The 54,932-nt window shown below is 73.9% G+C and carries 54 protein-coding genes, 1 tRNA gene and 2 pseudogenes (2 of these 57 cut by a window edge); 33 read left to right on the top strand and 24 right to left on the bottom strand.

Features of this window, described 5'->3' with window-relative positions:
- The 8 genes from FIV44_RS02450 to FIV44_RS31015 form a co-directional block, all read left to right on the top strand.
- On the top strand, positions 1–1,955 hold the 3' portion of the coding sequence (locus FIV44_RS02450) for an oligosaccharide flippase family protein (RefSeq protein ID WP_181410940.1). It extends 853 nt beyond the left edge of the window; 1,955 of the gene's 2,808 nt are visible here — the last part of the coding sequence; its start codon lies beyond the left edge, outside the window; its stop codon occupies positions 1,953–1,955.
- Positions 1,937–3,052 carry a glycosyltransferase family 4 protein gene (locus FIV44_RS02445; RefSeq protein ID WP_141003103.1) on the top strand — a complete coding sequence of 372 codons (1,116 nt, stop codon included), beginning with the start codon at positions 1,937–1,939 and terminating at the stop codon, positions 3,050–3,052. The genes FIV44_RS02450 and FIV44_RS02445 overlap by 19 nt, the downstream gene beginning before the upstream one ends.
- Positions 3,049–4,140, top strand: coding sequence for a glycosyltransferase (locus tag FIV44_RS02440; RefSeq protein ID WP_141003102.1), 1,092 nt, complete (start codon positions 3,049–3,051; stop codon positions 4,138–4,140). Before FIV44_RS02445 ends, FIV44_RS02440 begins: the two co-directional genes overlap by 4 nt.
- Positions 4,137–4,940 (top strand): hypothetical protein, encoded by an 804-nt coding sequence (locus FIV44_RS02435; protein WP_141003101.1) that lies wholly within the window; start codon positions 4,137–4,139, stop codon positions 4,938–4,940. Before FIV44_RS02440 ends, FIV44_RS02435 begins: the two co-directional genes overlap by 4 nt.
- Before the next feature lies 1 nt (position 4,941).
- Positions 4,942–5,973 (top strand): UDP-glucose 4-epimerase GalE, encoded by a 1,032-nt coding sequence (gene galE / locus FIV44_RS02430; RefSeq protein ID WP_141003100.1) that lies wholly within the window; start codon positions 4,942–4,944, stop codon positions 5,971–5,973.
- Positions 5,974–5,993: 20 nt separating this feature from the next.
- On the top strand, positions 5,994–7,082 hold the full coding sequence (locus FIV44_RS02425; RefSeq protein ID WP_141003099.1) for a GNAT family N-acetyltransferase: 1,089 nt from the start codon (positions 5,994–5,996) through the stop codon (positions 7,080–7,082).
- Positions 7,079–8,530, top strand: coding sequence for an oligosaccharide flippase family protein (locus FIV44_RS02420; protein WP_141003098.1), 1,452 nt, complete (start codon positions 7,079–7,081; stop codon positions 8,528–8,530). Before FIV44_RS02425 ends, FIV44_RS02420 begins: the two co-directional genes overlap by 4 nt.
- A gap of 194 nt (positions 8,531–8,724) precedes the next feature.
- Positions 8,725–9,588 carry a helix-turn-helix domain-containing protein gene (locus FIV44_RS31015; protein ID WP_219996253.1) on the top strand — a complete coding sequence of 288 codons (864 nt, stop codon included), beginning with the start codon at positions 8,725–8,727 and terminating at the stop codon, positions 9,586–9,588.
- Between the two features lie 15 nt (positions 9,589–9,603).
- On the opposite strand, the gene FIV44_RS02410 is transcribed toward FIV44_RS31015, so the two are convergent.
- Together FIV44_RS02410 and FIV44_RS02405 are read right to left on the bottom strand one after the other, a co-directional pair.
- Positions 9,604–10,914, bottom strand: a complete 1,311-nt coding sequence (locus tag FIV44_RS02410; RefSeq protein ID WP_141003097.1) for an O-antigen ligase family protein — start codon at positions 10,912–10,914, stop codon at positions 9,604–9,606.
- 72 nt (positions 10,915–10,986) lie between these two features.
- Complete coding sequence (locus FIV44_RS02405; RefSeq protein ID WP_181410939.1) at positions 10,987–12,348, bottom strand: sigma-70 family RNA polymerase sigma factor; 1,362 nt, start codon at positions 12,346–12,348, stop codon at positions 10,987–10,989.
- A gap of 198 nt (positions 12,349–12,546) precedes the next feature.
- On the opposite strand from FIV44_RS02405, the gene FIV44_RS02400 reads away from it, so the two are divergent.
- Positions 12,547–13,578 (top strand): helix-turn-helix domain-containing protein, encoded by a 1,032-nt coding sequence (locus FIV44_RS02400; protein WP_141003095.1) that lies wholly within the window; start codon positions 12,547–12,549, stop codon positions 13,576–13,578.
- Between the two features lie 5 nt (positions 13,579–13,583).
- Here the strand turns inward: FIV44_RS02400 and FIV44_RS33805 are convergent, their stop codons facing one another.
- The 4 genes from FIV44_RS33805 to FIV44_RS02385 are packed head-to-tail and all read right to left on the bottom strand — an operon-like array spanning position 13,584 to position 16,686.
- Positions 13,584–13,658 (bottom strand): 50S ribosomal protein bL37, encoded by a 75-nt coding sequence (locus tag FIV44_RS33805; RefSeq protein ID WP_370249596.1) that lies wholly within the window; start codon positions 13,656–13,658, stop codon positions 13,584–13,586.
- A 21-nt stretch (positions 13,659–13,679) separates the two neighbouring features.
- Positions 13,680–14,090, bottom strand: coding sequence for a thioesterase family protein (locus FIV44_RS02395; protein WP_141003094.1), 411 nt, complete (start codon positions 14,088–14,090; stop codon positions 13,680–13,682).
- A gap of 30 nt (positions 14,091–14,120) precedes the next feature.
- Positions 14,121–15,797 carry an acetolactate synthase gene (locus tag FIV44_RS02390; RefSeq protein ID WP_141003093.1) on the bottom strand — a complete coding sequence of 559 codons (1,677 nt, stop codon included), beginning with the start codon at positions 15,795–15,797 and terminating at the stop codon, positions 14,121–14,123.
- Between the two features lie 31 nt (positions 15,798–15,828).
- Positions 15,829–16,686, bottom strand: a complete 858-nt coding sequence (locus FIV44_RS02385; protein WP_141003092.1) for a DUF2785 domain-containing protein — start codon at positions 16,684–16,686, stop codon at positions 15,829–15,831.
- Positions 16,687–16,817: 131 nt separating this feature from the next.
- Here FIV44_RS02385 and FIV44_RS02380 point away from each other — a divergent pair, with 131 nt between their 5' ends.
- The gene (locus FIV44_RS02380; protein WP_141003091.1) at positions 16,818–18,296 is read left to right on the top strand and encodes a sensor histidine kinase; all 1,479 of its coding nucleotides are present in this window, start codon (positions 16,818–16,820) and stop codon (positions 18,294–18,296) included.
- 36 nt (positions 18,297–18,332) lie between these two features.
- On the opposite strand, the gene FIV44_RS02375 is transcribed toward FIV44_RS02380, so the two are convergent.
- A complete protein-coding gene (locus FIV44_RS02375) occupies positions 18,333–18,587 on the bottom strand; it encodes a WhiB family transcriptional regulator (protein ID WP_038678054.1) in 255 nt (84 codons plus the stop codon).
- Between the two features lie 209 nt (positions 18,588–18,796).
- On the opposite strand from FIV44_RS02375, the gene FIV44_RS02370 reads away from it, so the two are divergent.
- A complete protein-coding gene (locus tag FIV44_RS02370) occupies positions 18,797–19,237 on the top strand; it encodes a hypothetical protein (protein ID WP_141003090.1) in 441 nt (146 codons plus the stop codon).
- On the opposite strand, the pseudogene FIV44_RS02365 reads toward FIV44_RS02370, so the two are convergent.
- From FIV44_RS02365 to sodN, 5 genes and pseudogenes are all read right to left on the bottom strand, one after another.
- Positions 19,234–20,051: pseudogene (locus tag FIV44_RS02365) on the bottom strand (sigma-70 family RNA polymerase sigma factor). The gene FIV44_RS02370 and the pseudogene FIV44_RS02365 sit on opposite strands and share 4 nt — an antisense overlap.
- Entirely contained in the window at positions 20,048–20,470 is a 423-nt protein-coding gene (locus tag FIV44_RS02360; protein WP_141003089.1) for an ATP-binding protein, read from the bottom strand. Before FIV44_RS02360 ends, FIV44_RS02365 begins: the two are co-directional and overlap by 4 nt.
- Positions 20,471–20,565: 95 nt before the next feature.
- Positions 20,566–21,138: a hypothetical protein gene (locus FIV44_RS02355; RefSeq protein ID WP_141003088.1), complete on the bottom strand. Its 573-nt coding sequence runs from the start codon at positions 21,136–21,138 to the stop codon at positions 20,566–20,568.
- A gap of 185 nt (positions 21,139–21,323) precedes the next feature.
- A complete protein-coding gene (locus tag FIV44_RS02350) occupies positions 21,324–22,130 on the bottom strand; it encodes a hypothetical protein (RefSeq protein ID WP_141003087.1) in 807 nt (268 codons plus the stop codon).
- A gap of 214 nt (positions 22,131–22,344) precedes the next feature.
- Positions 22,345–22,770, bottom strand: a complete 426-nt coding sequence (gene sodN / locus FIV44_RS02345) for a superoxide dismutase, Ni (protein WP_141003086.1) — start codon at positions 22,768–22,770, stop codon at positions 22,345–22,347.
- 58 nt (positions 22,771–22,828) lie between these two features.
- Between sodN and sodX the strand changes: the two genes are divergently transcribed.
- The 4 genes from sodX to FIV44_RS02325 all read left to right on the top strand — a co-directional run bounded on the left by sodX (position 22,829) and on the right by FIV44_RS02325 (position 27,103).
- A complete protein-coding gene (gene sodX, locus FIV44_RS02340; RefSeq protein ID WP_141003085.1) occupies positions 22,829–23,170 on the top strand; it encodes a nickel-type superoxide dismutase maturation protease in 342 nt (113 codons plus the stop codon).
- A gap of 131 nt (positions 23,171–23,301) precedes the next feature.
- Entirely contained in the window at positions 23,302–24,417 is a 1,116-nt protein-coding gene (locus FIV44_RS02335) for an NAD(P)-dependent malic enzyme (RefSeq protein ID WP_141007697.1), read from the top strand.
- Between the two features lie 21 nt (positions 24,418–24,438).
- A complete protein-coding gene (locus FIV44_RS02330; protein WP_141003084.1) occupies positions 24,439–25,416 on the top strand; it encodes a zinc-binding dehydrogenase in 978 nt (325 codons plus the stop codon).
- A gap of 202 nt (positions 25,417–25,618) precedes the next feature.
- Positions 25,619–27,103 carry an MDR family MFS transporter gene (locus tag FIV44_RS02325; protein ID WP_141003083.1) on the top strand — a complete coding sequence of 495 codons (1,485 nt, stop codon included), beginning with the start codon at positions 25,619–25,621 and terminating at the stop codon, positions 27,101–27,103.
- Positions 27,104–27,240: 137 nt separating this feature from the next.
- On the opposite strand, the gene FIV44_RS02320 is transcribed toward FIV44_RS02325, so the two are convergent.
- The 3 genes from FIV44_RS02320 to FIV44_RS02310 all read right to left on the bottom strand — a co-directional run bounded on the left by FIV44_RS02320 (position 27,241) and on the right by FIV44_RS02310 (position 29,672).
- On the bottom strand, positions 27,241–28,299 hold the full coding sequence (locus FIV44_RS02320; protein ID WP_141003082.1) for an alpha/beta hydrolase: 1,059 nt from the start codon (positions 28,297–28,299) through the stop codon (positions 27,241–27,243).
- A gap of 70 nt (positions 28,300–28,369) precedes the next feature.
- Complete coding sequence (locus FIV44_RS02315; RefSeq protein WP_141003081.1) at positions 28,370–28,969, bottom strand: hypothetical protein; 600 nt, start codon at positions 28,967–28,969, stop codon at positions 28,370–28,372.
- Positions 28,970–29,045: 76 nt separating this feature from the next.
- On the bottom strand, positions 29,046–29,672 hold the full coding sequence (locus FIV44_RS02310; protein ID WP_141003080.1) for a TetR family transcriptional regulator: 627 nt from the start codon (positions 29,670–29,672) through the stop codon (positions 29,046–29,048).
- Positions 29,673–29,797: 125 nt separating this feature from the next.
- Here FIV44_RS02310 and FIV44_RS02305 point away from each other — a divergent pair, with 125 nt between their 5' ends.
- From FIV44_RS02305 to FIV44_RS02295, 3 genes are all read left to right on the top strand, one after another.
- Positions 29,798–30,958, top strand: a complete 1,161-nt coding sequence (locus FIV44_RS02305; protein WP_141003079.1) for a flavin reductase family protein — start codon at positions 29,798–29,800, stop codon at positions 30,956–30,958.
- Between the two features lie 130 nt (positions 30,959–31,088).
- The gene (locus FIV44_RS02300; RefSeq protein ID WP_141003078.1) at positions 31,089–32,234 is read left to right on the top strand and encodes a fatty acid desaturase family protein; all 1,146 of its coding nucleotides are present in this window, start codon (positions 31,089–31,091) and stop codon (positions 32,232–32,234) included.
- Between the two features lie 24 nt (positions 32,235–32,258).
- Entirely contained in the window at positions 32,259–32,528 is a 270-nt protein-coding gene (locus FIV44_RS02295) for a hypothetical protein (RefSeq protein ID WP_219996252.1), read from the top strand.
- 38 nt (positions 32,529–32,566) lie between these two features.
- Here the strand turns inward: FIV44_RS02295 and FIV44_RS02290 are convergent, their stop codons facing one another.
- From FIV44_RS02290 to FIV44_RS02280, 3 genes are read right to left on the bottom strand one after another with little or no spacing between them, the layout of a single operon-like run.
- Entirely contained in the window at positions 32,567–33,172 is a 606-nt protein-coding gene (locus tag FIV44_RS02290) for an acetoacetate decarboxylase family protein (protein WP_141003077.1), read from the bottom strand.
- Positions 33,169–33,753, bottom strand: a complete 585-nt coding sequence (locus FIV44_RS02285) for a hypothetical protein (protein ID WP_141003076.1) — start codon at positions 33,751–33,753, stop codon at positions 33,169–33,171. Before FIV44_RS02285 ends, FIV44_RS02290 begins: the two co-directional genes overlap by 4 nt.
- A 10-nt stretch (positions 33,754–33,763) precedes the next feature.
- On the bottom strand, positions 33,764–34,420 hold the full coding sequence (locus FIV44_RS02280) for a TetR/AcrR family transcriptional regulator (RefSeq protein ID WP_141003075.1): 657 nt from the start codon (positions 34,418–34,420) through the stop codon (positions 33,764–33,766).
- Between the two features lie 80 nt (positions 34,421–34,500).
- Here FIV44_RS02280 and FIV44_RS02275 point away from each other — a divergent pair, with 80 nt between their 5' ends.
- Entirely contained in the window at positions 34,501–36,615 is a 2,115-nt protein-coding gene (locus FIV44_RS02275) for an MMPL family transporter (RefSeq protein WP_141003074.1), read from the top strand.
- Positions 36,616–36,727: 112 nt separating this feature from the next.
- Here the strand turns inward: FIV44_RS02275 and FIV44_RS30150 are convergent, their stop codons facing one another.
- Together FIV44_RS30150 and FIV44_RS02270 are read right to left on the bottom strand one after the other, a co-directional pair.
- Complete coding sequence (locus tag FIV44_RS30150) at positions 36,728–36,904, bottom strand: DUF6104 family protein (protein WP_181410938.1); 177 nt, start codon at positions 36,902–36,904, stop codon at positions 36,728–36,730.
- A complete protein-coding gene (locus FIV44_RS02270) occupies positions 36,904–40,587 on the bottom strand; it encodes a multifunctional oxoglutarate decarboxylase/oxoglutarate dehydrogenase thiamine pyrophosphate-binding subunit/dihydrolipoyllysine-residue succinyltransferase subunit (protein WP_246086983.1) in 3,684 nt (1,227 codons plus the stop codon). Before FIV44_RS02270 ends, FIV44_RS30150 begins: the two co-directional genes overlap by 1 nt.
- A gap of 320 nt (positions 40,588–40,907) precedes the next feature.
- On the opposite strand from FIV44_RS02270, the gene FIV44_RS02265 reads away from it, so the two are divergent.
- Positions 40,908–41,447 (top strand): hypothetical protein, encoded by a 540-nt coding sequence (locus tag FIV44_RS02265; protein WP_141003072.1) that lies wholly within the window; start codon positions 40,908–40,910, stop codon positions 41,445–41,447.
- Position 41,448: 1 nt separating this feature from the next.
- The gene (locus FIV44_RS02260; protein ID WP_141003071.1) at positions 41,449–42,348 is read left to right on the top strand and encodes an LCP family protein; all 900 of its coding nucleotides are present in this window, start codon (positions 41,449–41,451) and stop codon (positions 42,346–42,348) included.
- Between the two features lie 4 nt (positions 42,349–42,352).
- On the opposite strand, the gene rnhA is transcribed toward FIV44_RS02260, so the two are convergent.
- On the bottom strand, positions 42,353–42,856 hold the full coding sequence (gene rnhA / locus FIV44_RS02255) for a ribonuclease HI (RefSeq protein ID WP_246086771.1): 504 nt from the start codon (positions 42,854–42,856) through the stop codon (positions 42,353–42,355).
- A 128-nt stretch (positions 42,857–42,984) separates the two neighbouring features.
- Here rnhA and FIV44_RS02250 point away from each other — a divergent pair, with 128 nt between their 5' ends.
- Positions 42,985–43,452: a hypothetical protein gene (locus FIV44_RS02250; protein WP_141003069.1), complete on the top strand. Its 468-nt coding sequence runs from the start codon at positions 42,985–42,987 to the stop codon at positions 43,450–43,452.
- A gap of 29 nt (positions 43,453–43,481) precedes the next feature.
- A complete protein-coding gene (locus FIV44_RS02245; protein WP_219996251.1) occupies positions 43,482–44,072 on the top strand; it encodes a lipoprotein LpqH in 591 nt (196 codons plus the stop codon).
- 358 nt (positions 44,073–44,430) lie between these two features.
- Here FIV44_RS02245 and FIV44_RS02240 read toward each other — a convergent pair.
- A tRNA-Arg gene (locus tag FIV44_RS02240) sits at positions 44,431–44,503 on the bottom strand.
- A gap of 83 nt (positions 44,504–44,586) precedes the next feature.
- Here FIV44_RS02240 and FIV44_RS33010 point away from each other — a divergent pair.
- Genes FIV44_RS33010 through FIV44_RS02215 form a run of 6 tightly spaced genes read left to right on the top strand, consistent with a single transcriptional unit; the run spans position 44,587 to position 49,748 of the window.
- Positions 44,587–45,072, top strand: coding sequence for a hypothetical protein (locus tag FIV44_RS33010; protein ID WP_281285797.1), 486 nt, complete (start codon positions 44,587–44,589; stop codon positions 45,070–45,072).
- Positions 44,961–46,262, top strand: a complete 1,302-nt coding sequence (gene argS / locus FIV44_RS02235) for an arginine--tRNA ligase (protein WP_281285796.1) — start codon at positions 44,961–44,963, stop codon at positions 46,260–46,262. Before FIV44_RS33010 ends, argS begins: the two co-directional genes overlap by 112 nt.
- On the top strand, positions 46,262–47,662 hold the full coding sequence (lysA, locus tag FIV44_RS02230) for a diaminopimelate decarboxylase (RefSeq protein ID WP_141003068.1): 1,401 nt from the start codon (positions 46,262–46,264) through the stop codon (positions 47,660–47,662). Before argS ends, lysA begins: the two co-directional genes overlap by 1 nt.
- A 56-nt stretch (positions 47,663–47,718) precedes the next feature.
- Positions 47,719–48,081, top strand: a complete 363-nt coding sequence (locus FIV44_RS02225) for a hypothetical protein (protein ID WP_141003067.1) — start codon at positions 47,719–47,721, stop codon at positions 48,079–48,081.
- Positions 48,082–48,084: 3 nt separating this feature from the next.
- Positions 48,085–49,161: a PEP/pyruvate-binding domain-containing protein gene (locus FIV44_RS02220; RefSeq protein ID WP_141003066.1), complete on the top strand. Its 1,077-nt coding sequence runs from the start codon at positions 48,085–48,087 to the stop codon at positions 49,159–49,161.
- Positions 49,158–49,748, top strand: a complete 591-nt coding sequence (locus FIV44_RS02215) for a hypothetical protein (protein ID WP_141003065.1) — start codon at positions 49,158–49,160, stop codon at positions 49,746–49,748. Before FIV44_RS02220 ends, FIV44_RS02215 begins: the two co-directional genes overlap by 4 nt.
- Positions 49,749–49,759: 11 nt before the next feature.
- Here the strand turns inward: FIV44_RS02215 and soxR are convergent, their stop codons facing one another.
- Positions 49,760–50,227 carry a redox-sensitive transcriptional activator SoxR gene (gene soxR, locus FIV44_RS02210; protein WP_141003064.1) on the bottom strand — a complete coding sequence of 156 codons (468 nt, stop codon included), beginning with the start codon at positions 50,225–50,227 and terminating at the stop codon, positions 49,760–49,762.
- Between the two features lie 36 nt (positions 50,228–50,263).
- Here soxR and FIV44_RS02205 point away from each other — a divergent pair, with 36 nt between their 5' ends.
- Together FIV44_RS02205 and FIV44_RS02200 are read left to right on the top strand one after the other, a co-directional pair.
- Positions 50,264–51,220, top strand: a complete 957-nt coding sequence (locus tag FIV44_RS02205) for an alcohol dehydrogenase catalytic domain-containing protein (protein WP_141003063.1) — start codon at positions 50,264–50,266, stop codon at positions 51,218–51,220.
- On the top strand, positions 51,217–52,566 hold the full coding sequence (locus FIV44_RS02200) for an MFS transporter (RefSeq protein WP_141003062.1): 1,350 nt from the start codon (positions 51,217–51,219) through the stop codon (positions 52,564–52,566). Before FIV44_RS02205 ends, FIV44_RS02200 begins: the two co-directional genes overlap by 4 nt.
- A gap of 14 nt (positions 52,567–52,580) precedes the next feature.
- On the opposite strand, the gene FIV44_RS02195 is transcribed toward FIV44_RS02200, so the two are convergent.
- Positions 52,581–53,540, bottom strand: coding sequence for a GlxA family transcriptional regulator (locus FIV44_RS02195; protein WP_141003061.1), 960 nt, complete (start codon positions 53,538–53,540; stop codon positions 52,581–52,583).
- Positions 53,541–53,672: 132 nt separating this feature from the next.
- On the opposite strand from FIV44_RS02195, the gene FIV44_RS02190 reads away from it, so the two are divergent.
- Both FIV44_RS02190 and FIV44_RS02185 read left to right on the top strand, forming a co-directional pair.
- The gene (locus FIV44_RS02190) at positions 53,673–54,614 is read left to right on the top strand and encodes an NADP-dependent oxidoreductase (protein WP_181410937.1); all 942 of its coding nucleotides are present in this window, start codon (positions 53,673–53,675) and stop codon (positions 54,612–54,614) included.
- Between the two features lie 59 nt (positions 54,615–54,673).
- Positions 54,674–54,932 (top strand): annotated as a pseudogene (locus tag FIV44_RS02185) (homoserine dehydrogenase); its annotated part runs 1,034 nt beyond the window's last position; the annotation flags it as partial.

The following is a 54,932-nucleotide window of genomic DNA, read 5'->3' as shown; positions in this document are numbered from 1 at the left end:
AGATCGGCCGCGCCGCGGTCGATGCAGCCGTCGTGCTGCACGCCCTCGTCGTCCCCCTGTACGTCGCCCTGCTGGTTCTCGCCCCGCGGCTGACCGTGCTGGGGGAGCAGTGGGCGCCCGCCGTTCCCGCGCTGCGGTGGCTGGCGGTCTACGGCCTCCTGCTGTGCCTGCTGGAGCTGCTGCTCGCGACCCTCAAGTCGGTCGGCCGCACCCAGGACCTGCTCCGCCTCACCGCCCTCCACCTCGTCGTCCTGCTCGGCCTGCTGCTCGCCGTGGTCGACCACGGCGTCACCGCGGCGGCCGCCGCCCAGGCCGCCGCCGGGCTGGTCACCGTGGCCGCTGCCGTGCCGCTGGTGCGCCGCCGGGTGCCCGGCCTCGACCGGCCGGCCCTGCTGCGCCTGCTCCGCCGGCTGGCCCCGGTGGCGACCGCGGCCGCCGCTCTCGCCGGCGTCGCCGTGGTCCTCGACCGGGTCGTCCCCGGATCGCCGGACGCGCTGCCGCGCCTCGCGGTCGTGGCCGCCCCGGCGCTCGCAGCGTACGCCGGGACCCTCCTGCTCCTCGACGTCGACGACCACACCGGCGCCCGCGCACTGCTCGCGCGGGTGCGCCCGGCCTGGCTGGGCGTGCTCCCGATCGTCGCCCTGGCCGCCGCCGGCGGGTACGCCGCGGTGACCTCGCCGGGCCTGCTGCTGCTGGGGATCGCCGGCCTCGTCGTCCTCGCCGCCGCGGCCTACCGGGTCGAGTGGGCGGCGCTCGGCTATGTCGTCGTCGAGCCGTTCGGGGACCTGCTCGCCGAGGTCCACCCGCAGGCGGTCAAGGTGGCCGGCGCCGTCCTCTTCCTCGCCTGGCTGGCCCGGCTGGTCGTCGACCCGCGGCCCCGGGGCCTGCGCCAGCCCGCCGTCGTCGCCCTCGGCTGCCTGCTCCTCCTGCTGCTGGCCTCGTTCGCCGCCGCCGGCGCCGACCCGGAGACCGGTGGCGCGCATGCGCTCACCTACACCTCGTACGTCCTGGTGGTCGTCGTCCTGGTCGACACCGTCGCCCGGGGACGGCCGGGTCCGCAGGTCGTCGCCCGCCGGCTGGCGACGGCGTTCCTGCTCTCCTGCACCGCCGCCGGGCTGGTCGCGACCGTGGGCTTCCTCCAGGACGGCGGCCGGGCGGGCGGCCCGCTCTCCGACCCCAACGACCTCGCCTTCTTCATGATCGCGGCGCTGCCCTTCGCCCTGCTCCGGGTGCGCCGTACGCCGCTGACGGCCGTGCTCCTGGCCGGTGCCGCCGCCGTACTGGTCGTCGCCACGCTGGCGACGCTCTCCCGCGGGGCGCTGCTGGGCCTCGCCGTCATGGCGGTGGTGGCGGTGGCGATCGGCGCGCTCCGCGCCACGAGCGCGGTGGCCGTCGCCGCGGCGGCCGGCGTGGCCGTCGTCGCGCTCTGGGCGACGCACGCCGACACCGTCGACCGCAGCCTGCTGGAGAAGGACCACGTCGCGAGCCAGAACGTCGACCGCCGGGTGACGACCTGGACCATCGCGGCCGAGATGACGGCCCGCCACCCGCTGCTCGGGCAGGGACCGGGCGGGTTCGAGGCGGCCGCGGCGCAGTACGTGCCCGCGGGGGTGCCGGTCGTCCGGCAGACCGTGGCCCACCAGATGTACCTCGACGTCAGCGCCGAGCTCGGCCTGCCGGCCCTCGCCGCCTTCCTCGCCGCGATCGGGTACGGCGTGCGCGGCGCCGTCCGCGCGCGCCGGAGCCCGCAGCTGCGCCCGCTCGCCGACGCCGTGCTGGTCGCCTTCGCCGGCACCCTCACCGCGGCCTGCTTCCTCAGCGAGCAGCTCTACCTGCCGGTCTGGCTGCTCATCGCGCTGGGGACGGCGCTGGGGATGGCCCACGCAGCGCGGCCGGTCCCGGAGCCGGCGACCCGTCGGGACGAGGGGGTGCTCGCATGCGCGTCGTCCAGCTGATCACCCAGGAGCGCGGCGGGCCCGTCGACCACGCCCTCGACGTGGCGGCCGAGCTCGCCCGGCTCGGCCACGACAGCCACGTCGTCGGTCCCGCCGGCGTCGTGCTCGAGGACGCCGCACGCAGGGGGGTGCACACCCACCCGGCCGCGATGCGCGACAAGACCGACCTCCGCGGGCTCCGCGACGTCGCCGGCGCGCTGCGCCGGATCCGGCCGGACGTCGTCCACCTGCAGGACCGCCGCGCCGGGCTCGTCGGCCGGCTCCTCGGCCTGCGCGGGTCGCTGCCCACCGTCTACACCCTGCACGGCGTCCCGGACCCGCTGGCCACGCTGGTCCCCGGCAACCTCGAGATCGCGCGGCCCCGGCTCCGCGACCGCGTCGCGTACCTCTGGGCCGAGCGCCTGCTGTCCGGCTCGCCGCGCTCGGCGGTGGTGACGCCCTGCGAGGCGCTGGCCCGCTACGCACGCGACGAGATCGGCGTGGCGCCCGACCGGGTGCACGCCGTACCCAACGGCGTCGCGCCGGACTGGCTCGCCGCCCGGCCCGGGCCCGCGCCGGTCGCTGCGCGCGAGCGGGTGACGGCCGTCTGGGTCGGGCTCATGCAGCCGGTCAAGCGGGTCCCCGACCTGGTCCGGGCGCTGGCCCGGGTACCCGGCCTCGACCTCGTGCTGGTCGGCGACGGCCCCGAGCGAGCGGCCGTCGAGGCCGCCGTCGCCGCGACCGGGACGGCCGGACGGGTGAGCCTCCCCGGCTACGTCGCCGACCCGTCCGGGCTCCTGCGGGACGCCGACCTGTTCCTGCTCTCCTCGGCCGCCGAGGCCTGCCCGATGGCCCTCCTCCAGGCGATGGCCTGCGGCGTCCCGCCGGTCGCGACCCGGGTCGGCGGCGTCCCCGAGATCGTCCGGCACGGCGTCGACGGGCTGCTGGTCTCCCCGGGGGACGGCGAGCAGTGGGTCGAGGCGCTGACGACGCTGACGGCGGACGGCGGCCTGCGTCGCGCACTGGGCACGTCCGCCCGGGCCCGGGTCGCCGAGCGGTTCGACCTGGGCCGCACAGTCGGCTCGCTGGTCGCGATCTACGAGGGAGTGGCCGCATGAGACTGCTGAGCGTCATCTCCGAGCTGGGCGTCGGGGGCGCCGAGGTCGTCGCCGTCCGGCTGGCGATCGACGCCGCCGCCCAGGGCCACGACGTCCGGGTCGCGAGCACGCCGGGCTTCCGGGTCGCCGAGCTCGAGGACGTGGGCGTCGCGCACCTGCCGTTGCGGCTGGTGGGTCGCCGCCCGGCCGACCTGGTGGGCTCGCTGCGGCGGCTGCGCTCGGTCGAGCGGCCCGACCTGGTGCACGCCCACAACCCCAAGCCGTCGGTGCTCGCCCGCCTCGCCTTCCCCCGGCGTACGCCGATCGTCACCACCCTGCACGGCGTGGACGAGGCCGAGGCCGGGCGGGCGGCCCGGATCCTCGCGCGCACCAGCGACCGGGTCGTCGTCGTGGCGCCGCACCTCGCCGAGCAGCTCGAGCGGCACGGGTACCCGGCCGCCCGGATCGACGTCGTCACCAACGGCGTCCCGGCGCCGCCCGCGTACCCCCGCGACGAGGCGCGCCGCGAGCTCGGCCTGCGCGGCACCGAGGTCGCCGGGCTGTGCCTGGCGCGGATGGTCGACCAGAAGCGCCACGACCTCCTGCTCGACGCCTGGGCCCGCCTCGAGCGGCCCGCCACCCTGCTCCTCGCGGGCGACGGCCCCCGGCGCGCCCGCCTGGAGGAGCAGGCGTCCCGGCTCGGCCTGGGCCCGCGGGTCCGCTTCCTCGGGCCGCGCTCCGACGTGCCGCGGCTGCTCGCCGCGGCCGACCTCATGGTCCTGCCCACCGACTGGGAGGGCCTGCCGATCTCGGTGCTCGAGGCGCTGGGCGCCGGCGTGCCCGTCGTGGCCTCGGCGGTGCCGGGGATCGTCGACCACTTCGCCGGCGCGGTGCGCATGGCGCGCCCGGGCTCGGTGCCGGCACTCGCCCGGGCCCTCGACGAGGTCACGGGCGACCGCGCCGTCCGCGCGGCGCTCGGCGACCGCGGGCGGGCCGTCTTCCGCCAGCGGTTCGACGCCGACCGGATGGTGGCCCGCTACCGGGAGATCCATGCCCGCGTGCTCGGGGCACCGGCCTGCGCGGGAATGACAACGGAAGGAATGCGATGAGCCCCTGGAGCGAGGATCGAGGGCCCAAGTGGCCGCTGTTCGTCGGCTTCGGCTGCCTGCTGGTCGGCCTGGTCGGCGGCTTTCTGCTCATGACCGGCGTCGTGGACCGGACGTCCGACGAGCCCGACCGGCCCGCGGCCGGCCGGACCACCACGCCGGCCGGTCCCGACGACACGCCGAGCGCCGACCCCGCCGACCCGTCGGAGCCCCGCCTGGGCGTCGTCTCCTGGGGGATGGCCGCCGGACAGCTCGCCGTCGTCGTCCGCAACGACTCCGACCGGGTCATCGACCGGGCGCGGGTGGCCATCACCGCCCGCGACCGCTCGGGCGTCGCGCTGCTCACCACCAGCGGCACGCCCAAGGACGTGTGCTGCACGATCGTCGGACTCGCGCCCGGCCAGGAGTTCGGCCTGTTCGCGCAGCTCCGCTCGGAGCTCAGGGACGTCGCCGACGTCGAGGTCCGGCCGGTCTCCGCCGACCTCGGCGAGACCGGGGACGCGCCGCGGATCGACGTCGGTCGCCCGAAGCTGCACCGCGAGACCGACGACACCGTGGTGACGGTCCGGCTGACCGCGCACGGCGAGCTCACCGGGTACGTCGCCGCCCAGGCGGTGCTCGTCGACGAGAACGGCGCCGTGGCGCAGGTCGTGTCCGGGCGGTTCTACTGCTTCGCCCCGGGGGAGCCGCGCCGGATCCGGCTGCGGCTCTTCCATCCCGTGCCCGCGCAGCTGCAGCTCGAGCGGGTCCTCGCCCAGGCCATCCCGGACGGCGTGCCGCCGGGCGTGCCCGGACGGTGCTGACATGGACGTCCTGATCACCGGCGGAGCCGGCTACATCGGCAGCACCGTCGCCTCCGCGCTGACGGACGCCGGGCACCGGGCGGTCGTCCTCGACGACCTGTCGACCGGGCGCGCCGAGTTCGTGCGCGGGCACCGGTTCTACCAGGGGGACGTCGCCGACCGCGCCCTCGTCCGCCGGGTGCTCGCCGAGAACCCCGGCATCACGGCCGCCGTGCACTGCGCGGCGCGGGTCGTCGTACCGGACTCGGTCGCCCGGCCCGGCGACTACTACCGCACCAACGTGACCGGCACCCTGGAGCTCGCCGAGACCCTCGCCGGCTGCGGTGTGCGGGACCTGGTCTTCAGCAGCTCGGCCGCGATCTACCGGCCCGGGACGGACCACAGCGTCGACGAGTCCTCGCCCTGGGCGCCCGCCAGCCCCTACGCGCGGACCAAGGCGATCGCCGAGACGATGCTCGCCGACCTCGCCGTCGCCACCGGTCTCCGCGTCCTCGCGCTGCGCTACTTCAACCCCGTCGGCGCCGACCCGCTGCTGCGGACCGGCGTCCAGCTGCGCAGGCCCACGCACGCGCTCGGCGTGCTCGCCCACGCCTGGGGTGCCGGCACCCCGTTCTCGATCATGGGGACCGACTACCCGACCCGCGACGGCACGGCGATCCGCGACTACGTGCACGTGTGGGACCTCGCCCGGGCCCATGTCACCGCGCTCGAGCGGTTCGACCGTGCCCTCGACGGGCGTCCGGCCCACGCCATCAACCTCGGCACCGGCCGCGGCACCACCGTGCGCGAGCTGGTCGCGGCCTTCGAGCACGCGACCGGCCGCCCGGTGCCCGTCGTCGAGGGGCCCCGCCGGCCGGGCGACACCGTGGGCGCCTACGCCCGCACCGACCGGGCGCGCCGGCTGCTCGGCTGGCGGGCCGAGCGGGACCTCGCCACCGCCGTCGCCGACACGCTGGCCTGGCTCGAGCGCCGCGGGCTGGTGCTGCCCGACCTGTCGCGACGTGAGCGGGTGCCCGCAGGATCAGGAGGGTGACGCCGGTGCACCAGAGAGGCATGCCCGCGCGTACCGCCGTCACCGCGACCGCCGTCGCGGTCGGTGCTGCCGCCCTCACGGAGCTGACCGGCCTCGCGTCGTACGTCGACCGGCACAGCACCGCGTTCTCGACCTCGTCCGCCTGGCTCGGCGCCGCGGCCCGGCACCTGCCGGGGGAGCCGGTCGCGATCACCGTGCGCCGGGACGGCGCCGTCGTCGGTCTCGCCGCCCTGGCGGTACGCCGCCGGCGCGGCGTGACGCGCGTCGAGGTGCTGGGCGGCGGGCTCAACGACTACGCCGAGCTGTTCCACGACGACGTGGACGCCGCCGACGTGCTCGCCGAGGCGATCGCGGCCTGGATCCGCGGTCACCGCCGCTGGTCGCTCGCCCTGAGCCAGCTCGCGCCGGAGGACCCGGTGCTGGCGGGGCTCCGTGCGCGCCTCCCCGGCGCGACGGTCGTCGCCGGGCCGCCGATGCCGCGGATCGACGGGCCGGGCACGACCTACCGGCTCAGCCGCAACCGGCGGCGCAAGCCGCACACCGCGCTCAACCGCCTGGCGAGCGACGGGCTGGCCGCGACGAGCCTGGAGGTGGACGATCCCGAGGGCTTCGAGCGGTGGCTCCCGGCCGTGATCGACGTGCGCCGGGGGCGCGACCACGGGAGCGGCCGGCGCAGCCACCTGGACGACCCGGCCACGCGCGCGTTCTACGAGGCCTTCGTGCGCGCCGCCGTCGCCGAGGGCCGGGCGCGGATGCACCTGCTGGTCGTCGGCGAGGAGGTGCTGGGCTTCGCGACCACGATGACCGACGGCGCCACGCTCCGGCTGTACGACGGCCGGGTCGCGCAGGACTGGCTGCGCTACCGCGGCGGGATCGTCTGCGAGATGGCGGCCGTGCAGCGCGCGGTCGCCGACCCCGGCATCACCACCTTCGACTGGCTGCGGGGCCGGACCGAGGCCAAGTTCGGCAACGCCGAGATCCACCGCTGCGAGCTGCGTGCGGCCTCCCACGCCTGGATCGGGGCGGTCGACGCCTGGGAGGCCCGTGCCCGGAGCCGGGTCAAGGCGATGCTCCCCGACGCGGCCGTGCGCCGGATCGCCGAGCGATGACGGACGTGACGGAGCAGGACGACGACCTGCTGCGGCGTACCGGCGCCGCGATCGTGACCCTCGCCGTCGCCGAGCTGCTCGGCAAGGTCGCGACCTTCGTGACCTTCCTGCTCCTCGCCCGGATCCTGGGAGTCGCCGAGTTCGGCGTGCTCTCCTTCGGCTGGAGCCTCGGCCTCCTGCTCGCCGTGTTCTCCTCGCTCGGCCTCGAGGCGCGGCTCACCCAGCTCGGCAGCGCCCGCCCCGACCTGCTCGACCGCTGCTACGGAGCGCTGGTGGGGATCCGGCTGGTGCTCTCCGCCGCCGTGCTGGTGCCGACCGCGATCGTCCTGTTCGCGACCATGGCGCCCGCGAGCGCCCTCGCTGTCACCCTGCTCGTGGCGGCGGGGCTGGCCGAGACGCTCGTCGACGCCTCCCGTGCGGCGTGCGGCGCCCGCCAGCGGCAGCACCTGTCCGCCGTCGTCCTGGTGATCCAGCGCTTCTCCGCGCTGGTCCTGGCCGTCGGCGTCCTGCTCGCGACGTCGAGCGTGTGGTGGACCGCGCTCGGCTACCTCCTCGCCACCTGCGTCGGCGTCGTCGGCATGCACATCGCCGCGCACCGGGCCGGGGTCCGGCTGCGGATGCGGGGGAGCCGGGCCGAGGTCCGGATGATCCTGGAGGCCGCTCCCGTCATGGGGCTCGGCGCGGTCGCCTCGATGGGGATGTTCCGCATCGACGCGGCGCTGATCGGCATCATCCTCGGCACCACCGCCGTCGGCGTGTACGGCGCCGGGTACCGCGTGTTCGAGACGGTGCTCTTCGTCAGCTGGACCCTCTCGCGCGCCTACGTCCCGGTCATCGCCAGCCGGCCCGACGACCGTGAGCACGTGCGGCTCTGGGCGCAGCGCAGCCTCGTCGTCGTGGCGGCGATCTACGTGCCCTACGGCGTCCTGCTCGCCACCCGGGGCGACGACCTCGTGGGCCTGCTCTTCGGCCCCGAGTTCGTCCACCGCGGCCTGATGTGGGGCCTGGCCGCCGCACCGCTCCTCTTCGGCGTCTCCTACCTTGCCTCGACGGTCCTGCTGGCTCTGCGGCCCTACCCGGTGGTGCTGGTCTCGAGCGTGGTGGCGCTGGCCGTCAACGTCGGGCTCAACCTCTGGCTGATCCCGCGCTGGGGACTGACGGCGGCCGCCTTCGCCACGTCGTTCGCCTTTCTGGTCGAGTCGGTGATCGTGCTGCGCGCGCTCGTCCGGATCGTGGGCCAGGTCGTGTCGGCCCGGGCGATGCTCGTCGTCGGCGCCGCGTCCGCCGCGGTCGGCGTGGCCCTGGAGACGATCGGCCCGCTGCCCCTGGCGCTGGCCGTCGCCGCGGTCGGCTACCTGCTGGTCGCCGCGCTCGTCGTACGCCGGCTCGTGCCGACCGCCGCCACGCAGGTCCGCGCGGCCCTGCGTCCTCCGCCGGCGGCGTCGTGATGTCGGATCTGATACCGCATGGCGGGAATGCCTCGCATCCGCTGCGACTAGCCTGCATTGTGACCATCGGCGGTTGGGCGCTCGGGTGCCGGCCGCATCAGGTTCGGCTCCGGGGAGGGGTCGGGGGAGGGGTCGGGCATGCGAGCGATCCTGCGCGCCTCCGGCCGGGCGCGGTAGCCGGGACGAGCAGCAGCGTGCGGGGGATCATCGCGTCGTTCGAGCGGCGCGTGCAGGTGGACGAGGCCGTCCAGGAGCTCTGGTACCGCGTCTCCGCGGGCCTGGACGTCCGCGACGGCAGCCGGGCCGTGATCGGGAGGTCCGTGCTGGCCAACGCCCTCGCGCTGATCCACTTCCCGGAGGTCGGCGACGTGGACGACCTGGCCCGGCTCGTGCAGGAGCACGGCGGTCGCCAGGTCGCCCAGACCCAGGAGGACGTCCTCGCCCCGGTCGACGACCCCGAGCGCACGCTGACCACGCGGCTGGTCCGGGTGCTCGGCGGCTATGCCTGGGGCGGCGGGGCGCGACCGGGCACCCCGCTCGCCCCCGACGGGCGCGCCGACCTGCAGCAGGTCGCCGGCGAGGCCGTCGCGCGCCTGCTCCTGGTGGGCGCCGCCGACCCCGAGCCGCCGGCCGTCGACGGCGAGCAGGCCCTGCTGGCCGTCTTCCGCGACGGCCACGTCCCCGTGTGGCGGGCCCTGGTCGGGGGCATCGCGGCCGACCCCTGGAACGGGACCACCGACCGGAGCCTCGGCCTGCTGGACCCCGCCGAGCGACCGCTCGAGATCGCCAGCATCCGCGCGGTCGCCGACGTGTGCCGCCGGGACGCGGAGGAGGCGGAGCGCCAGGCCGTGGCCGCCCACATCCGCTCCGTGATCGAGCAGGCGGGACTGACCCAGCGCGGGTTCGCCGCCCTGGTCGGCACCTCGCCCTCGCGCCTGTCGACGTACGCGACCGGCGCCGTCACGCCGTCGGCCGCGATGCTGCTGCGGATCAACCGGGTCGCCCGCCGGCTCCGGGAGCGCCGTGACGCCGACGGCTCCCCTCCGGACGTCCTGTAGCCCGCGTCAGCCGCGTCAGCTCGGGCGGCCGTCGGAGCGTGCCGTCTCGGCGACGACGGCCATGCCCAGCAGGGTCCAGACCAGGCCGGCGACGATGGGGTTGCGCAGCGGCATGTCGAACACGCAGTGGACGGCGACCGCGACGAGTGCGGCGATCACCGCCATGCTCCGGGTCCGCAACAGCGACCCGCCCACGTCGACGGCGGGACCGGCCAGCGCGTGGCGTCGTGCCGCGATGACGCACCCGGCCACCACGACCGCGCCGAAGCCGAGCCCGATGGCGCCGCGCTCGGCGAGGACGGTGAGGAGGAGGTCGTGCGGATGCTGCGCGCCGTACGACGAGATGGCGCTGGTCGAGTCGCCGGCGGCCACCGGGTAGCCGCCCGGCCCCACGCCGAACCACGGGTGGGTGGTGGCCTGGCGCCAGGCCTCCGCCCAGATCAGCGGGCGGTCGTCGTACTGGTTCTGGCTCGGGTCCTGGAGCGAGCGCAGCCGTGCGCCGAGCGCGCCGAGCACGGCGGTGCTGGTCGGCAGTACGAGAGCGGCCGCGCAGGTCGCGACGACGGCGGCGCCGATGCCGGCGAGGGCCCGCCGGGTCCGCGGCTCGGCGATCGCCAGGCAGACCAGCGCCGCGATCCCGCCGATCCAGGCGCCGCGCGACATGCTCATCGCCCACGCCATGGCCAGGCACGCCGTCGCGATCCCGAGGACCGCGAGCCGGCGGCGCGACGGCGTGGTGACCAGGCAGGCGACCGCGATGGGGAGCAGTGCGGCACAGAAGATGCCGAGCTCGTTGGGCTGTGCGAACGGGCCCGTCAGCCGCCCGTTGATGACCGACCCGCCCTCCGCCGCCTCCAGCGACCCGGCCGAGACCAGTGTCATCACCGCCACCACGCCGCCCACGAGGACGAGGAGGTCGGGGCCGTCCCGCTCGAGACCGGGTCGATAGGCGAAGGAGACCCCGACGGCGTAGCCCAGGGTCAGGAACGAGATCACCACCAGCGTCACCCCGTCCGGGGGGCGCACGCCGACCGCCGTCGAGACGACGCCGCCGGCCGCGCAGAGCCCGAGCCCGAGCAGGACCCCCGAGGCAGGCAGGACCGCCTCGTCCCGCGCCAGCGCCCCCAGCGCGAGCAGGGCCGGCAGCGCCATCGCGACGTACACCAGGCTCATGCCGAGCACCGGGACGCCGACATCGCCGAACGGCAGCACCACCATCACGGCCGCCACCCCGAGCGCCGCCCAGCGGCTGGTCCCCGGACCGACCGGCGCGAAGCCCGGTACGGCGGGCGGGCGCGGGCGCGCGTCGACGAGGAGCTGGCTCACGCATCTCTGGTGCTCGCCGCTCGCCCCGGTGATCCACGGAGGGCCGGTTTTCCTCCCGCTCGGGGAGCGTGGTCAGGGGCGCCCGGCCCGGTCCCGCGGCAGCGCGCCGGTGGGGACGAGCCGGGTCAGGTCCGGCTCGAGGGGCAGGGCGGTGAGCTCGAGGGGTGCGGGCGAGGGGAGCGACGGCAGGGCCGAGGCGCCCGCCCGCACCGCGCACCGCAGCGCCCGCTCCAGGTGGGCGGGCAGCGTCGTGCCCATGTCGGCGCAGTCGACGGCCGCGGCCGGGGGCGGTGCGTCGGCGCGGTCGGGGTGGTCCGGGTGCGGCGGTGTCGCCGGGTCCGGCGGCGGGGCCGCGGGCGCCCCGGTGGCCTCGGCGGCGCCCAGCGTCCCGGTCGCGGGGGCGGAGCGGGGTCGCGGCGCCATGGGTCGGGGGTCGCGGGCGGGCGGTGCCGCGATCTCGGACAGGCCGGGCGGCGGTACGTCGGGAGTCGCGCCCTGCCGGTCCACGTGGACGCCGGTGACGACGACCGCGGCCGCGACGACGGCGGCGGCCGCGGTCGCAGCACCGGTCGCGGCGCCGGTCGCCGTGGTCGTGCCCGCCAGCGCCCCGCCGCTGGCCGCGCCGCCGTACCAGCCCGCCGAGACCGGGGACGCGCCGGCCACGACGACCGGGAGCAGCCAGCCGGCCAGCTTCCGGTTGGTCCGCTCGAGGTGCAGATGGACGCCGAGGCAGGCCGGGCAGGTCGCGAGGTGGTCCGCCGTCCTCCGCTCCGCACGGGCGCCGAGCTGGTCGCGGACGTACCGGCTGAGGCGGGCCTGCGTCCACGCGCACGCGGCGCTGCCGGCGACGGTCCCGTCCGTGGCGTCGAGGTGCTGGTCGAGGTAGGCCTTGCGCAGGCCCTCCCGCGCCCGGTGGGCGAGCGAGGAGACGGCGCGGGGGCGGAGGCCGAGCAGCTCCCCGAGCTCGCCCGGCTTGCGGCCCTCGACCTCGAGGTGCCACAGGATCCGCTGCCAGGACGACGGCAGGGTGGCGAATGCGCGCGCCGCCCGGTCCGCGTCGATGTCGCCCGGTGTCTCCCCGGGCGGTGCGACGGGCTCGTCCAGGAGCCACGGCTGGTCCGACGCGGGCTCCTCCCGGGTACGGCGCAGCCGGTCGCGGAAGGCGTTGCGGATGGTGGTGTGCAGGTAGGAGCGGAAGTTCGTCGTCGGCCCGCGCCCGGCCCGGACCTGGGCGAGGACCCGTGCGAAGGCCTCCGCCACCAGCTCCTCGGCGTCGTCCGGCCCGGTCAGCGCCACCGCGAGCCGGCGGGCGCCCGCCACGTGCTGACGCCAGAGACGGTCGAGGTCGAGGTCGCCGCCGACCGCCGCCAGCGGCCGCGGGCGCGCCCCCGTTCGCGCGCCCGGGGCGTCGGCCGGCACACGTCGCTCCGCCATGCGGCACCCCCCAGCGCCCGGACGCCGTCTCTCGGCGTCGATCCAGTGCGTGGCATCGCGACCCGAGCCTCCTCCACGGCTCCTCGGATCGTAGTGAACCTTCCCGGATATCGCGTGATGTTCGGTGAGGTCGTGCGTCTGGACTGGTGGCTGGGTCACCTCCCGGCCGGAACGAACCGTCCCTCCGCTTCCCGCAAGGTGGTCCACCATGACTCCCCCGCAGGCTCCCGCCCGGACCCGGCACCGGCGCTGCCGGACCAGTTCGGGCTCCGCGCCCGGCAGCCCATCGGGGCCGGGCTCTCCGAGATCGTCCGCGACGTGCTGTCCCGCCAGGAGCGGGTGGAGGAGCAGCACCGTGTGCTGTGGGAGCGGCTCGTCGGCCACCTCGACCAGCGGGGTCGCGACCGCCGTACCTCGGCGCTGAGCGCCGTGTCGGCCAACTTCGTGGCGCTCGCCGTTCTCGACGACCCGGCGGACGACGTCACCGCCGCTCGCCTCGCCCGGCAGCTGGGCGCGGAGCGGGTGAGCCGCCTGCAGCACCGGGCGAGCGGGCTGCTCGACACCGCGCCGGAGCTGCCCTGGACCACCGTCGTCGTCCGCCGCCTGCTGGCGCCGGCCCTCCGCGGCGGGGCTCCCGAGGGCGACGCCGAGGGGCTGGGAGCGGTGGCACTGCGCTGCCAGGACCTCGGCCGCGGCCTGCTCTTCCAGGGCATCGACGCCGGCCCGGCGATCCTCGTGGCGGCCGCCGTGCCCGTCGAGCGCGTCGACGACCTCGTCGCGCTCCTCGACGACGGCTCCGTCGCCGAGTGGCGCCGGCACCTCGCCACCCTCGTCGCCAACCCGTGGGGCCCGTACGCCGAGAGCATCACCGAGCTGGCGCGGCACGCCGACCGGCCCGCCGCGGTGACGGCCGTCGAGTGGTGCCGCGAGTGGGGGCACGAGCGCGAGCGCGAGCAGATCGCCCACCAGGTCCAGCGCCTGGTCGCGCTCAGCGGCGCCTCGCAGCGGCAGTTCGCGGCGCGCATCGGCACGTCGCCGTCACGGCTGTCGAGCTACGTCCACGGCACCGTGACGCCCTCGGCCGCGCTGTTCCTGCGCATCCAGCGCGCGTCCCGGGCCCTGCAGGCGGAGCTGGCGCCGCACCGGAGCTCCTCGCGGGGGCGTGACGGCGCCCGAAAGAGACGAACCCCCGGACCGTTCGGTCGGGGCTCGTCGGATACGCGGTGCTGATCGGGTCAGCTGTTGGGGCGCTTGCCGTGGTTCGCGCCCTTCTTGCGGCGCGCGCGGCGCTTGCGGCCGGTCTTGCCCATGGTTCCTCCTGAAGTCGTGAATCAGGCCATTCTCTCAGGACCGCCGGCCGGCGGCGAAATCCGGGCCAGGAACCGCTCGGCGTCGACGACCACCCGGGTGACCTCGCCCGACCCGACCAGCTTCCCCGCCCGGCCCTCGGCGCCGACCTCGCGCGCGGCGACGGCGAAGCGGCGCAGCCGGCCGTCGGCGTGGACCTCGCGGGCGGTGACCTCGACGGCTCCGCCGACCGCGGTGGCGGCGAGGTGCTCGAGGTCGACCCGGGTGCCGACGCTGGTCTCGCCCGCGGCCAGGGCGGGCTCCACGGCCGCGCAGGTCGCCGCCTCGCACCACGCGAGCAGCCGGGGCGTGCCCAGCACCGGCAGGCTCCCGGAGCCGACCGCCAACGCGGTGTCGGCGTCGGTCACGGTGAACCTCAGGGTCGCCTCGCCCATCCTCAGCCTCCTCGCCGGTTGCCGTCGATGTCAGATGCCGAACGTGGAGCGGGGGTAGGCGGCGTCCACGTCCGTGATCACGTTGACCAGGTACGGCGCGCCCGCGGCGAACGCCCGGTCGAGGGCGGGCCCGATCTGCCGCGGGTCGGTGACCGTCTCGCCGGCGCCGCCGAGGGCGGTGACCACCTGGTCGTACGCCGTGCGGGGCGCGAGGTCCGCCGCGACGTCGTACCCGTAGAGCAGCTGCATCGGGCCCTTCTCCAGTCCCCACGCGGAGTTGTTGCCCATCACCATCACGACCGGCAGGCCGTGGCGCACCAGCGTGTCGACGTCCATCAGCGAGAAGCCCGCCGCGCCGTCGCCGAGCAGCAGCACCACCTGCGACGACGGCCGGGCGATCCGGGCGGCGACCGCCGCGCCGAGGCCCGCGCCGAGACAGCCGTAGGGGCCGGGGTCGAGCCAGCAGCCCGGTCGCCTCGGCTCCACGAACTTGCCGGCGAAGGACACGAAGTCGCCGCCGTCGCCGATGACCACGGCGTCGTCGGCCAGTCGCGGGACCAACTCGCCGTAGATCCGCGCCGGGTGGATCGGGTCCGCCTCGGCGCCGAGCAGTTCGGCGTCCTTGGTGCTCGCCGCGGCGACGGTGTCCTGCAGCAGGGTGAGCCAGGCGGACCGGTCCGGCTGCCGGGCGCCGGCCAGCGCCCCGAGCAGCCCGTCGAGGACGCTGGTCAGGTCGCCGCTCACCGACGCGGCGAGGTCGGCGTGGCCGGAGACCTGGCCGGGGGAGTCGGCGATGTGGACGACGGCCGCGGGCTCCGATCCGTCCTTGCCGCCGAACACGCCGTACCCGAGCCGGAAGTCCAGCGGCGTCCCGACCACGACGACCAGGTCGGCGCCGTTCAGCGCGGCGCCCCGTGCCTTGGTGACGAGCAGCGGGTGGCCGCCGGGGACGACGCCGCGGCCCATGCCGTTGGTGATCGCGGGCAGCCGCATCTCCTCGACCAGGCGCAGCGCCGCCTCCTCGGCGTGGTCGGCCCACACGTCGGTGCCGAGGATCAGCACCGGCCGCTCGGCCGTCGCCACCAGCGCGGCGATCCGTGCGACGGCGTCGCTGTCCGGCTCCGCGCCGCGGTAGGTCCCGATCACGGGCGCCGCACCCGCGCCGACGTTGAAGAACTCGTCCATCGGCACGTCGACGTACGTCGGGCCGCGGTGCGAGGAGCGCGCCTCGCTGAAGGCGGTGTCGAAGCCCGCGGCCACGTCGTTCGCGGTCATCAGGGTCGCGGCGTGCTTCGTCACCGGCGCCACGATCGGCAGGTGGTCGATCTCCTGCAGCGCGCCGGTTCCCCAGCGGTTGTTGGGCGCCCGCCCGCCGACCACGACCATCGGCGATCCCGCGAACCGGGCCTGGGCCAGGGCGCTGACGCCGTTGGTGACGCCCGGCCCCGCGGTCAGCACCGCCAGGCCCGGCACCCGGGTCAGCTTGCCGGTCGCCTCGGCCGCGAAGGCCGCGGTCTGCTCGTGGCGGACGTCGACCAGCCGGACCGGCGTCCCGCCGTCCTGCTGCGACTTGACCGCGCCGTCGTACATCGGGAACACGTGGGCGCCCGAGAGCGTGAACATCGTCTCGACGCCGTGGGCGCGGGCGACGGCGGTGGCGATCTCGCCCGCGTGGCCGGTGAGCTGGCTGCTGTCCGTGGTGGTCACTCCGGCACCCTAGCCAGCGGATCCGCGGAGGTCAGCGGATGTCGTCGAGGAAGTAGGGGTGCACCCGCCGCAGCGAGGCGACCAGCGCGAGCAGCAGGTCCGGCCGCACCCGGGGGTGCCGGGGGGAGATGGTGAGCTGGAGGTAGAGCGCGCGGAGGACGGCCTGGGCGTTGCCGGTGGCCCGGTAGGGGTCGCGGCCGGCGGGCGGCTTGGCCCGGGCGCCGCGCTCGAGGCGGACCACCCACGGCTCCAGGACGCTCAGCGGCACCCGGTCGCGGCGCAGCACCTCCATCACCGCGTGCGCGATCCGGTCCGGCTCGCCGTGGACCAGGGGCGGGGTGTCGGGGTTGAGCACGCGGTCGGCGATCACGTCGAGCAGCACGGTCAGCTCGGTCATCCCGAAGTGGCGCGAGGCGGCCAGCGCGGCGAGCGCGTCGGCGCCGTGGGCCGCGGCGTGCGCCCAGCCCTTCCCGGGCACGAACCCCCGCAGGTCTCGCTCGCGGACGTACCACGCGGCGATCCGGTCGCCCCAGTGCAGCACCTTGCTCGGGGGGAGCCGGCGGATCCGGGTGTCGCGCTGGATGCACTCGGCGAGCAGCAGCACCGAGAAGCTGCGCCGGAACACCGAGTCGGTGTCGCGCTCGCCGATCCCGGCGTTGAGCCCGGCGCACATGCCGTCGCCGAGCCCGGCCAGCAGGTCGTCGTACACGCCGTGCTCGATCCAGGTGGCGAGGAAGGAGTACGCCATCCCGTCGCGCACCTGCGGGTCCGGGTCGCCGAGCATCTGCGTCAGCTGGGCGGTCAGGTCACCGAGCGGGTGGTCGGCAGGGGGGTGCCGTTCCCCGTCGCGGAGGGCCTGCTGGAGGCGCGCCCAGTCCACCGACACCATCAACCCACACCCTCCGGAGCAGCCGAGCCTTCATCCCCCAGGCCCCTATCCTGCCAAACGACCTGAAGGGACGCCGAGCCGGGACGCTCGGCCGCCGGACCGGCCCGGGCTGCGGCGGATAGGTTGTGCCCGTGCCCTCCCTGTCCGCGATCGCCCGGCGTCACACGGAGCTCGACGACGCCGACATCGCCTGGCTCCAGCTGATCCAGGCGGACTGGCAGGTCATCGCGGACCTCTCCTTCGCCGACCTGGTGCTCTGGCTGCCCGACAGCGGCGGCGCCGGCTTCTGGGCCGGCGACCAGATGCGGCCCACGACCGGCCCGACGGCGTACGTCGACGACATCGTCGGCACCTTCGTGGCCGCCGGCCGCCGGGTCCTGGTGGACGCGGCCTTCGAGCTCGGCCGGATCGCGCGGGAGGGCGACCCCGAGTGGCGTGACGACGTCCCGGTCCGGGTGGAGGCGATCCCGGTGCGCCGGGACGGGAGGGTGATCGCGGTGATCAGCCGCAACACCAACCTGCTCGGCGTGCGCACCCCCAGCCTGCTGGAGATCAACTACCTGCAGGCCGCCACCGACCTCTCCCAGATGATCGCCGCCGGGCTGTTCCCGACCACCGCCCAGCGCAGCGACCACGCCGACTCCCCGCGCGTGGGCGACGGCTTCCTGCGGGTCGACGCCGAGGGACGGGTGATCTACGCCAGCCCCAACGCGCTCTCGACGTACCGCAAGCTCGGCCTGACCGGCGACCTCACCGGCCACCGGCTCACCGATCTCACCCGCGAGCTGGTGCCGCCGAAGAAGCGGCCCGACGAGGAGACCCTCAGCGCGGTGCTCGGCGGCCGGGCGCACCGCGACACCGAGCTCGGCGCCTCCGGCGGCCCCGGCGACGGCGCCGCCCTCATCGTGCGCGCCATCCCGCTGCGCCCCAAGGGCGAGCACATCGGCGCGATCATCCTGCTCCGCGACGTCACCGATCTGCGCCGCCGCGACCGGGAGCTGGTCACCAAGGACGCCACCATCCGCGAGATCCACCACCGGGTGAAGAACAACCTGCAGACGGTCGCCGCCCTGCTGCGCCTCCAGGCCCGCCGGATCGACGCGCCCGAGGCCGCGTCCGCCCTCGAGGAGGCCGTCCGCCGGGTCGGCTCGATCGCGATCGTCCACGAGACCCTCAGCCAGGCGGTCGAGGAGACCGTCGCCTTCGACGACATCGCCGACCGGCTGGCCCGCCTGGTCACCGACGTCGGCTCCACGACGGCCCAGGTCGGCGTCCGCCGCGAGGGCAGCTTCGGCGTCCTCGCCTCCGAGGTCGCGACCCCGCTGGCGATGGTCGTGATGGAGCTGATGCAGAACGCCGCCGAGCACGGGTACGACGCCGGCGGCTCCGGTCAGATCGTGGTCCGCGCCGAGCGGCGCGGTGCCGTGCTCGAGGTCGCCGTCGAGGACGACGGCCGTGGGCTGCCCGAGGGCTTCGACCTCGACGCCGCCACCAGCCTCGGCCTGTCGATCGTGCGCACCCTCGTCGAGTCCGAGCTCGGCGGACACCTGACGCTCGGTCACGCCCCCGACGGCGGCACCCGCGCCGGGATCAGCATCCCGGTCGAGTGATCGCCACGGCGCAGGCGGCGTGCTCCCGGCGTCGGCTCAGACGGGGGTGCGGACCCGGGCGCGGGCGTTGCGGCGCTTGAGCGCGCGGCGCTCGTCCTCGCTCAGGCCACCCCACACACCGTGGTCCTGCCCCGCCTCGAGCGCCCACGCGAGGCACTGCTCGCGCACGTCGCAGCGTCGGCACACCGCCTTGGCCTCCTCGATCTGGAGGATCGCCGGGCCGGTGTTGCCGATCGGGAAGAACAGCTCCGGATCCTCGTCGAGGCATGCGGAACGGTGTCGCCAATCCATGGGTGGGAATGCCCTCTTCTTTCACTGGGAGGTGCCCTCGTTCGGGCACGCGTGAAGCCGCAAAAGTGAACGGTTTCACGATCGCTCCGGCAAGGTTTCCAAGGATTCGTTCACGAATCAAGCAATTCGCGTGGTCTGTTGGGTCACAACCGCATGCTGGACACCCACCTCCGGGGGACCGGCCCCCGGGTACACCTAGGGTGTGGGCCGTGACCGACCGGCCGAGCGACCCCCAGGCGACCAACCCGCCGCCGCTGACCGTGGCCGCCTCGCTGGCCGCCGTCCAGGGGCTGGTGCTCCTCATCCTCGCGGTGCTGGAGCTGGCCAGCGTCTCGTCCAGCCGGTTGGGGTTCGGCCTGTCCACGGCCGTCTTCTTCGCGGCGTACGGCGCCCTCCTGATCGGTGCCGCCCTCGCCCTGTGGCGCCGGCACGGGTGGGCGCGGGGTCCGGTGCTGATCACCCAGCTGATCGTGCTCGGCCTGGCCTGGAACCTGCGCGAGCACGTGCTGGCCGCGGTCGGGCTCGCCGCGGTCGCCCTGGTCGTGGTGGCGGCCGTCGTGCAACCGGACACGATCGCCGCTCTCGAGGACCGTCCGGAGGACGCGGACGACGCGGAGGACGCGGAGGACGCGGAGGACGCGGGAGACTAGGCCTCCGCCTCGAGCGACTCGCGCAGCTGGGCCAGGGTGCGGCTCAGCAGCCGGGAGACGTGCATCTGGGAGACGCCGATCTCCTCGGCGATCTGCGACTGCGTCATGTTCTTGAAGAACCGCAGCAGCAGGATCTTCTTCTCCCGTGGCGGCAGGTTCTCCAGCAGCGGCTTCACCGACTCGCGGATCTCGACGTGCTCGAGCGCCTCGTCGTCCACGCCCATCGCGTCGAGCATGCTCTGGCCGGCGCCGCCGTCGGAGTCGTCGTCGGTGGCGTCCAGGGAGAGGGTGGAGTAGGCGTTGCTCGACTCCAGGCCCTCGACGATCTCCTCGACGGAGCACCCGATCGCCTCGGCGAGCTCGCGGGGGTGGGGGAGCGGCCCAGCGACTGGGTCAGCTCGGCGGTGCTCGCGCTGATCTGCATGCGCAGCTCCTGGAGCCGCCGCGGCACCCGGATCGCCCAGCCCTTGTCCCGGAAGTAGCGCTTGATCTCGCCGATGATCGTCGGCGTGGCGTACGTCGAGAACTCGACGCCGCGCTCGGTGTCGAACCGGTCGACGGACTTGATCAGCCCGATCGTGCCGACCTGGACCAGGTCCTCGTAGGGCTCGCCGCGGTTGCGGAACCGGCGTGCGCAGTGCTCGACGAGCGGGAGGTGCAGGTGGACGAGGGAGTCGCGGGCGCCGTCGCGCTCGGCCTGGGAGGCGAGCTCGTCGCGCAGGACGGAGAAGAGCTCGGCGCTGCGGCGGCGGGTCTGCTCGATGTTCGTCGGCGGCCCACCCCCGGTGCCGCCCCGAGACTGGTCGGTGGTCATGATGCGAGCGAGGACCGAACGAGGAGGCGCACGGAGTAGCGACCGGCGACGGCGTCGATCGCCGCCTCCTCGGCGAGCGTGGCGAGGACCTGCCAGCCGAAGCTCTCGTAGTCGGGCGCGGTCGGTGCCTGCGCGTCGGCGGCGATGGTCAGCGCGAGCTCGTCGTCGCCGAGCTGGAACCGGCAGGCCAGGACCGCGCCGGGGTCGGCCTCGTCGAGCACCATCGCCGCCGCCTCGGAGACCGCGATCCGCAGGTCCTCGATGTCGTCCATGGTGAAGTCGAGGCGCGCGGCGAGGCCGGCCGTCAGCGTGCGCAGGACCGAGGCGTAGGCGCCGTCGGCGGGCAGGCGCAGCTCGACCTCGTCCGGCCGGCCGGCGGCCGTCGTACCCCCGACAGCAGGGCTGCTCGTCTCGGACATGCCGCATCCTCCGGGTAGACGTGGGAGTTCAGTGGGACGACCCTACGCCAACGGCCGTGCCCCCGAGGGCACGGCCGTTGGACGGACGGGTCGCGTCAGTTGCGAAGGTCGCCGAGACCCAGCAGGTCGAGCAGCCCGGCCTGGTCGAGCAGGTCGAGCACGGCGCCGAGCCCGAGCGAGTCGAGCAGGAACCCGAGGCCGAGGCTGTCGAGGAGGTCGCCGACGTAGTCGAGCAGGTTGTCCTTGTCCGGCGTCCCACCCGGCAGCGGGACGGCGTTGCCGGCCTCGCAGGCGGCCAGCAGGACCTTCGTGCCGCTGACGGCCTTCGCGGCGTTCGCCCGCAGCACCTTGGTCTTGCGGAGGTTCTTCTTGGTCTTGTTGAGCTTCTTCTGCAGCTTCGCGACCCGCTTGGGGGCGTGCGCCTTCTTGGCCTTCTTGATCTTCTTCTGCAGCTTGATGATCTTGGCCTTGAGCTTCTGGATCTTGATCCGAGCCGCGGAGCGGGTCGTGGTCGCGACGTCGACGGCCTTGGCCTGGATGGTGCAGTCGACCGCTGCCCGCTGGGTCGTGGCTGCCACCGGGGTGGCCGAGGCCACCGGCGCGGCGGTCAGCGTCAGGCCGAGCGCGACCGCGATGCCGAGGATGAACTTGATCGGAGCATGATTCATCGGGTTTCTCCCTCAGATGTGCCGAGTGTCGCTACCCCCATGGCGACGACCGGTCATGGTGCCGGACGCATGGGCCGCCCGGTCGGCGGCATCCTAGGGCATTTGGTGCCCCTTCCATGGGACGAGGGCCCGGGACGTTCGTCCCGGGCCCTCGTCAGGGCGTGCGACGCCCCGCCTGTCGTCGGTCAGCAGATGACCGGCAGCGGCAGGACCGAGCACAGCGGGTTGCCACCGCCGCCGCCCGGGAGGCCCGGCAGGCTCGGCAGGCCGCCGCCCCCGCCGATGCCGCTGATCAGCTGGTCGAGCACGCTCTGCAGCGTGTCGAGCACCGGGGCGAGGGTGCTGACGACGTCGCCGAGACCCAGGCTGGTCAGGGTCGTCTTGAGCACGTCGATGAGGCCCTGCGGGTCGCTCAGGCCGGCCTTGAACGCGTCACAGAGCGGCTGGGCCTGCGGGAACTGGGCGCAGAGCTGGTCGAAGGTCGCGAACGGGTCGCCCAGTCCGGGCAGGCCGGCCAGCGCGTCGCAGAGGGGCTGCAGGTCCGGGACGGCGTCGCACAGCGCCTGGATCGGCAGGCCGGGGGTGCTCGGCGCGACGGCGCCGGGCGAGCCCTTGCACGCGGCCCACGCGGTGTACGCCGGCCCGTACTGCGCCGCGGCCTGGTTGCGGTAGGCGACGCCGACGCGCTTGGCCTTCTTGGCCTTCTTCAGCTTCTTCTTGAGCTTCTTGATCTTCTTCGCGGGCTTGTGGTGCTTCTTGGCCTTCTTGAGCTTCTTCTTGAGCTTCTTGACCTTGGCGTCCGCGGCGGCGACGTAGCTGTTCGCCGAGTTGTAGTTGTTGGTCGCCTTGACGAGGGCCTGGCCCTCGGCGGTACAGGCGGGGGCGGCGGCCTGCTGGGCCACCGGCGCGGCCGAGGCGACCGGCGCCGACGTGAGCGTCAGGCCGAGCGCCACCGCCAGGCCGACGAGGATCTTGAAAAGGGCGCGATGCATCGCGGGATGTCTCCCTCCGGTTCGGACCGGTCGCCCGCGCAGGTCTCCCTCCGCGCGAGGTCCCGGTGTGGTCCCGGGCCCGTGCCCGGTTCGTGCGTCACGTTAAGCCAGGACGTCGCGGAGGAGTGCTCGAAAACACGGACCGCACGTCCGAAATGGACGTGCGGTCCGGGTGACCCGGGCACGATGGCCCATCGGAGCTAGTCCGAACGGATCATGCCTTCTTCGTGGCCCAGAAGATCTCCGCGATCTCGTCGATCTTCGCCAGCAGCTCGTCGGCCTTGGCGGCGTCGAGGGTGCCCTTGGTGCCGGCGGCGCCCGCCAGCTTGGTGGCCTCGTTGACCAGGGTGTGCAGCTGCGGGTACGCCTCGAAGTGCGGCGGCTTGAAGTAGTCGGTCCACAGCACCCACAGGTGGTGCTTGACCAGCTCCGAGCGCTGCTCCTTGATCAGGATGGCGCGGGTGCGGAAGTCCGGGTCGTCGCTGTCGAGCGCCTTGGCGATGACGGCCTTGATCGACTCGGCCTCGATCCGTGCCTGCGCGGGGTCGTAGACGCCGCAGGGCAGGTCGCAGTGAGCGGAGACCTCGACGGTCGGGGCGACGAAGGCCCTGCTGAGGGTCGTGGTGAGACGGGAGAACATGTCGGTCCTCTCTGGAGTTCAGGCGGGTGGGAACGTGCTGCCTGCGACACTACTCGCCATGGCGCGGGCGGCAACGGCAGGTCGGGGTCGCGGCGGTCCGTCGCGTCGGATCGGCCTCGCCGTGGTCCGGGGGGATTCGATGCGGCCGACGCTGCGGCCGGGCGACCGTCTCCTGGTCGTGTACGGCGCCCGGGTCCGGCCCGGTCGCGTCGTCGTCGCCCGCTTCGCCGACGGCACCCTCGTGGTCAAGCGGGTCGCCGAGCGCCGGGGGAGCGGCTGGTGGCTGCGCGGCGACAACCCGGACGTGGGCGTGGACTCGCGCCACCGCGGAGCGGTGCCGGAGGAGGAGGTGCCCGGCGTCGTACGCGGGCGGGTGTGGCCCTGGCCGCGGCCACTGTGACCGGTCCCATGCGGACGTCCCGCCCGGCCGGTCCGGCGGATGTGAAAGGATGAACGATCGTGGCTGACGTCGTTCCCTCCCCCCATCCGCGCGCGGGTGAGCCGGTCTTCGATCTGCACCTCGGCGGGAAGATGGCGACCGTACCCACGGCCGACGTCAGCACCCGCGACCAGCTCTCGCTGGCCTACACCCCCGGTGTCGCCGAGGTGTGCGAGGCGATCGCCGCCGATCCCGGGCTGACCCGGCACTACACCTGGGTGCCCAACACCGTCGCGATCGTCACCGACGGCACCGCCGTGCTCGGCCTGGGCGACATCGGCCCGGACGCCGCCATGCCGGTGATGGAGGGCAAGGCGGTGCTGTTCAAGCAGTTCGGCGGCGTCGACGGCATCCCGATCTGCCTGGCGACCACCGACGTCGAGGAGATCATCGAGACGGTCGTCCGCCTCGCGCCGAGCTTCGGCGGCATCAACCTCGAGGACATCTCGGCCCCGCGCTGCTTCGAGATCGAGGACCGGCTCAAGGAGGCCCTCGACATCCCGGTCTTCCACGACGACCAGCACGGTACGGCGGTGGTGACCCTCGCGGCCCTGGTCAACGCGCTCAAGCTCACCGGCCGCACCGCTGACGCGACCCGCGTGGTCATCTCCGGGGCGGGCGCCGCCGGGGTCGCGATCGCGAAGATCCTGCTGGCCGCGGGCGTGAAGGACATCGCGGTCACCGACCGCAAGGGCGTGGTCAGCTCCGACCGCACCGACCTCACGCCGTCCAAGAAGGCGCTCGCCGAGCTCACCGCCGACCAGTGCGGCCGCCGCGGCACGCTGGCCGAGGCCTTCGACGGCGCCGACGTCTACATCGGCGTCTCCGGCGGCACCGTGCCCGAGGAGGTCGTCGCCACCATGGCCGACGACGCGATCATCTTCGCGATGGCCAACCCGAACCCCGAGGTGCACCCCGACGTCGCCCATCGCCACGCGCGGGTCGTCGCGACCGGTCGCTCCGACTTCCCCAACCAGATCAACAACGTGCTGGCGTTCCCGGGCATCTTCCGCGGCGCGTTCGACGTCCACGCCAGCGCGATCACCGAGGGCATGAAGGTCGCCGCCGCGGACGCCCTGGCCGCGCTGGTCGGCGAGGACCTCTCCGAGGACCTGGTCATCCCGTCGCCGTTCGACCCGCGGGTCGGCCCGGCGGTGGCGACCGCGGTCGCGGAGGCCGCACGTCGGGACGGCGTCGCCCGGATCTGAGGGGTCGCTAGGGTCGGTCCCGTGTTCGCCGTCTATGCCGACTCCTTCGCCAGCTCCGCCGACGACCCACTGACCGGCCTCGTGGTCGGGGAGCGCCCCGACCCGGTCGCGCCCGACGGGTGGACCACGATCAGCGTCCGGGCCGCCTCGCTCAACCACCACGACCTGTGGTCGCTGCGCGGCGTGGGCCTCAAGGCCGAGGCGCTGCCGATGATCCTCGGCTGCGACGCGGCGGGGTACGACGAGGACGGCAACGAGGTGGTCGTCCACGCGGTCGTCTCCGACCCGGCCTGGAGCGGCGACGAGACGCTCGACCCCCGGCGCTCGCTGCTGTCCGAGCGGCACCAGGGGACCTTCGCCGACCGGGTCGTCGTACCGACCCGCAATGTCGTGCCCAAGCCCGCCTCGCTGTCCTTCGAGGAGGCGGCGTGCCTGCCGACCGCCTGGCTCACGGCGTACCGGATGCTGTTCACGCAGGGGGCGCTCAAGGCCGGCGACACCGTGCTGGTGCAGGGCGCCGGCGGCGGCGTCGCGACCGCGCTCATCGCGCTCGCCCGCGCGGGCGGCCTGCGGGTGCTGGCCACCAGCCGCGACGAGGCCAAGCGCGCCAAGGCGCTGGAGCTCGGCGCCCACGAGGTGTTCGAGTCCGGCGCCCGGCTGCCCGTGAAGGTCGACGCCGTGATGGAGACCGTCGGCCGCGCGACCTGGTCGCACTCGATCCGCGCGCTGCGGCCCGGCGGCCGGATCGTCATCTCCGGCACCACCTCCGGTCCGAACCTCGACGACGCCGAGCTGACCCGGATCTTCTTCCTGCAGCTCAGCGTCGTCGGGTCCACGATGGGCACCCGCGGCGAGCTCGCGGGGCTGGTCAACCTGCTCGACAGCACCGGCGTGCGGCCGGTGGTCGACCGGGTGCTGCCGATGGCCGAGGCGCGCGACGGGTTCGCCGCGATGGCCGCCGGCGACGTCTTCGGCAAGATCGTCTTCACGCGCAATTAACCATTGGCGGGAATGACTGTCGGTGCTGGACGATTGAGTCCTGTCAGCGCCTGATGGGGCGGGCCGATGAATTTCCCTGGCCCGTCATGTCGATTCGGTGACGGTCGGTTCGTCGTACCAGTGAAGCGACGGCCCACCCGAGCCACCTGGCGTCACGTGGTCGGCCACCGCTGGACCACGCCACCAACCGATAGGACCCGTCATGACTGCGCTCTCCGGACCCACGGAGACCGGCGAAACGCCTGCGTTCGAGCAGGAGTTCGCCAGTGCCCCGGTGACCCCGGGCCGGACCCCGCTCGTCATCAAGCTGCTGGTCGCGGCGACCTTCGTCGTGATCCTCAACGAGACGATCATGGTCAACGCCATCCCGCGGCTGATGACCGACTTCGCGATCACCTCGACCACCGCCCAGTGGGCGCTGACGGTGTTCATGCTGACCATGGCCGCCGTCATCCCGGTGACCGGCTGGTTCCTCCAGCGGGTGACCACGCGGGCGGCGTACGCCACCGCGATGGCGACCTTCAGCGTCGGCACCCTGATCGCCGCCGTGGCCCCGACCTTCGAGGTGCTCCTCGTGGGCCGCGTGGTCCAGGCCGGTGGCACCGCGGTGATGATGCCGCTGCTCATGACCACCCTGATGACGGTCGTGTCACCTGCGGACCGCGGCCGGGTGATGGGCCAGGTCACGCTCGCGATGTCCTGCGCCCCGGCGCTCGGCCCGGCCGTGTCCGGCATCCTGCTCGACCTCGGCTCGTGGCGGCTGATCTTCTTCACCGTGCTCCCGATCGCCATCTTGGTCGGCTGGTTCGGCCTCCAGCAGCTGGAGAACGTCGGCGAGACCAACCGCAGCCCGATCAGCTGGGTGAGCGTCGTGCTGGCGGCGGGCGGCTTCAGCCTCTTCGTCTACGGCCTGAGCAAGGTCGGCAACGCCGCGTGGCCCGAGCCCACCCTGCTCATCGGCTCCGGCGTCGTGCTGATCGCCCTGTTCGCCGCGCTGCAGATCCGCCTCCAGCGCTCCGACCGCCCGCTGCTCGACCTGCGCACCCTGCGCCACCGCAACTACGCGGTGTCCCTGGTCCTGATGGCCGCCGGCTTCATGGCCTTCCTCGGCTCGATGATCCTGCTGCCGCTCTACCTGCAGGACCTGCGCGGCCTCACCGAGCTCCAGACCGGTCTGCTCGTCATGCCCGGCGGCCTGGCGATGGGCCTGCTCGGCCCGCAGGTCGGCAAGGTCTACGACCGGATCGGCGCCCGCCCGCTGGTCGTCCCCGGCTCGGTCGCCATGGTCGCGCTGCTGTTCGGGCTGAGCCGGATCGGCGCCGAGACGCCGTACGCCGTCATCCTGGCCCTGCACGTCGCGCTCATGGTCAGCCTGGCGCTGGTCTTCACGCCGGTCTTCACGATCGGCCTGGGCGACCTCTCGCCGCAGCTGTACTCCCACGGCAGCTCCCTGCTCGGCACCCTCCAGCAGGTCGCCGGCGCGATCGGCACCGCGCTGCTCGTGGTCATCATGACCAACCGCAGCGAGCACCTCGCCGCCGCCGGCGCCCGCCCGGTCGACGCCTTCATGGGCGGCCTGCAGTGGGCCTTCGCCACCGGCGCCGTGATCGGCGTGGTCGTGGTCGCCATGGCCCTGCTGCTGCCGTCCAAGGTGGACGCTCCCGCGGGTGCTCACGGCGGGCACTGATCGGCTGGCCGCCTGGCCGGTTGGTTCGCAGGTGCATGGATCCCCGGACATCCGGGGATCCATGCGCTTGTCAGGTGTTGCAACCCCTGACAAGCGCATGAGCCGCCCGTCCCCTGTGACGGAAGGGGCGCCAGTGACTAGCCCAGGAACGCGTCGAGCAGCGGCCAGCTGATCTCGGCGGCCCGGGGCCCGGCGACCAGGCCGAGGTGGCTGAGCCCGTCGGCGGCCGCATACCGCGCGCCGGGTACGACGTCCACGCCGGCCCGGACGGCCGGCCCGTCGGCGATGTTGTCGGTCGCGCTGCCGACGAACAGCACGGAGGTCCGTACGTCGGCGAGCCGGACTGCCCGCCGGCGGCTGAGGTGCACCGTGCCGGAGGCGAGCTCGTTGCGGACCATCAGCCGGGTGTGGATCTGGTGGTAGGCGCGGCCGGGATAGCCGGGCATCTCGGCGATGAACTCGTCGATCGCGCCGGTCCGGGCGAGCGCCTCGGTGTCGAGGATGTTCCTCGCCAGGTGCACCGCCCTGGTCAGCTCGCGGCGGGGCGCCATCGCGCGGTAGCTCGCCCGCACCAGGTGACGCGGTACGCCGCCGAGGGCGGCGGTCGGCGCGGTGACGGCCCGGGTGCCGAGCACACGGTCGGCCATGACGAGGGGCTGGATCGCGGGGATCAGCGAGTAGTCGATCGGCGTCCCGAAGGCGGTCAGCGACGCGATCGGCAGGTCCGGGTGCGCGGCGGCGGTGAGCAGACTCATCGTGCCGCCCAGCGACCAGCCGACGAGATCGACGCCGTCGGCCGCGTCGCCGCCGGCGGCGTGGTCGGCGAGCACGGAGTGGATCGCGGTCGGGAGGATGTCGTCGACCCACGCCTCGAAGCCCATGCCGCGGTCGGCGAAGGTGATCCGCCCGTAGTCGACGAGGTACGCCGCCCGGTCGGCGTCCAGCAGGTGCGCGGCCAGGCTCTGGCCGGGCCGCAGGTCGAAGCAGCGCGCCGACACGGCGAGCGGCGGCACGAGGAGGACGGGGCGCGGCGCCCGGGCCGTGGCGGCCCGGTCGAAGCGGACGAGCCGCCGGTGCGGGGCGTCGGAGAGCACGGTGGCCGGCAGGCCGTCGTACTGCTCGACGCCGTCGCCGAGGGGCGAGATCGCCCAGGCGTTGCGGGCGGCGGTGCTCAGGAGGTCTGCTGCGGTCGGCACCGCGACATGGTCCCCGCCGGGACGTCCGGCCGTCCACCGAACGTGACGAGCGCGACGCCCGCTGCCCGGCTCACCAGCAGGGCACGATGTCCTGCGCGCCGGCGACGCCGTCGTACAGCCGCATCCGGGTGCCGCGCATCACCCGGGTCTGCGGGTCGGCCCAGGCGAGGGTGGTGTCGGCCGGGCCGCCGTTGCCGGCGACGCTGACCCGGCGGGCGGTGACGTGGAGGACCAGCCGCCGCTTCTGCGTGCCCGGGAAGCACGCCGAGCCGTGCCGCTTGCTCTGGGCGACCGCCTGCTCGACGTGGGCCCCGCGCGGGACGCCGCGGTACCGCAGCGTGACGATCGCCTGGAAGCCGGACGGGTGCGGCGACGCGACCTCCCACGTTCCGGTGATGCCGATGGACATGCCGCGGGTCCGGCTCGAGGGCACCGTGAACACCGCCTTGCCGTCGCGCACGGTGCGGGTCCGGCTCGACCACCAGCGGTGCCGGAGGCCCTGCTGGAGGAAGACCTCGCAGCCCTCGCAGTCGGCGACCTTCACCACCACCCGGGTGCGGTGGGCCGCGGCGTGCGCCGGAGCGGGCGTCGCGACCAGCGCGGTGACGAGGAGGCCGGTGACGAGGGCGAGGACGGACAGGACGGTACGACGGGGGCCCGAGACGGACATGCGAGTGCTCCTGGAGTCGAGGGGGTGCACTACCTGGACGCGCCGGCGCCCCCTCGGGGTTGCATCCGGGCGCGGATCAGGGGGTCCCGGAGCGCCAGTTGCGGGCGCCGACGAGCATCATCCGCAGCTGGGTCCGCGCGGCGTCGGCCACGCGCTGCTCGGCGAGGGAGCCGGGGCCGGTGCCGAGCAGCCGCTCGGCGGTGGTGACCATCGCGCCCACGATCAGCGCCGACAGCACCTGGAGGTCGTGCTCGGTCCAGGTGTCGGTGCCGGGCAGGTGCGCGAGGTCGGTGGCCAGCTCGCGCTCGGCGAGCTCGATGCCGCGGGCGATGGCGCCGCGCACCGCGGCCGGGCCGGCGAACCGCTCGCGCGCGATGAAGCCGTAGTGCGCGTGCTCCTTGCGGACCTGCTCGACGAGCACCGCGACCGAGCCGTCGATGATGGTGCCGGCGTCCTCGCCGGCGGTACGACGCAGCTCGCGCAGCAGCGAGCGCAGGGTGTCGAGCGACTCCTCGACCAGGGCCAGGCCGAGATCCTCGATCGAGGTGAAGTGCCGGTAGAAGGCGGTCGGCACGATGCCGACCTCCTTGGCGACCTGCCGCAGCGACAGCGCGACCAGCGCGGAGTCCTCGGACAGGGTGAGGGCGGCGTCGAGGATGGCGCGGCGGGTCCGCTCCTTGCGCTCGACACGGCTCTCGGGCATGACAGCGATCCTACGTGAGTGAACATGTGTGCACTATCACGCGGTCCGGTCGTTGACCTGCCCTGCGCCCAGCGGTCAGAGTTTCGGAGTACGGATGTGCACTCAAACTTCCCGAAGGAGACGCGATGTCCGCGCTCATCTCCCCGCCGGCTCCCGGCGGCCCCGTCGGGCGGCTCCTGCGCTCGCGGCTCGCCGCGGCGCTGACCACCCCGCACGGCGTCGACCGGTACCTCGAGCGGTTCAACCCGATGTGGGCCGCGCACGAGGTGCGCGCCCGGGTCGTGTCCGTCCGCCGCGAGACCTCCGGCGACGACGCGACCGGATCCGCCCCGGTCGCCACGCTGACCCTCCAGCCCACCAGCACCTGGCGCGGCCACCGCGCCGGCCAGCACGTCCTGGTCGGCGTCGAGCTGCCCGGCTCGGCCAAGCGGCACACCCGCGCGTTCTCGATCTCCTCGGCCGCCTCGGCGCCGGGGGAGCGGTTCACGCTCACGATCCGCGCCCACGACGAGGGCCAGGTGTCGTCGTACCTCGTCCGCGAGGCTCAGCCCGGCCAGCTCCTGCACCTCTCCCAGGCGCAGGGCGGGTTCACCCTCGTCGAGAGCCCGGCGACGCCGACCATCAGCCGGCTGCTGTTCATCACCGGGGGCTCCGGCATCACTCCGGCCATGTCCATGCTCCGCACCCTCCTCCGGGACGGGTACGACGGCCACGCCGGCCGCCGGGTGACCTTCCTGCACTTCGCCCGCAGCCACGAGGACCAGATCTTCGCCGACGAGCTGGCGGCGATCGCCGCGGCCGACAACGGCGTCGACGTCCACCTGCACTACGGCGACCAGCTCTTCAGCGCGTTCGAGCTGCGCCGCCTGGTGCCCGACTTCCGCGACACCGACACCTGGCTCTGCGGCCCCGCCGGCCTGGTCGAGCTCGTCAAGGACGCCTACACGGGCCCCGACGGCGAGCTGTCGCCCCGGCTGCGGATGGAGTTCTTCAAGCCCGCCGTCGCCCGGGCCGCCGCCGCGGGCGAGGCCGTCGAGGGCGAGGTGTCCTTCACCCGCTCCGGCGCGACCGCCGCTGCCACCGGCGCCAGCCTGCTGGAGCAGGCCGAGGAGCTCGGGCTGAGGCCGGAGTTCGGCTGCCGGATGGGCATCTGCTTCTCCTGCACCCGCACCAAGACCGCCGGCACCGTCCGCAACGTCCTCACCGGCGAGGAGTCCTCCCTGCCGGACGAGGAGATCCGCCTCTGCGTCACCACCGCCGCCGGCGACTGCCACATCGACGTCTGATCAGCCTGCTGCCTCCTCGCCGACCCGGCGCAAACGGCCCGGAGGAGCGCAGCGGGGGAGGACGGCTTGCGCCGTGTCGGCGAACACCCACCACGAACCACAGTCTCGACCGAGCGACAGGAGCACGAGAATGACTGAGACCATCACCCCGAGCAACGAGCTCGACGAGAAGTACCACGGCCTCACCGCCGACCAGATCGAGCAGCTCGGCGCCGAGCTCGACGCCATCCGCCAGCGGGTGATCGCCGACCTCGGAGAGGACGACGCGGCGTACCTCCGCAAGGTCGTCACGACCCAGCGCAAGATGGAGATCGCCGGGCGCGCGCTGTTCTACCTGCCCGTGGTCGGCTGGCTGCCGGCCGTCGCCTGCCTGGGCGTGTCGAAGATCCTCGACAACATGGAGATCGGGCACAACGTGATGCACGGGCAGTACGACTTCCTGGGCGACCCGGCGTTCAACTCCCGGATGTTCGACTGGGACACGGTGTGTCCGGGCGAGCAGTGGAAGTACTCCCACAACTACATCCACCACACGTTCACGAATATCGTCGGCAAGGACCGGGATGTGGGCTACGGCATCCTGCGGATGGACCCCGACCAGAAGTGGCACCCCTACTACCTCGGCAACCCGCTGTACGCGTTCCTGCTGATGACCTTCTTCGAGTGGGGCGTCGCGCTGCACGACCTCGAGGTCGAGAACATCGTGTCCGGCAAGCGCACGCTGGCCGACAACAAGCCGCTCTACCCGGGACTGATGCGGAAGATCCGGCGCCAGGCGGTCAAGGACTACCTGCTGTTCCCGGCGCTCACCGGGCCGCTGTTCCCGCTGACCTTCGCCGGCAACGCGGTCGCCAACCTGGTCCGCAACGTGTGGGCCTTCAACATCATCTTCTGCGGCCACTTCCCCTCCGGCGTCGCGTCGTTCTCCGAGGCGGAGACCGAGAACGAGACGCGCGGCCACTGGTATCTCCGCCAGATGCTCGGCTCGGCCAATATCACCGGAGGCAAGCTGTTCCATGTGATGAGCGGCAACCTGTCCCACCAGATCGAGCACCACCTCTTCCCCGACCTGCCGGCGCGCCGCTACCCGGAGATCGCCGCCGAGGTGCAGGAGATCTGCGAGCGCTACGGCCTGCCCTACAACACCGGCCGGCTCAGCAAGCAGCTGTTCAGCGTGTTCAAGAAGATCTGCCGCTACGCCCTGCCCGGCGGTACGCCGGACGCCGCTCCCGTGCGCGGCCCGGGGTCCGTGACCGAGGACTCGTTGGCAGCCTGAGGCGGCGCGGGGGACACTGGCTCCATGACCGGACGGGACCACCTCAGCAGGGGCGAGATCGCCAAGGACGCGCTCCAGGCCGGCGCCGAGGCGACCGCGCACACCGTCGGCGAGGTCGCCGGCATCGTGACCCGCGCCGTCGGCGACGTCGCCGCCGCCGTCGGCGGCCTGGCCACCGAGATCTTCGAGATCAAGGACTCCTCGCGCCGCGCCCTCGCCGAGCACGGTGGTGGACCTGCCGCCGACTCTGTGGCCGACTCGGCCGTCGTACCGGACGAGACCGCTCTGGATTAGCGCCTCTCGCAGCGGAACCGTCCGGTGCGACGAGCGCGTCAGTCGAAGGCGAGCCGGAAGCCCGCCATCCGGAACGAGCCGAGCTGACGGGCCTCCCGCATGAAGCCCAGCGGGCCGTCGGCGGCGAAGCTCCACCGGCCGCGGCACGGCAGCGCCTTGGCGGTCCCCTTCATCACCACGTCCGCGGTCTCCGGGTGCTCCGGGATGCCGGGCTGCTCGACCAGCCCGGTGAACGGCACCCGGAGCGCGGCGCGGGACACGTCGGTGAAGCTGGCGTCCACGATCGGGCGGCGCCCGGCCAGGGCCGTCCAGTCGGTGGAGGTGACGGGTCCGCGGAAGCTGCTCTCCCGGTCGAAGTCGCACAGCTGCTTGGGGATCGCCCACAGCGCCCGGCCGCCCGCCTGCGAGGCGGGGGAGTCGACCCAGATGTCGGTGATCGTCACCGCGCCCTTGCCGGCCCTGTTCTTCACGGTCCGGGCGAGCAGCAGCTCGTGGTAGGTGAGGGGGCTCGGCTCCTCGTAGGAGACCAGCGCGACGCCGTACGTCCCGGCGGGATGGCGCTCGTCGACGGCCCGGCCCAGCCGGAACACCGACAGCCACAGGGACCCGTGCATGTGCCACGGCGCCGGGGGATAGGTGCTCATGCCGGCTCCTCCGTCCGGGGCACGACCCGCGCGGCGGCGCCGTCGATCGCCCCGGCCACGTCGATCACCGTGGCCTGCTCGACGGCGGGCTTGCCGACCTCGCGGGCGACGTACTTCGCCACGAAGCGGCGCAGCTCGCCCTCCATGTTGGCGACCCGGCTGGTCAGCGCCGCGCGCAGGCCCTGCGCCGTGAGGTCGACGACGACCTCCTCCGCCGTCGGCGGGGTCACCTCCAGCACGATCGCCAGGTCCTCGCGTCCGCGGGCGGTGATCACCAGGGGGACGGTGACGCCGGCGTCGAAGCGCTGCTTGTCCATGCCGAAGTCGATGGTGAACCGCAGGTCCACCGGCAGCTCGACGCGGAACGCGACCGGGCCGGAGCCCACCCGCTCGCCGGTGGCGGTGCCGATGGTGCCGGTCGCGGTCACCTTGGCGATGCGTCCCGGCCCGACGCCGAGCGGTCCGACGTCGATGGGCCGGCCGGCGAGCGCGTTGACGCCGCTCAGCACCCGCTCGGCGGTCACCGCGGTGGCGAAGAACCGCTCGCCCCAGGCCGCGTAGTCGATCAGCTCCTCGCTCACGGGCGTGAGACTAGCGCTCGGCGGCCCTTCCGCGGGGCCCGGTGGCGAGACCGCGCACGGCCATGTCGAGGGTGCGCTCGATCGCGGCCTCCCGCTCGTCCTCGTCGAAGTCCTTGAGGGGGCCGTCGACGAGCAGCATCGCGAGGCCGTGGACCGCCGACCACGGCGCCGCCTCGGCGCCGGGGCGGTCGGCCGGGTCGAGATAGCCCGCGTCGACCAGCTCGTCGAGGATGGTGCCGAGCAGGACGTACGGCGCCGGCGGGTCGGCCATGGGCGGCCCGGCCGGCTCGCGCAGGCGGCCGGTGAAGCAGGTGCGGAAGATCCCCGGCTCCGCCAGCGCGAAGCGGATGTAGCCGCGACCCGACGAGCGCAGCCGGGCCGTGGCGCGCACGACCGGGTCGTCGTCGTCCGGGACCTGCTGCAGGTACTCCGCCGTCACCGCGACCATGCCGTCCATCGCCAGCGCCCGCGCCGCCTCGAGCAGGTCGGACTGGTTCTCGAAGTGGCGGTACGCCGCCGTGGGCGTCACCCCGACCGCGCGGGCGGCGCCGCGGATGGTCACCGCGTCCGGCCCGCCGGTCGCGGCGAGCTCGGCGGCGGCCCGGGCGAGGGCGTTGCGCAGGTCGCCGTGGTGGTAGCTGCGCCGGGCGGTGCTGGTCGAGGTCACGAAGACATGTTGACACCTGTACACATCTGTGCCAAGTTAACGGCCATAAAGTTAACGTGTGCACACATTGGAGGAGCGCGATGTTCGGCTGGATCGGTGGACTGGTGACGAGGCGGGCCCGCACGGTGCTCGCGCTCGGCCTGCTGGGTGGGGTGGTCGCGGCGGTCGTGGGCGTCGGCGCCTTCGGCAAGCTGCAGACGGACGGCTTCGACGACCCCGAGTCCGAGAGCAGCCGCGCCGCGGTCCTGCTCGAGGAGCGGTTCGCCGGCGGGTCCGACTACGTGTTCGTGGTCGAGGCGGCCGACGGCGACGTCGACTCCGCCGCCTCGGCGGGTGCGGGCGCCGCGCTGACCGAGCGACTGCGGTCGGACCCGGCGCTGGCCGACGTGGCGTCGTACTTCGACGGCAGGGCGGGCCCGATGCGCTCGACCGACGGCCGGTACGCCCTGGTCACCGCCTCGATCGCGCCCGGCGAGGAGGCCGACCCGGGGGCGGTGCTCGACGAGTACGCCGGCGCGGCCGGCTCCGACGGCGCGATCAGCGTGGACGTCGGCGGCGGCGAGGTGGTCGGCGAGGAGATCGGCGCCCAGATCGGGAAGGACCTCGGCCTGGCCGAGAGCATCGCGATCCCGCTGATCCTGGTGCTGCTCGTGCTCGCCTTCGGCAATGTGGTCGGCGCGCTCGTCACGCTCGGCGTCGGCGTCGCGGCCATCTTCGGCACCTTCGCCGAGCTGTCGATCCTCGGCTCCGCGACGGACGTGTCCATCTACGCCGTCAACCTCACCACCGGCCTCGGGCTCGGCCTCGCCGTCGACTACGGCCTGCTCATGGTCGCCCGGGTGCGCGAGGAGCGGGCTGCGGGCCGCGCCCACCAGGACGCCGTACGACGGGCGGTGGAGACCGCCGGCCGGACCATCGCGTTCAGCGCGACCACGGTCGCCGTCGCGCTGGCGTCGCTGCTGGTGTTCCCGATGTACTTCCTGCGCTCGTTCGCCTACGCCGGCATCGGCGTCATGCTGATCACCGCCTTCGCCGCGGTGGTCGTCCTCCCCGCCGGGCTCAGCCTGCTCGGCGACCGGGTCGACGCGTGGCGGATCCCGCGGGTGCGCGGCATCCGGGGCGAGGAGGCGCCCGCGTGGGCGCGCCTGGCCCGGTTCGTGGCCCGCCGCCCGCTGCTCAGCGCGTTGCCGGTGCTCGCCGGCCTGCTCGTCGTCGCGGTGCCGCTGGCCGGCATCGAGTTCGGTACGCCGGACGACCGGGTGCTGCCCACGAGCGCGTCCAGCCGGCAGGCCGGCGACGTGCTGCGCTCGGCCTTCGCGGGCGACGGCACCCACCCGGTCCAGGTGGTCACGACCTCCGCGGTCGGCGAGGACGAGCTCGCGGCCTATGCGGCCTCGCTGGGGGAGCTGCCCGGCGTCGTACGGGTGGACACGCGGGCCGGCGAGGACGCCTCACTGCTCTCGGTGGTCACCGACCTCGACCCGATGTCGGCGGACGCCCGGGAGCTGGTCCAGGAGGTGCGGGCGGTCCCGGCGCCGGCGGGCACCGACGCCCTGGTGGGCGGGGCGAGCGCCCAGCTGCACGACCAGATGACCGGCATCGGCGACCGGCTTCCGCTCGTCGCGGGCTGGCTGGTGCTGACCACGATGGTGATCCTGTTCCTGTTCACCGGCAGCGTGGTCCAGCCGCTCCGGGCGCTGGTGCTCAACGCGGTCGGCCTGGGCGCGACCCTCGGCGCGATGGTCTGGGTGTTCCAGGACGGCCACCTGTCCGGGGTCCTCGGGTTCACGCCGCAGCCGATGGACAGCTCGATGATGGTGCTGCTCTTCTGCGTCGCGTTCGGGCTGTCGATGGACTACGAGGTCTTCGTGATGAGCCGGATCAAGGAGATGCGCGACCACGGGATGGCCAACAGCGAGGCGCTGGTCCACGGCCTGGCCCACACCGGCCGGATCGTCAGCACCGCCGCGGCGCTGATCGCGATCAGCTTCTTCGCGTTCCTGGTGAGCTCGGTCAGCTTCATCCAGTTCTTCGGGCTCGGCACCGGGCTGGCCATCCTCGTCGACGCCACCCTGATCCGCGGGATCCTGCTGCCCGCCAGCATCCGGCTCCTTGGCGAGCGCTCCTGGTGGGCTCCCCGCCCGCTGCGCGCCCTCCACCGCCGGATCGGCCTCAGCGAGGCCCTCCCCGCCTGACCCCGACCCGGCTCATCCTGACCTGAAAACGACCCCGACCCGGCGCGTCCTTACCTACGACGAGGTAAGGACGCGCCGGGTCAGTGCAAATGTGAGGTGAGGACGCGGCGGGTCAGTCGTCGGGGTCGTCGAGGCGGGCCAGCCAGGTGGCGAACCGCTCGACGGCCACCTCGAACTCCGGGTGGGTGTCGACGAACTCCTGCAGCCGCTCGCCGAGCCAGGCCAGGGTGACCTCCTCGTCGCCCCGGCGCTGCTCGAGCTCCTCGATCCCGCGGTCGGTGAAGTACATCAGCTGAACGCTTCGCCGATGAGGACCTTCGCCTCCTCGAGGTGGCGCTTGGCCGTGCCGACCGCCGTCGTCGAGGACGCGGGCCGGGTGACCGGCTCGATCGCGCGACCCAGGTGCGGTACGACGTTGAGGTAGAAGGTCGGCCACGGACCCTGGTTGAAGGGCTCGTCCTGGACCCAGCGGACCGCGGCGTTCGGGTACTTGTCGAGCTCCGCGCGGATCGCGTCGGTCGGCCACGGGTAGAGCTGCTCGACCCGGACGATCGCGATGTCCTCGCGCTCGGACTTCTTCCGCTCGACCATCAGGTCCCAGGTGAGCCGGCCGGAGACCAGCAGCACCGTCTGCACCTTGGCCGGGTCGGCCGTCGCGTCGCCGATCACCGGCCGGAACTCGCCGGTGGTGAAGTCGGCCGGCACCGAGGCCGCCTCCTTGCGCTTGAGCATCGACTTCGGCGTGAACACGATGAGCGGCTTGTGCTCGCCGCCGAGGGAGTGCCGGCGCAGCAGGTGGAAGTACGACGCGGGGGTCGACGGCTGGGCGAGGACCATCGCGTCGTCGGCGCACAGGGTCAGGAACCGCTCGATGCGCGCCGAGGAGTGGTCGGCGCCCTGGCCCTCGTAGCCGTGCGGCAGCAGCAGCACGACGCCGGAGTCCTGGTTCCACTTGGTCTTGCCCGCGGAGATGTACTCGTCGATCACCGACTGGGCGCCGTTGACGAAGTCGCCGAACTGGGCCTCCCAGAGGACCAGGGCGTCGGGACGGGCCACCGAGTAGCCGTACTCGAAGCCGAGCGCGGCGTACTCCGAGAGCAGGCTGTCGTAGACGAAGAACTTCGCCTGCTCCTCGGTGAGGTTGGCCAGCGGGGTCCACTCGTCGGCGTTGACCCGGTCGATGATCGTCGCGAAGCGGGACACGAAGGTGCCGCGGCGCGAGTCCTGGCCGGCCAGCCGGACCGGGCGGCCCTCCATGAGCAGCGAGCCGAACGCGAGGATCTCGCCGGTGCCCCAGTCGATCGGGCCGTCGGCGATCGCGGCGGCGCGGCGCTGCAGCTGGGGCATCACCTTCGGGTGGACGGTGAAGCCGTCCGGCGGCGTGACGTACGCGTCGGCGATCCGCTTGAGGACCTCCGGCGTCACCGCCGTCTGGGTCTCGCCCTCCGGCTTGTCCGGGTAGTCCGGGACCGTCGTCCACTCCTTGGGGGCGGCCGTCGCCTCGCGGACCTCGGTGAACACCCGCTCCAGCTGCTGCTGGTAGTCGCGCAGGACCTGCTCGGCCTCCTCGATCGTGATGTCGCCGCGACCGATGAGGGACTCGGTGTAGAGCTTGCGCACCGAGCGCTTCTGCTCGATGAGGTCGTACATCAGGGGCTGGGTGTACGACGGGTCGTCGCCCTCGTTGTGCCCGCGCCGGCGGTAGCAGACGAGGTCGATGACGACGTCGCTGTTGAAGGTCTGGCGGTACTCGAAGGCCAGCCGGGCGACGCGGATGCAGGCCTCCGGGTCGTCGCCGTTGACGTGGAAGATCGGCGCCTGGACCATCCGGGCCACGTCGGTGCAGTACAGCGAGGAGCGGGACGCGCCCGGCGCGGTGGTGAAGCCGACCTGGTTGTTGATGACGACGTGGATGGTGCCGCCGGTGCGGTAGCCGCGCAGCTGGGAGAGGTTGAGCGTCTCGGCCACCACGCCCTGGCCCGCGAACGCCGCGTCGCCGTGGATGAGCATCGGCAGCACCGGGAACTCGGCGCCGCGGTCGAGGACGTCCTGCTTCGCGCGGGCGATGCCCTCCAGGACCGGGTCGACGGTCTCGAGGTGGGACGGGTTCGCCGCGACCGAGACCTTGATGGTCTCGCCGGTGCCGGCCACGAAGGCGCCCTCGGCGCCGAGGTGGTACTTCACGTCGCCGGAGCCCTGGACCGTGCGCGGGTCGATATTGCCCTCGAACTCGCGGAAGATCTGGTTGTAGGACTTGCCGACGATATTGGCGAGCATGTTGAGCCGGCCACGGTGGGCCATGCCGATGCAGACCTCGTCGAGGCCGGCCTGGGCGGCCGCCTCGGCGATCTCGTCGACGACGGGGACGCTCGTCTCGCCACCCTCGAGCGAGAACCGCTTCTGGCCGACGAACTTGGTCTGCAGGAAGGTCTCGAAGGCCTCGGCCTGGTTGAGCTTGAGCAGGATCCGCAGCTGCTCCTCGCGGGGCGGCTTGCTGTGCGGCTGCTCGACGCGCTCCTGGATCCAGCGGCGCTGCTCGGGGTCCATGATGTGCATGTACTCGATGCCGGTGGTGCGGCAGTACGAGTCGCGCAGGATGCCGAGGATGTGGCGCAGCTTCATGAAGCGCCGGTCCCGGCCGCCGAACGAGCCGGTCGGGAACTCCCGGTCGAGGTCCCACAGGGTGAGGCCGTGCGACTCGATCCGCAGGTCCGGGTGGCTGCGCTGCTTGTACTCGAGCGGGTCGGTGTCGGCCATGAGGTGACCGCGCACCCGGTAGGCGTGGATCAGCTCCAGGATCCGGGCCTGCTTGTCGATCTCGTCGTCGTGGGACGTCGCGATGTCGGCGTTCCAGCGGATCGGCTCGTAGGGGATCCGCAGCGCCTGGAAGATCTCGTCGTAGAAGCCGTCCTCGCCGAGGAGGTAGCGGTGGATCTGGCCGAGGAACTCGCCGGACTGCGCGCCCTGGATGACCCGGTGGTCGTACGTCGACGTGATGGTCATGATCCGGGAGATCGCGTTGCGCGCGATGGTCTCCTCGGACGCGCCCTGGAACTCCGGCGGGTAGTCCATCGAGCCGACGCCGATGATCGCGGCCTGGCCCTGCATCAGCCGCGGCACCGAGTTGTTGGTGCCGAGGCCGCCGACGTTGGTGAGGCTGACCGTCGTACCGGAGTAGTCCTCCATGGTCAGCTTGTTGTCCTTGGCCTTGCGCACGATGTCCTCGTACGCCGTCCAGAACTGCGCGAAGTCCATCGACTCGCACGCCTTGATGCTCGGCGCGACGAGCTGGCGGGTGCCGTCCTTCTTCTGCTGGTCGATGGCCAGGCCCAGGTTGATGTGGGCCGGCGTGACCATGGTCGGCTTGCCGTCGATCTCGTCGTAGGTGTTGTTCATCGCCGGCAGCGCCTTGATCGCCTTCACGATCGCGTAGCCGATGATGTGGGTGAAGGACACCTTGCCGCCGCGGGCGCGCTTGAGGTGGCTGTTGATGACGATGCGGTTGTCCCACAGCAGCTTGACCGGGATGTTGCGCACCGAGGTCGCCGTCGGCACCGACAGCGAGATGTCCATGTTCTTGGCGGTCGCCGCGGGGATGCCGCGGAGCACGGTGAGGGTCGGCTCGTCCTTGGCGGTCACCGGCGCCGGACGCGGGGCGTCCTTCGGGGTCGGGGCGGGGGAGTCGGCCTTCGGCGGCGTGGGCGTGGTCGAGGAGGCGGGGCTGACCTGGGGGGCCGGCGTCGCCTTGGGGGTGGGCGCGGTGGAGGCGCTCGCGGGCGCGGCCGGAGCGGCCTTCGGAGCCGCGGCCGGAGCGGCGGCCGGGGCGGGGGGAGCGGCTGCGGCGGGGGGAGCGGCTGCGGCGGGGGGCGTCGGGGGAGCGGCGGCCGCGGTCGTCGTACCGTTGCCGTTCTTGAAGTACGTCGCCCAGGCGGGATCGACGCTGTTCGGGTCGGCCTCGAACCGCTCCTTCATCTCCTCCACGAGCCACTCGTTGGCTCCGAAGTCCGCAGGAACGGGAGATCCGGTGGACTGGTCTGACGACTGCGTCACGACGTGCTTCGCCTCTTCCGATGAGCTGGACGCACCCGCCGCCGATAGCGGGTGGCTGTCGTCCGCCAAGGCTAGTCCCATGCCGAAGCAAATACCGACCCGTGGGCACCCTTTGAGGCAGGGTGTTGCACAACAGACACCGACGCGACGTTTCGGCGATGCGGAGAACGGGGGCGACAGGCGTGCGGACAGGACCAGGACGGGGCCGGCGGAGGGTGATCGCGGCCACTCTCGTGGCGGTCGTGGGACTCGCTCTCACCGGCTGCTCCGGCGACGGTGACGGCGCCGACGGAGGCCCTGGCGGGACCGGTGGCACCGCCGGTGAGCACGCCGTCGAGACCGACGCCACACTCGGCAAGGTGCGTGGGAAGCTCGACGACGCGGCGGCCGCGGAGGTGCTCGCCGACGTGACCGCGGTCGTCGACGGCTGGATCGACGGCGGGTACGGCGGCGACTACCCCCGCGCCGGCTTCGACGACGCCTTCGCGTCGTTCACCGAGGACGCCCGCGAGCTCGCGCTCGGCCAGCCCGCGGTGATGAGCAACGCCGAGGTCGGCGGCCAGGTCGAGGAGGCCGAGGTCACGTCGCGCTCGGTCACCGTCGACGTGCTGGGGGTCAAGGGCAAGCCGGCCGGCGCGACCGCGCACGTCGTACTCACTGTCGAGCTGGCCGGCGGCGTCGCCCGGACCGACCAGGTCACCGGCCGGCTGCTGCTGACCCCCACGAAGGACGGCTGGCGGGTGTTCGGCTTCGACATCAGCCGCGGCGAGGAAGGTGCCTGAGATGCGCACGATGCTCCGGACGCTGGTGCTGGGCATGGTGCTCGGCCTGACCGCGCTGCTGGTGCCCGACGGTGCCCCGGCGCCCACTCGGATCACGCTGGTGAAGGTCGACCGCGCCACCGGCGTCGACGCTGGCTCCGACGTGATCTGGATCCTGGCCGTCGGCTCCGACGCCCGTCCCGGCGAGGACCCGCTGCGCACCCGTGGTGACGCCCTCCAGATGGTCGGCATGGACACCCGCACCGGCGCCGCCACCGCCATCGGCATCCCGCGTGACAGCTGGGTGCCGATCCCCGGCGTGGGCTCCAACCGGGTCAACGCCGCCCTCTACTACGGCGGGCCGCAGCTCCTCGGCGAGACCGTCGGCAACCTGCTCGGCGTCCAGCCCGACTACGTCATGCTCGCCCCGTTCAGCGCCCTGGCCAACCTGATCAGCGGCATCGGCGGCATCACCGTCGACAACCCGCGGGCGTTCGCCGACCAGCACCTCCACCCCGAGGGCTGGCCCGCCGGCAAGATCCGCGTCAACGGGATGAAGGCCGTCGAGTTCGCCCGCGTCCGCAAGGCGCTGCCGCGCGGCGACTTCGACCGCTCCGCCAACCAGCAGCTCGTGCTGCGCGGGATCCAGCAGAAGATCGCCAAGAAGGCCGACCAGCCCGGCTGGATCGAGAAGCAGATCCTCTCCGTCCTCAAGTACCTCCGCACCCAGGGCGTCTCCCCGAAGGAGCTGTTCCGGATCGCCCAGGCCATCGCGCAGGTCGACCCCGGCAAGGTCACCACCTGCGTCCTGCCCGGCCGGATCGGCAGTGTCGGCGCCGCCAGCGTCGTGCTCCCCGACACCGCCGCCGCCAAGAGGTACGGCGACGACGCCCGCAAGGACGCGTCGATCGAGAATTGCTGAGGGGTCAGGTCGCGGGAGCGCCGTCGCGGGCCTCGCGGGCGCCCTGTCCGGCGAGCGCGTCGGCGCGCTCGTTGCCCGGGTCGCCGGCGTGGCCCTTGACCCAGTGCCAGGTGACGTCGTGCGCCGCCGCGGCCACGTCGAGCCGGCGCCACAGGTCGTCGTTCTTGACCGCCGCCTTGGCGGCCGTGCGCCAGCCGTTGGCCTTCCACTTCGCGACCCACGACATGATCCCGTTGCGCACGTAGCTGCTGTCGGTGTGCAGGTCCACGGCTGAGTGCCGGGTCAGCGTCTCGAGCGCTCGGATGGCCGCCATCAGCTCCATCCGGTTGTTGGTCGTGGCCGGCTCGCCGCCGTACAGCTCGAGGGTGTGCTCGCCGTAGCGCAGCACCGCGCCCCACCCGCCCGGTCCCGGGTTGCCCAGGCAGGCGCCGTCGGTGTGGATGGTGACGACGGTGCCGGTGGTCCGGCCGGTCGGGCCGCCGCTGTCGCTGCTGTCGTGCTCGGGCACCCGGACATCGTAGTGACGGGGCGCGTGGCGTCGCCGCCGAGGTGTCCGCGCGAAACGGCCACGCGCGGAGACCCATACTTGTATGGTTTCTCCGGCTGCGTCGGCGGCCGCGACGCCCAGGAGGGACATTGAAGGTCTTCAACCACGGAATCCACATCATCCTCGACGTGCTCACGTGTGGGCTGTGGCTTCCGGTCCACCTCATTCTCTGGGCGGCCGCGCCGACGGTGCCGATCGGCGGCCACGGATCGGCAGCGGCGGCGGCATCGACGACGGTGGTGCTTCCGCCCAGCCCGCACCCCGCGATGCCGCCGTACCCCCAGCAGGCCACGCAGCAACTGCCGATGTGGGCGATCGACGAGGCGCGCGAGGCCCTCCCCGCCGATGCCCCGTGGGCCGCGATCGAGTCGATGGCCTGGCAGGCCGTCCAGCGCGGTCCGCGTGCCGCGGCGGCACCGCCCGCGCCGCCGGCGCCGTTGCCCGACCCTGCGGCGAACCGCTGGCCGACCCTGGACGCGCCCGGGACCGGCCCGCAGGGGACGCCCGCGGAGCTCGCCGAGCCAGAGCCTGCCCCCGAGCCTGAGCCGGAGCCATGAGCCGGCTCGAGATGAGAAGGACCATCCTGATGAGGATCAAGCGGACGCTGAGCGTGACGGCGGCGATGCTCGCCCTGACGGGCGCCCTCGCTGCCTGTACGGACGACGAGTCGCCGTCGAGCTCCGGCACCAGTGCCGACGTGAGCGAGGACGCTCCGGTCGGCGAGGCGTCGCCCGAGGGCGAGGACGGCTCTGACGAGGGCGCCGACGGCTCCGACGACGGCTCCGACGACGGCTCCGACGACGGCGGGACCGTCAGCATCGGAGGGAAGACCGAGGTCAAGATCGACGGGAAGGCCCTCGGCGGCATCGACCTCAAGGCCGTCAGCTGTGCCAAGCAGAACGGGAAGATCATCGTGTCGAGTGCCGCCATCGACGGGCAGGAGGCGCTCGGCGTCGTGATGACCGACGAGGACCGGCCGTCCGTCGAGTCGCTCTCCGTCGTCGTCGACAGTGTCGTCCTGTCGGTCGCCTCGACCGGAGGGGTCAGCGTCGGATCGGCCGCGGTCGAGGTGGACGGCGACCGGTACCGGATCACCGGTGAGGCCGTGGGCATCGACACCAAGAACCCGACCGGGATGATCACCAAGAAGTTCGAGATCGCGGTCGCCTGCGGCTGAGCCGTAGCTGCGCCGCTATGGGGTGTCTCCGCCCGGATCCTGCGGACCAGCGCGGCGAGCGCCGCTTCGCCCAGGCGCACCTCGTCGTCCTCGCGGTCGTCCTCGCGCGTGCGCGCCTGCCACACGCCGATGCCTCCGAACACGAGCAGTCCCGCGAGGGGTGCCAGCCACCAGTGCCAGCGGGCCTCATCGCTGGCCGCGACGAGGGCGCCGAGGATCCCCAGGGTCAGGCCGAGTGCGAGCGCCGGGGAGGCGTGCGCCGGCGATCGCGTCGAGGGTGGCTGCGGTCGTTCCCTCCGGCAGGGCCGCGGACCTGATCGCCGATGCCATGGGCCGTTCCGCTCCTTGCGCGGATGGGCGCCTCCGGCAGGATTCGAACCTGCGACACCTGGTACCGGAAACCAGTGCTCTATCCCCTGAGCTACGGAGGCCTGCGCCCCGGGAGGCGCGATGCCGAACACTACCGGGGGATACTCCCGCGAAGGAAACCGGCACCCGCCGATACCCTGGGCGGGTGACTCCAGCGCAGCTCTCCACCACGATCGTCGACGCCCTTGCGACGCTCGTCGACCAGGGCGAGATCGCCCTGCCCGACGGCGTGCCGAGCGAGGTGACGGTGGAGCGACCGCGGCAGAAGGGGCATGGCGACTACGCGACCAATGTCGCGCTGCAGCTGGCGAAGAAGGCGGGCACCAACCCTCGGGCGCTCGGCGAGCTGCTGGCGGCCCGGCTGAAGGATGCCGACGGGATCTCCGACGTCGAGGTGGCCGGCCCGGGCTTCCTCAACATCAGTGTCGAGGCGGGCGCCCAGGGCAAGGTCGCCGCGGAGATCGTGGCGGCGGGCAAGGCGTACGGCCGCACCGAGACCCTGGGGGCCAGAAGATCGACGTGGAGTTCATCTCCGCCAACCCGACCGGCCCGCTGCACCTCGGCCACACCCGGTGGGCGGTGCTCGGCGACGCGATCGGGCGGGTGCTGGCGGCGGCGGGCGCCGACGTGACGCGGGAGTTCTACATCAACGACCGCGGCGTGCAGATGAACCACTTCGCCGACTCGATCATCGCCGCGGCGCTCGGGGAGCCCAAGCCCGAGGACGGGTACGCCGGCGCGTACATCGACGACCTCGCGAAGGCCGTCGAGGCGGCCAGCCCCGGCATCTTCCAGCTCGAGGGAGAGGAGCGGCGCGCCGCCGTACGGGCCAAGGGCTACGAGCTGCAGCTCGAGGAGCAGCAGGACCAGCTCGAGAGCTTCCACACCCACTTCGACGTGTGGTTCTCCGAGCTGTCGCTGCACGAGTCGGGCTCGGTGCCCGAGACCCTCGCCAGGCTCAAGGAGCTCGGCCACGTCTACGAGCAGGACGGCGCGCTGTGGATGCGCACCACCGACTTCGGCGACGACAAGGACCGCGTGCTCATCAAGTCCGACGGCGAGCTGACCTACTTCGCCTCCGACACCGCCTACTACCTCGACAAGCGGGCCCGGGGCTTCGAGCACTGCATCTACCTCCTCGGCGCCGACCACCACGGGTACGTCGGCCGGTTGCGCGCCATGGCGGCGTGCGTCGGCGACGACCCGGACCGGACCCTCGACGTGATGATCGGCCAGCTCGTGAAGATCCTGCGCGACGGCCAGGAGCTCAAGCTGTCGAAGCGGGCGGGCACGATCGTCACGCTCAACGAGCTCGCGGAGGAGATCGGCGTCGACGCGCTGCGCTACTCCCTGGCGCGCTACCCGGCCGACTCGCCGCTGACCCTCGACGTCGCCGAGATCACCAAGGCGTCCAACGACAACCCGGTCTACTACGTCCAGTACGCCCACGCCCGCACCTGCGCGATGATCCGCAACGCGACCGATCTCGGCATGGTCCTCCCCGACCTCGAGACCGGGTTCGACCCGGGCCTGCTCGCCCACGAGCGCGACGGGGAGCTGCTCCGGGCGCTCGCGGAGTACCCGCGCGTCGTCGCCAGCGCCGCCGAGCTGCGCGAGCCGCACCGGATCGCCCGCTACCTCGAGGACACCGCCTCGGTCTTCAACAAGTGGTACGACACCAAGGAGTGCCGGATGCTGCCGCAGGGCGACGAGCCGGTCGGCGCGGCCAACCTGGCGCGCCTGGTGCTCGTCGTCGCGACGCAGACGGTGATCGCCAACGGCCTCGACCTGCTCGGGGTCTCCGCGCCGGAGCGGATGTGATGGGACGCGTCCCACCCGGCGACTACGCCGGCACCTCGCCCGTCTGGCTGCGTGAGCCCGCGGACGTCAACGCCCTCGTGCCGGCGCTGTGGTCGTCGTCGGCCCGCAAGGACGACGACGGCGTGCTGCACGTCGGCGGGCTGGCGGTCCCGGACCTGGTCGCGAACGTCAACACGCCGGCGTACCTCCTCGACGAGGACGACTTCCGCGCGCGGGCCCGGGCGTTCCGTGACGGCTTCGCTCGCCGAGAAGACGTGCACTGGGACGTCTACTACGCGGGCAAGGCCTTCCTCTGTACGGCGGTCGCCCGGTGGGTGGCCGAGGAGGGGCTCTGCCTCGACGTGTGCAGCGACGGCGAGCTGACCGTCGCGCTGCGGGCCGGGACCGACCCCGCGCGGATCGGGTACCACGGCAACAACAAGACCGCGATGGAGCTGCGGCGGGCCGTCGACGCCGGGGTCGGCCGGATCATCGTGGACTCGTTCCACGAGATCGAGCGGGTCGCCGACGTCGCCCGCCAGCTCGGCGTGACCCAGGCGGTCATGGTCCGGGTCACCGCCGGGGTCGAGGCCCACACCCACGAGTTCATCGCGACCGCGCACGAGGACCAGAAGTTCGGCTTCTCGATCTCCTCGGGCGACGCCTTCGAGGCCGCCTCGCGGGTCCTCGCCGAGACCAGCCTCGAGCTGCGCGGCCTGCACAGCCACATCGGCTCGCAGATCTTCGACACCTCGGGCTGGGAGGTCGCCGCCCGCCGGGTGCTCGCCCTGCACGCCCGGATCGCCACCGAGCGGGGCGCGGTCCTGCCCGAGCTCGACCTCGGCGGCGGCTTCGGCATCGCCTACACCACCCAGGACGACCCGGCCGCTCCCGCGACCCTGGCCGAGGAGATCACCCGGATCGTGACGGGGGAGTGCGCGGCGCTCGGCGTCGACGTACCGCATCTGTCGATCGAGCCCGGTCGCGCCATCGTCGGCCCGGCCATGTGCACGGTCTACACCGTCGGCACCGTCAAGGAGGTCGCTCTCGACGGCGGCGCCACCCGCACCTATGTCTCGGTCGACGGCGGCATGAGCGACAACCTCCGCACGGCCCTGTACGACGCCGACTACTCGTGCACGCTGGCCTCCCGCGCGTCGGCGGCGGCGCCGGTGCTCGCTCGGGTCGTCGGCAAGCACTGCGAGTCCGGCGACATCGTGGTCAAGGACGAGTTCCTCCCCGGCGACATCGCCCCCGGCGACCTGGTCGCGGTCCCGGCCACCGGCGCCTACGGCCGCTCGATGGCCTCCAACTACAACCACGCCCTCCGCCCGCCCGTCGTCGCGGTCAAGGACGGCGCGGCACGGGTGGTCGTCCGGCGGGAGACCGTCGACGACCTGCTCGCCACCGACCTCGGCTAGGCTCCAGAAATCAACGGATTGTTGACAACGATCCGTTGATACGCTGGGCTGGGTCGATGAACCAGCTGCACGCCGCCGACCTCGACGCCCGGCGCTCCGTCCTGCGCGAGGCGGGCGCCGACCGGCTCGACCCACGGCCCTGGCAGGGCGCCGCGCCGTCGTCCGACGTCGACCTCGTCCGGTACGCCGCGTGGCGGGCCGCCGACGCCGAGGCCGACCCCGCGCTCCTCGTCGCGGGGCTCGGGCTCCTCGACGCGGCGCGGGCCGAGCTCGACCAGACGGAGGCGGCGCTCCTCTTCGCCGCCCGCGCCGCCGGGCTGACCTTCCAGCAGCTCGCGGCCGCGCTCGGCCTCGGGTCCGGGCAGGCCGCGCAGCAGCGGATGAGCCGCGTGCTCGACCGCCTCGACGGCGGGCGCTGAGCCGTGTGGCTCCCGCTGGCGGACGCCGACGACCGCTGCGGCGCCAAGGCGCGCGGCCTGCGCGCACTCGTCGAGTGGGGCTTCGCCGTCCCCGACGGGATCGTGCTGCCCGACGCCGGGACGCCCGGCTGGGAGGACGACCTCGAGCGACGGCTGCCGGCGCTCGGTCCGGGGCCGTTCGCCGTGCGCTCCTCCTCGCCGGACGAGGACGGCGCGACCGCGTCGTACGCCGGACTGTTCCGCACCGAGCTCGGCCCGCGGTGCGTGGCGGAGGTGGTCGCGGCGGTGCGCAGGGTGGCGGGCTCGGCCGCGACGGCACCGGCGCGCGTGTACGCCGCCGCGCTGGGCGTGTCGACCACCGGCGTCGTGCCGGTCATCGTCCAGCGGCTGGTGGAGCCGGAGGTCGCCGGCGTCGCCTTCGGCTGTGACCCGGTGTCCGGCGCCGAGGAGATCGTGCTGGAGGCCGTGGCCGGCCGTGGCGACCGCCTGGTCGACGGCGCCGTGACGCCCGAGCGGTGGCGGCGCACCGCGGCCGGCACCGCCCGCGAGAGCGACGGACCGGCGCTGCTCGCCCTCGACCAGGTACGACGGGTCGTGGACGCCGTCCAGCGCGTCGGCGACCTCGCGGGCGGTCCTCAGGACGTCGAGTGGGCACTGGCCTGCGACCGGCTCTGGCTGCTGCAGAGCCGGCCCGTCACCGCCCTGGTGCCCCGGTCACCTGTCGTCGCCGCTGCCACCGACGGGGACCTGCTGGCCACGGGCGTCCCGGCGAGTCCTGGCACCGTCGAGGGGACGGCGCGCGTGGTGGCCGACCTCGACGCCCACGCCGACTTCCGCGCGGACGAGGTCCTGGTCTGCCGCTCGACGTCGCCCGCCTGGCTGCCGCTGCTCGCCCGGGCGGCGGCCGTGGTCACCGAGCACGGTGGCCTGCTCGCGCACGCGGCGATCGTGGCGCGCGAGCTCGGCATCCCCGCGGTCACCGGCGCGACCGACGTGCTCGCGGCTGTCGCCGATGGCGAGCAGGTGCACGTCGACGGAACGCACGGCACCGTCCGTCGCGCGAAGCGAGGGCCCCGGTGACGGCGCCGTTCCTGCGCGTGCTCCATGCGGTCCGCACCCTGGGGTACGCCGACGCGCCGTCCGTCGCGGGACGCGCGCAGCTGCCGGCCGACGAGGCCGAGGAGCACCTGCTGGACCTGCAGGCGCGGGGCTGGGTCGCCTGGTCGTCCTTCGGCGGCGACGGCGGGTGGTCGCTGACCGAGGAGGGCCGCCGCCGCGGCGAGGCGCTGCTCGCCGAGGAGCTGGACGCGGCGGGTGCGGGGTCCGCGGTGACCGCGGCCCACGCCGCGTTCCTGGCCTGGAACGACCGGGTCGCCGCGGCCTGCACCGCCTGGCAGCTCGCCGAGCTGGGCATCGCCTCCGCGCCGGCCGATCTCGACGAGATCCTGGCCGAGCTGCGGAGCGCGGCCGCCTTCCTGGCCGGCATGGAGGCCGCGCTCGTCCGGCACCTCGACCGGTTCGGCGGCTACCACCGGCGGTTCGCGGCGGCGCTGGACGCCGCGGCCGGCGATCCGCGATGGATCACCGCGACCGACCGTCCGTCGTGCCACCGGGTGTGGTTCGAGCTGCACGAGGACCTGGTCGCCACGCTCGGCCTGCGACGCTGACCGCAAGCCCGCTACCGGGAGCGCCCGACGAGCCGGACCGGCCCGTCGCCGTACTCCTGCAGCACGTCGCCGGGATTCGCCAGCGCACACGACCGCAGGGACAGGCAGCCGCAGCCGATGCAGTCGTCGAGCGTGTCGCGCAGCCGCTCCAGCCGGTCGATCCGCTCCTCGAGGCTGCGGCGCCAGGTGCGGGAGAGACGGGTCCAGTCCGCCTTGGTCGGCGTACGGCCCTCGGGGAGCGTGGCGAGGGCGTCGCGGATCTCTGAGAGCGAGACGCCGACGCCCTGCGAGACGCGGATGAACGCGACCCGGCGCAGCACGTCGCGGTGGTAGCGGCGCTGGTTGCCGGCGGTCCGGACGCTGGTGATCAGGCCCTCCCGCTCGTAGTAGTGGAGGGCGGACACAGCCACGCCGGAGCGGTGGGCGACGTCGCCGGGGGTGAGGTCGTGACTGCGCAGCACGCGGTTGATGTCGGTCATTGACCTCAACCATAGTTCAGGTTGTCGAATGTCGTCATGCACGCGATCCGACACCACGCCTTCGGGCCCGCCGACGTCCTCCACCTCGAGCAGCTCCCCGACCTCGACCCCGCGCCCGGCCAGCTCCGGATCGCGGTCGAGGCCGCCGGGGTCCACCTGCTCGACACCTCGATCCGGTCCGGGGAGGCGTTCGGCCTCGGCGAGCCGCCGGAGCTGCCCGTGATCCCCGGCCGTGAGGTCGCCGGCGTCGTCGACCGGGTCGGCACGGGCGTCGACGAGTCGTGGCGGGGACGGCGGGTGGTCGCGCACCTCGGCTTCGCCGGCGGCGGGTACGCCGACCAGGCGGTCGTCGACGCCACCCGGGCCTACCCGCTGCCCGACCACCTCGACACCCCGACCGCGGTGGCCACGATCGGCACCGGCCGCACCGCGGCGGCGATCCTCGAGTTCGCCGGCATCGGCGCCGACGACGTCGTGGCGGTGACCTCCGCGGCCGGCGGGCTCGGCGTCCTGCTCCTCCAGGGCGTCCGCAACGCGGGCGCGGCGGCGATCGGCGTCGCCGGCGGCCCCGACAAGGTCGCCCTGGCCGCCGAGCACGGCGCGGACCCGGCGCTGGACCGTCGTACCCCCGACTGGGCGGACCGGGTCGGCGCCCTCACCGTCGTCCTCGACGGCGTCGGGGGAGAGGTCGGCCAGGCGCTGTACGACCGGCTGGTGTCGGGCGGCCGGCTGGTCCGCTACGGCTGGGCCTCCGGCGTCCAGAACGCCTACGACGACCCCGAGCGCCCGGTCGTCGACGTGCTCGGGCCGCCGATCATGAGCCGGCTCGCCGAGTTCGAGCGGTCCGCCCTCGACGCGGCGGCCGACGGCTCCCGGCTCCCGTACGTCGGCTCCGTCTTCCGGCTCGCCGACGCCGCCGCGGCGCACCGGGCGCTCGAGGACGGGGTGTCCGTCGGCAAGGTCGTCCTGCTGGTCGACCGGCCCGCCCGGTGACGGCGCTCGCCGACGCCACGACGACCTCGCCGTGGCGGGGCCGGCACGCCCGGACCACGGTCGGCGTCTTCGCGCTCGCCTTCCTCTTCGCCTTCGAGGCACTGGCCGTCGCGACCGTGATGCCGGAGGTGGCCGCCGAGCTCGACGGCCTGCGCTGGTACGCCGTCGCCTTCGCCGCCCCGCTCGCCGCCGGCGTGGTCGCCCTCGCCGCCAGCGGTCCGCAGGTCGACCGGCTCGGCCCGGGGCCTGCGCTGCGTCTCGGCCTCGTCGTCTTCTGCGCCGGCGTCGTGATCGCGGGCCTCGCCCCGAGCATGCCGGTGTTCGTGCTCGGCCGCCTCGTGCACGGGTACGGCGGCGGGGTGCTCGGCGTCGCCCTCTACGTCGTGATCGCGCAGGCCTACCCCGAGGCGATGCGCCCGCGGGTCTTCGCCGTGCTGACGACCGCCTGGGTGCTGCCCGCCCTGGTCGGCCCGGTGCTCGCCGCGCAGGTCGCCGAGCGGGTCGGCTGGCGCTGGGTCTTCCTCGGCGTGCCGGCGGTCGCCTTCGCGGCGTGGCTGCTGGTCGCCGATGCGCCCTCGCGGCGCGGCGCGGACGGCGCCGACGGCAGGAACCGCGGCCGGATGGGCTGGGCCCTCGCCGTGGCAGCGGGCGTGCTCGCGGTCAGCGTCGGCGGGCAGCAGGTCGTCGGCTGGTGGCCGGTGCTGGTCGCGGTCGGCGTGCTGGCCGCGGTGGCCGGCGGCCGCCGGGTCCTCCCGCCGGGCTCCTGGTCGCTCCGGGCCGGCCTGCCCGCGGTGCTCGGCTCCCGCGCGGCGATCGGCACCGCGATGGCGGCGGCCGAGGTCTACGTCCCGCTGCTCCTGGTCCTGCGTCGCGACCTCACCCTCGCCGGGGCCGGCTGGGTGCTCACGACCGGAGCGGTGACCTGGTCGGCCGGCGCGGTGCTGGCCGCGCGGTGGCGGCTGCTCGCCGACCAGCCCGGACGGGTCCGGACCGGCGCCGTGCTGCTCGCGACCGGGATCGCCGGATTCGCGACGGGCTCCCTCCCCGGCGTGCCCCTCGCGGTCGCCGTCGCCGCGTGGGGCGTCGCCGGCCTCGGCATCGGGATGGCCTTCTCGACGCTGTCGGTGCTCGCGCTCGCCACCGCCGCGCAGGGGGAGGAGGGGCGCACGTCGTCCGCGCTGCAGCTCAACGACTACCTCGCCAACAGCGTCGGCGTCGCCCTCGGCGGCGTGCTGTTCGCGGCCTTCGCCGACTCCGCGCCGGCGACTGCGGCCACCTGGCTGGTGCTCGCGGCGGCGGCGGTCGCCGTGCTGGCGCTGGTGCCGGCGGCCCGGCTGCGGGCCTGACCGACCTAGGTGACCTACGCGGAGGCCCGCAGCGAGAAGCGGGCCCGATACTGCTGCGGGGAGAGCCCCACCCGGTCGCGGAAGTGCTTGCGCAGCGCGGCCGCCGTACCGAACCCGGACTCCTCGGCCACCAGGTCGATCCCCGCGTCGGTCGTCTCCAGCAGCTCCTTGGCCCGCGCCACGCGGGCCTGGATCAGCCAGCTGCCGAGGGTCACGCCGGTCTCGGCGCGGAACCGCCGGGTCAGCGTCCGCACGCTGAGGCCGAAGGCGCGCGCCACCTCGTCGAGGCTCACCGGACGGTCCAGCCGGCCGAGCAGCCAGGCGCGCACCTCGGCCATCGCGCCCGCCTCGTCGGCCAGCGCCGGACGCGGCACGAACTGCGACTGCCCGCCGCCGCGGTGGGGCGGTGCCAGGGTGAGCCGGGAGACGTCCGCCGCGACGGCAGCGCCGAGGTCGCGGGCGATGATGTGCAGGGTCAGGTCGATCGCCGCCGAGGCCCCGGCCGCGGTCAGCACGTCGCCCTCGTCGACGAAGAGCTCGTCGGGCCGGAAGTCCACCCGCGGGAAGGCCGCACGGAACTCGTCGGCCGCGCACCAGTGGGTCGTCGCGGCCCGGCCGTCCAGCAGGCCGGAGGCGGCGACCGTGAAGGCGCCGGTGCAGTACGACACCACCCGCGCGGCGCCGAGGTCCGCGAGCCCGACCGGGTCGCCGGTGGTCGTGGACGTCTGCCAGGGCGGTACGACGACGGTGTCGACCTCGTCGAGGACGGACCGGTCGGCGGTCACCGCGACCGCGAAGTCGGCGGCGGTCGGCACGGGCCGGCCGTCGAGACTGCAGGTCACCACGTCGTACGCCGGGCGGCCGTCGACCTGCGCGGCGCCGAAGAAGCGCGACGCGATGCCGAGCTCGTACGGGTACACGCCGGGCAGCGCGATCACGCCGATCCGGTGGGGCGGCGGCGACACGAGCGTCATGGCCAGATCATGACACATGTCGTCCATCTGGCCACTGTTGCGCGGGCGCCACGGCCGGGAGGCTGGAGGCGGCCCGGGAGGACCGGGTCCGAGACGAGACGCGACGAAGAGCACAAGGAAGAGGAGAGGGTCATGCGCGCAGTGCGCTACACCGGTGCCGGAGCGGCGGCCGAGGTCACCGAGCTGGTGGAGGCGGCCGAGCCCGTGCCCGGCGCCGACGAGGTGCTGATCCGGGTCGGGGCCGTCGGGCTCAACCCGGTCGACGTGAAGATCCGCGCCGCCGGGGTCGACTTCGGCTCCATCGAGTACAGCCCGCTGCCGGGCTGGGACGTGGCGGGAGAGGTGGTCGCGGTCGGCGCCGCCGTGGACACGCCGGCGCCGGGCGACGCGGTCTACGGCCTGGCCCGCTTCCCGCGGGCCGCGCACACGCTGGCCGAGCTGGTCGCCGTACCGGCCGCCGATCTGGCCACCGCGCCGGCCGCGTGGAGCGTGGCTCAGCGAGGCGGCGCGCCGCTCGCGGTGCTGACCGCCTGGCACGCCCTGGAGGCGGCGGGCCTGACCGGCGACGCGAGCGGCAGGCGCGTCCTCGTCCTCGGGGGAGCGGGCGGTGTCGGCCACCTCGCCGTCCAGGTCGCGAAGGCGCGCGGGGCGTACGTCGTCGCCACGGCCAGCCCCGCCAAGCACGCCGTCCTCGCCGAGCTGGGAGCGGACGAGACGGTCGACTACCGCGACCAGGCCGCGCTGGCCGCGCTCGCACCGGTCGACGTGGTGCTGTCCACCGTCGACGAGGGCGTCCCACCGCTCGGCGCGGTCGGGGAGGGCACCGCGGTCGTCACCATCACCGGCTTCCCCGAGGGCGCCGAGGAGGCGCTGCGGGCCGCGGGCGCGTCGACCGTCGAGCGGATCATGGTGCGCGCCGACGGCCCGGCGCTGGCCGAGGTCGCCGCCCTCGCCGACGCCGGCCGGCTCACCGTGCTGGTCGACACCGAGCTCCCGCTGGCCGAGGTGGTCGCGGCGCAGGAGCGGCTGGAGACCGGCCGGGTGACCGGCAAGGTCGTCGTCACCCTGCCGTAGCCTGTCCGCGTTCTGCCGTCGGTTCCCGGCGCCGGCGCGAGCGCCGATACCCTTGCGGCGTGAACAGTCCTCTCAAGGTGGCCGTGCTCGGCTGCGGTTCCGTGGGGTCGCAGGTGGTGCGGCTGCTCGGCGAGCAGGCCGACGACCTCGCCGCCCGGGTCGGGGCACCGGTGGAGCTCGCCGGGGTCGCCGTACGACGCCTCGACGCGCCCCGCGAGGTCGACGTCCCCGCCGACCTGCTCACCACCGACGCCGCGGCGCTCGTCGCCCGCGACGACGTCGACGTCGTGATCGAGGTGATCGGCGGCATCGAGCCGG

Origin of the sequence: Nocardioides humi (genome assembly GCF_006494775.1) — a bacterium.
Classification (GTDB): Bacteria; Actinomycetota; Actinomycetes; order Propionibacteriales; family Nocardioidaceae; genus Nocardioides; species Nocardioides humi.
This window is presented reverse-complemented; position numbering and strand designations above follow the sequence as displayed.

Bases quoted from the DNA above. Each gene is read 5' to 3' on its own strand.
- FIV44_RS02445 (WP_141003103.1), top strand. From the start codon at position 1,937: ATGCGCGTCGTCCAGCTGATCACCCAGGAGCGCGGCGGGCCCGTCGAC.
- FIV44_RS02440 (WP_141003102.1), top strand. From the start codon at position 3,049: ATGAGACTGCTGAGCGTCATCTCCGAGCTGGGCGTCGGGGGCGCCGAG.
- FIV44_RS02435 (WP_141003101.1), top strand. From the start codon at position 4,137: ATGAGCCCCTGGAGCGAGGATCGAGGGCCCAAGTGGCCGCTGTTCGTC.
- galE (WP_141003100.1), top strand. From the start codon at position 4,942: ATGGACGTCCTGATCACCGGCGGAGCCGGCTACATCGGCAGCACCGTC.
- FIV44_RS02425 (WP_141003099.1), top strand. From the start codon at position 5,994: ATGCCCGCGCGTACCGCCGTCACCGCGACCGCCGTCGCGGTCGGTGCT.
- FIV44_RS02420 (WP_141003098.1), top strand. From the start codon at position 7,079: ATGACGGACGTGACGGAGCAGGACGACGACCTGCTGCGGCGTACCGGC.
- FIV44_RS02405 (WP_181410939.1), bottom strand. From the start codon at position 12,348: ATGGCGGAGCGACGTGTGCCGGCCGACGCCCCGGGCGCGCGAACGGGG.
- FIV44_RS02395 (WP_141003094.1), bottom strand. From the start codon at position 14,090: ATGGGCGAGGCGACCCTGAGGTTCACCGTGACCGACGCCGACACCGCG.
- FIV44_RS02385 (WP_141003092.1), bottom strand. From the start codon at position 16,686: ATGGTGTCGGTGGACTGGGCGCGCCTCCAGCAGGCCCTCCGCGACGGG.
- FIV44_RS02375 (WP_038678054.1), bottom strand. From the start codon at position 18,587: ATGGATTGGCGACACCGTTCCGCATGCCTCGACGAGGATCCGGAGCTG.
- FIV44_RS02360 (WP_141003089.1), bottom strand. From the start codon at position 20,470: ATGTCCGAGACGAGCAGCCCTGCTGTCGGGGGTACGACGGCCGCCGGC.
- FIV44_RS02355 (WP_141003088.1), bottom strand. From the start codon at position 21,138: ATGAATCATGCTCCGATCAAGTTCATCCTCGGCATCGCGGTCGCGCTC.
- FIV44_RS02350 (WP_141003087.1), bottom strand. From the start codon at position 22,130: ATGCATCGCGCCCTTTTCAAGATCCTCGTCGGCCTGGCGGTGGCGCTC.
- sodN (WP_141003086.1), bottom strand. From the start codon at position 22,770: ATGTTCTCCCGTCTCACCACGACCCTCAGCAGGGCCTTCGTCGCCCCG.
- sodX (WP_141003085.1), top strand. From the start codon at position 22,829: ATGGCGCGGGCGGCAACGGCAGGTCGGGGTCGCGGCGGTCCGTCGCGT.
- FIV44_RS02335 (WP_141007697.1), top strand. From the start codon at position 23,302: ATGGCGACCGTACCCACGGCCGACGTCAGCACCCGCGACCAGCTCTCG.
- FIV44_RS02325 (WP_141003083.1), top strand. From the start codon at position 25,619: ATGACTGCGCTCTCCGGACCCACGGAGACCGGCGAAACGCCTGCGTTC.
- FIV44_RS02315 (WP_141003081.1), bottom strand. From the start codon at position 28,969: ATGTCCGTCTCGGGCCCCCGTCGTACCGTCCTGTCCGTCCTCGCCCTC.
- FIV44_RS02310 (WP_141003080.1), bottom strand. From the start codon at position 29,672: ATGCCCGAGAGCCGTGTCGAGCGCAAGGAGCGGACCCGCCGCGCCATC.
- FIV44_RS02305 (WP_141003079.1), top strand. From the start codon at position 29,798: ATGTCCGCGCTCATCTCCCCGCCGGCTCCCGGCGGCCCCGTCGGGCGG.
- FIV44_RS02300 (WP_141003078.1), top strand. From the start codon at position 31,089: ATGACTGAGACCATCACCCCGAGCAACGAGCTCGACGAGAAGTACCAC.
- FIV44_RS02295 (WP_219996252.1), top strand. From the start codon at position 32,259: ATGACCGGACGGGACCACCTCAGCAGGGGCGAGATCGCCAAGGACGCG.
- FIV44_RS02290 (WP_141003077.1), bottom strand. From the start codon at position 33,172: ATGAGCACCTATCCCCCGGCGCCGTGGCACATGCACGGGTCCCTGTGG.
- FIV44_RS02275 (WP_141003074.1), top strand. From the start codon at position 34,501: ATGTTCGGCTGGATCGGTGGACTGGTGACGAGGCGGGCCCGCACGGTG.
- FIV44_RS30150 (WP_181410938.1), bottom strand. From the start codon at position 36,904: ATGTACTTCACCGACCGCGGGATCGAGGAGCTCGAGCAGCGCCGGGGC.
- FIV44_RS02270 (WP_246086983.1), bottom strand. From the start codon at position 40,587: ATGAAGGAGCGGTTCGAGGCCGACCCGAACAGCGTCGATCCCGCCTGG.
- FIV44_RS02260 (WP_141003071.1), top strand. From the start codon at position 41,449: ATGCGCACGATGCTCCGGACGCTGGTGCTGGGCATGGTGCTCGGCCTG.
- FIV44_RS02245 (WP_219996251.1), top strand. From the start codon at position 43,482: ATGAGGATCAAGCGGACGCTGAGCGTGACGGCGGCGATGCTCGCCCTG.
- lysA (WP_141003068.1), top strand. From the start codon at position 46,262: ATGGGACGCGTCCCACCCGGCGACTACGCCGGCACCTCGCCCGTCTGG.
- FIV44_RS02225 (WP_141003067.1), top strand. From the start codon at position 47,719: ATGAACCAGCTGCACGCCGCCGACCTCGACGCCCGGCGCTCCGTCCTG.
- soxR (WP_141003064.1), bottom strand. From the start codon at position 50,227: ATGACCGACATCAACCGCGTGCTGCGCAGTCACGACCTCACCCCCGGC.
- FIV44_RS02205 (WP_141003063.1), top strand. From the start codon at position 50,264: ATGCACGCGATCCGACACCACGCCTTCGGGCCCGCCGACGTCCTCCAC.
- FIV44_RS02195 (WP_141003061.1), bottom strand. From the start codon at position 53,540: ATGACGCTCGTGTCGCCGCCGCCCCACCGGATCGGCGTGATCGCGCTG.
- FIV44_RS02190 (WP_181410937.1), top strand. From the start codon at position 53,673: ATGCGCGCAGTGCGCTACACCGGTGCCGGAGCGGCGGCCGAGGTCACC.